The sequence below is a fragment of the Aneurinibacillus sp. Ricciae_BoGa-3 genome, from assembly GCF_028421645.1.
GTDB lineage: Bacteria > Bacillota > Bacilli > Aneurinibacillales > Aneurinibacillaceae > Aneurinibacillus_B.
This window is the reverse complement of sequence record NZ_CP116887.1, coordinates 4,856,543-4,914,213: the sequence shown is the minus strand read 5'-3', so window position 1 is coordinate 4,914,213 and position 57,671 is coordinate 4,856,543. Positions and strand designations below refer to the sequence as shown.

The window sequence follows — 57,671 nt, the reverse complement described above, 5'->3', positions numbered from 1 at the left end:
TGCACACAAATCGATCGTGCCAGTTAGCCGCAATTATGTGAAAGACCTGCGGTCAAGGCTTGAATTATGATAGTTTTATAACAATCAAGTGACATTCTGGTGTATTTTGCGAGCGTTTTCCTGCATCTCAGGTGCGCTTTGCGACATGTTAGGAATAAAGCGCTTTCTTAAAACAAGCTCTCCTGTATAATGACAGCATAGTATATCGCAGGCTGAATGATAGAGAAGGAGGGTTTGATCATGAGCAATTTTTTAATCGTTTTACTAGTTGCGATTCCTTTTTTGGCTCAGTTGGTAGCGCTTCCATTCGTTAATCATATTCAACCGATTATAATCGGATTTCCTTTCCTGCACTTCTGGCTGTTTATCTGGATGCTGCTAACCCCGGTGTTCACCTGGGCGGTTTATCGTATCCAAAAAGCGAAGGGGGATGTTGACTGATGAAAGGGAATCTTACCGCGCTGCTTATTACATCCATTATTGTGCTGGTCGTTGTTGCACTCGGATTTATAGCAGGAAGAAATAAAGCGTCCCGCAGTTCTGTCGAAGAATGGTCTGTTGGCGGAAGGCGGCTTGGCGGGCTTTTTGTCTGGTTTTTAATCGGAGCTGATGTTTATACCGCCTATACGTTTCTGGGGCTGACAAGCCAGGCCTACAAGGGCGGAAGCATCGCTTTTTTTGCAACCCCTTACGTTGTACTGGCCTATCCGTTAGCTTACTTTTTTCTTCCAAAAATTTGGAAAGTTGCCAGTACGCATAAGTTTATGACACTTTCTGATTATATTAAAGGACGATTTGACAGCAAGCTGTTTTCTGTTCTGGTAGCCATTAATGGCGTATTGATGTTAATTCCTTATATTGATCTGCAGTTAAGCGGTATTCAGGATACGCTGAAAGTTGCAGGCACAGGTTATATCAATGTAACGTTCGTCGTCATTGTGTCCTTTGTGCTTGTTGCTTTTTATACGTTTTTCAGCGGCATTAAGGCACCTACTTATACAGCCATTATTAAAGATATTCTCGTGTGGGTGGTTATGCTGTTCATGGTTGTATCGATTCCCACGATTCACTTTGGCAGCTGGACCAACATGATCAATACGTCGATTCATAAAGTGCCGCAAATGATGGCCATTCCTTCAACAGGTTCCAAAGGGATCCTCTGGTTTTCTACAGCCGCGTTAATTTCAGCCCTGGCGCTGTTCATGTGGCCGCACACGGTAACCGGTACGTTTAGCTCCAAGAATGCGGAATCACTTCGAAAAAATGCGATTGTGTTGCCGTTTTATAATATCGTTTTAATGCTGGTAACATTTTTAGGGATCACCGCTTATTTAGTCGTTCCTAAAGGGACAGACCCGCGCTACGCTTTTCTTGAGTTGATCCACATGTCGTATGGCGGCACGATGCAGGGGTTTGCCTATTCAACCATTGCGCTGGCGTCTCTCGTTCCCTGCTCGATTATGGCGATTGGGGCGTCTAACCTTTTTGCGAATAATATCTACAGGGATGTAATCAACCCGAATGCTGCGCCAGGCAGACTAACAATGGTTACGCGGTCGATGGTGTTTGTGGTAATTGGTATGGCGCTGCTGTTTGGCCTGCTGTTCCCGAGCGCACTTGTTTCCCTGCAGCTAATGGGAGTATCCGGTATTGTCCAGGTGTTCCCGGCTGTTGTGTTCAGCCTTTACTGGCGCAATCTAACCAGGAAAGCTGCGTTAATCAGTTTTATCGCGGGCATGGTCACTGTGTTTGTAGTCTACGCCACAGGAAAATCCTTTGGCATGTATGAAGGTTTTATAGGATTAGTGGTAAACATTGTCGTTATGGTTATCCTAAATCCTATGTTTGTCCGGAAGGGCCAGATGCGCAACAATCCTGTCATGGAAACGCTGTTTGGTAAACAACCGGAAGAACCGATGCGCAAAGCGTTATAAAGAATTGAAGCCTCAGGGATATCCTGGGGCTTTTTCTTGCATAAGCAGGATACGGGCATGGATATTTTATCATGTACAGCCTATAATAAATGTGGTTTTTACCAGGACGATTCAAATCCCGTAAATAAATGAGGTGTTGTGTTGGAGGATTTTAAAGAGCTGGGCATCAGCCCAAGCTTAATTGAAAAATTAACGGCCAATGGAATCGAGGTTCCCACCCCGATTCAGCAGCAGGCGATTCCTGCCCTGCTATCAGGAGAAGATGTAGTGGCGAGAGCCCAGACGGGAACAGGGAAAACGCTGGCTTTCGTTCTGCCAATTTTGGAGAGGATCAATGCGGATAACCAGCAAATTCAGGCGTTGGTTGTGACACCGACAAGGGAATTGGCGATTCAAATAACGGCCGAAGTCAAAAAAGTCTTACCGCAAGAGTCCGGGATACATGTGCTGGCCGTATACGGAGGGCAGGATGTGTTAAAGCAGATGCATGTGCTTGCGGGCAGCGTACATATAGTGATTGCCACACCAGGCAGGCTGCTGGACCATCTGCGGCGGGGCACGGTGGAGCTTTCGTCCGTATCGATGCTTGTGCTGGACGAAGCGGATCAAATGCTGCATATCGGTTTTCTAACGGAAGTAGAAGAGATAATTAAGCAGACGCCAGCCGCCAGACAGACGATGCTTTTTTCCGCAACCATGCCGGATACCATCGTATCGCTGGCCAACGCCTATATGCGAAGCCCGCAGCATATCCAGGTGCAGCAGACGGAAATCACGGTACGCGATATCAAACAAATTGTTATCGAAACGACCGACCGGGCCAAGCAGGCAACGCTATTCCAATTGATTAAGCAGTACCGGCCTTTTCTGGGAATTATATTCTGCCGCACGAAGCGAAGAGTGAGCAAGCTTGCGGAAGCGCTTAAACAAAAAGGGTACAATGCCGAAGAACTTCATGGGGATTTGTCACAGGCTAAGCGTGAAGATGTCATGAACAGGTTTCGCGAAGCAAGAGTGCAGTACTTAGTGGCCACAGATGTGGCGGCCAGAGGCCTTGATGTGGAAGGTGTGACGCATGTGTTTAACTATGACATACCGCACGATGCAGAAAGTTACATTCACCGGATAGGCAGGACAGGCAGAGCCGGGGAGACAGGCCTCGCCGTCACACTGGCTGCACCTAAGGACCGCCAGTATCTTGAGTTAATTGAAAAAGGAATCCGCCTCACGCTGGACAGGCACACCGTTCAGCTGCCCCAAAAGCGATAAGCTTCCTTATCATTGCAGACTTTTTTATGTTTGCACTGATAAGGAAGCTTTTTTTCTGTCCTGAGCGCAGTAAGATATAAAATGAAACCTTGACTCATAGGATAGATTCTAGGCACGGTCTAACAGGCAGAACAGTTATGTAAGCGTTTTAAGCAAGTAGAGTTGTAGAAAAAATAAAAAGTTTAGGGGGGTCCTTATGAAAAAATTATTTCCAGTTTTGCTTGCCGGAACATTATTATCCATTACCGCCTGCTCCGGCTCACAATCTAGTAGCTCAAGCAGTGGCGGTTCTGCAGCTCCGGCATCAAGCGGTTCAAATTCCAGCACGGGTAAACCTACCATTGGTGTTGCCATTTATAAATTCGACGATACGTTTATGACCGGGGTCCGCAATGCGATTTCCGACGCCGCAAAAGACAAAGCAGAGGTTGATATTGTGGACAGCCAGAATTCCCAGCCGACCCAAAATGATAAAGTTGACCTCTTCATCACGAAAAAGGTCAACGCTCTGGCGATCAACCCGGTTGATAGGACGGCGGCGGGCGTCATTATCGATAAAGCAAAGGCGGCTAACGTGCCTGTTGTGTTCCTCAATCGCGAACCCCTACCGGAAGATATGAAGAAATGGGATAAGGTGTATTACGTAGGCGCCAAAGCTGAAGAATCGGGGACGCTGGAGGGCCAGATAGTAGCCGATTATTTTAAATCCCACAAAGAAGCTGACAAGAACCATGATGGTGTCCTTCAGTACGTGATGCTTAAAGGTGAGCCTGGCCACCAGGACGCGGAATTGCGCACCAAATATTCGATTCAGGCGGTTGAACAGGCCGGCATTAAAACGCAGAAACTCGCGGAAGATACAGCGATGTGGGATCGGGTAAAAGGCGAGGAGAAAATGGCGGCGTTCCTCGGATCGCAGGGCGATAAAATCGAAGCGGTTTTTGCTAACAACGATGATATGGCACTCGGTGCAATTGAGGCCTTAAAGGCCAAGGGTTATTTCCAGAATGGAAAGTACATGCCCGTTGTTGGGGTGGATGCAACGGCACCCGCTATACAGGCGCTCCAGGATGGCACGCTGCTCGGAACGGTATTAAACGATGCGAAAAATCAAGGAAAAGCCACGCTCAATCTTGCTGCTGTCCTGGCACAGGGCCAAACACCGAACAAGGCAAATACAGGATACGACATTACGGATGGCAAGTACGTATGGATCCCTTATAAAAAAATCACCAAGGAAAATATAAACGACGCGAAATAAGCTTCTGGATCGCAGGCATTTCGCTTACATGTCAGCAGGGGGCGCATCGGGTCCAGATAGCAAACGTGTCCCTTGCTTTTTACTATCTGCGTAACAGCACCGGTCCGCTCGTTGGAAAAGCCAGGTTAAGAGGGGGTGTTACAATGAGCAACAACAAACATGTGCTGGAGATGAATAACATCTCTAAAGAGTTTCCAGGTGTTAAGGCTCTCGATAATGTGACGTTGAAAGTGCACGCGGGGACGGTACACGCCCTAATGGGGGAGAACGGGGCTGGAAAGTCTACCTTAATGAAATGCCTGTTTGGCATCTATAAGCCGGATGCGGGGGACATCCTTCTGAACGGTGAAAAAGTGGAGATTAACAGCTCCAGCGATGCTCTTGGAAATGGCATTTCCATGATCCATCAGGAACTTCATCCGGTCCCGTTTCGCAATGTTATGGAGAACATCTGGCTGGGCCGGTTTCCTCTCAAATCCTGCGGTCCTTTCAAGTTTGTCGATGAAAAAAAGATGTACAAGGACACCCGGGAACTCTTTGCTGAGCTTGATATGGATATACAGCCAGAGACCATTATCGGCAAACTATCTGTTTCTAAAATTCAATTGATAGAAATCGCAAAGGCGGTCTCCTATCATTCAAAAGTGATTGTCATGGATGAGCCAACGTCATCCCTGACCGGCAATGAAGTGGTGCAGTTGTTTACTATTATCGGTCAGCTCAGAAGCCGAGGTGTCTCTATTATTTATATATCCCATAAAATGGAGGAGATTCTTCGCATAGCGGATGATGTGACGATTATGCGGGATGGCAAATTGATTGGTACATGGCCTGCGTGTGAGCTTACTACGGACCTTATCATTTCCAAAATGGTGGGCCGTGATCTCTCACAGCGATTTCCGGAACGCAGCAACATTCCTGGCGAGGTGGTGTTACAGGTGGGGGGTCTATCATCACCTGCTCCCAAGTCTTTTAAGGATGTTTCTTTTGAATTGCGTAAAGGTGAAATTCTAGGAATCGGCGGACTGGTTGGCTCACAGCGAACAGAGTTGATTGAGGCGCTGTTTGGGCTGCGAAACGTGGAGGCAGGGGTCATATCGATAAAGGGCAAGCAAGTGAAAATTAAATCACCAATCGTAGCAAAGAAGCACAAGATGGCGCTTCTGACGGAGGAACGCAGGGTCACAGGCATATTCCCTATTTTGTCTGTGCTTGAAAATACGTCAATTTCGAACCTCATTCGTTATCAAAAACCATATCTATTGCTTGATGATAAGAGGAGAGCGGAGGATGCGGAAAAAGGGATTAAGATGTTCCGGGTTAAAACGCCTTCCAGTAAGACATTGATTCAAAATCTATCAGGCGGAAACCAGCAAAAAGTGCTGCTAGCCAGGTGGCTTTTGACAGAGCCGGAGATTTTGTTGCTTGACGAGCCCACCAGAGGCATCGATGTAGGGGCTAAATATGAAATCTATGCAATTATTTCGGAACTGGCCGCACAGGGCAAAAGCATTATTATGATTTCGTCTGAGATGCCTGAGCTGCTCGGCATGCCTGATCGGATCCTCGTAATGCGTGGAGGCCGAGTTTCCGGCATTCTAGATGCAAAAGACGCAACGGAGGAAGCCATTATGCGTCTTGCCGCAGAGCTTACAACATAAGGGGGGCTGCTGGATGAACCGATTGCATCAAATGAAAAACTTCTTTTTTCAAAATGCTATTTATTTCGTGCTTCTGATTCTCGTGATTGCTATCGCCTTATGGGATCCTCGTTTTTTATCCGTAACGAGTATACGTGATATTTTGCTGCAATCATCCACACGGGCCATCATTGCCTTAGGCGCGGCGTTTGTATTAATAACAGGGGGCGTTGATCTGTCAGCGGGCCGGGTTGTTGGGCTCACCGCTGTCCTCTCAGCTTCCATGCTGCAGATCGATGACTACTCTCGCAAGTTCTTCCCGGGTCTCCCGCACCTGCCTCTATGGATCCCTATCTTATTGGCAATTATTGCTGGACTTGTGGTGGGCTTGCTCAACGGATTCATCGTATCTAAATTTAGGGTGCCGCCCTTTATTGCCACACTGGGCACAATGGTTATGGTGTATGGCATGAACTCGATCTATTTTGATATGAAACCGAATGAATCCCAGCCGATTGGCGGTTTGCGGCCAGACTTTGGCAATCTTGGCACCGGCGCAGTTGGAAGCGGTGCTTATTCCATCCCTTATATTGTCATTATTGCGATTGTTATATCGCTTATCGTCTGGGTCATTTTTAATAAAACGCGCCTTGGAAAGAACATGTATGCGATAGGAGGCAACATCCAGGCCGCGACAGTCTCTGGGATTAACGTATGGAGCAACCTGCTCTACCTATATGCGATTGCCGGGGCGTTGTACGGGGTTGCCGGGGTACTTGAAGCAGCAAGGACCGGCGGGGCAACGAACAACTATGGCAATATGTATGAACTCGATGCGATCGCAGCCTGCGTGGTAGGGGGCGTCTCCACATCAGGAGGCATCGGGACCGTACCGGGTGTTCTGGCAGGCGTCTTAATATTTGGTGTCATTAATTACGGCCTCACATTTATCGGCGTGAACCCCTACTGGCAGCTTATTATTAAAGGGCTCATTATTGTCGTCGCGGTTGCGTTTGATATAAGAAAATACCTGGCGAAAAGATAGAGAAAGAAGAGGGACCAGAACTGTATAAGAGTGCCCACATGATGTGTGGCGCTCTTTTTTGTCTTAAACTAGTTATCTTGAATCCTTGAACAACAAAAATCCTCCCAAATAGGGAGGATTTTCAAAATATAGTTACAAATTAAGTTGAATACTATAGAATAAAAAATAAAAACCTACCTACAAAAAATGGTAGTTAGGTTTCGGCCGATTTGACGCGTTCCTTGGAACGAGCTACTTTGCGGCCTTAATATTATTTCGCACTCCTCGGAATGAGAACATAATATACATTGACAATTTACCATGTGCAGTAAAGATTGTCAATGGAGTTATTTAATATTACTACAATGGTATCGATAAAAAAGTAGACCTCGAACAGAGACTGATCTTTTGTTAGGTATTGTTCGAACAATTCTGTTTAATTCTCCAAATGAAAAATCAAAAGGTGTAGCTGCAAAAAATACACTGGTAATTGAATTGTTGAAAAATTCTAAGTTTCATTCATTTTTGTCAGACATTCGATATTATGAATGGACGAGTACAAAGCAACTAGCTGAAGTTTCTTTTGATGACTACATACAGTTATTTTTGGCTAACCATCATGAAACTTGGATGGGGACAGACAAAAGTAATTAAAGCAAGGAATCTAGCCTTCCTTCATTAGTTTAGAAACGTTATAAGTTGGTATTAGACATGCTAATATCAAGCGGCTAATGATGACGTAAATTATTTTGTGTAAGGTCTTTTAGACAAAGAAAAAGTAGGGGTATCCTCGGAATTGTCCAGATTCCATAAAAGAGAGGAAGTTACCTTACTTATGCCATCTAGTATAAACAATTCCGACCTTACAAATCAATTAGAAGATGTTTTACGAAGCTTTGTCAAAGAAAAGCTTGAACTGATTATGCGGGAAGAACTGACAAACTTCCTTCACGTAGAAAAGCCAGATGCCTCAAACAGTCGAAATGGGTATTATCAGCGTTCATTGGAAACACGTTATGGAAAAATTGAGAACCTTACGGTTCTCCGCGACCGAGAGGGCGCGTTTCAAACCGCACCGGCATCACAGCAAGATGGCTATCGGGACATTCTGGGCTTCTACGTGGGTGGACAAGAAAGTGCGTCAGGTTGGCGTGATATTTTGCTTGATTTGTACAATCGTGCTCTTTATCAGGTTCTGCTGGGTGTGTTTGATGGATTAGGCGGCCTAGAAGATGCATTTCACGATGTGTATCCAAAAGCTGATGTGCAGCGTTGTGTGATTCACAAAGTGCACAACACGCTTAATAAGGTTCGTAAGAAAGATCAGTATGAAATCGCAGAAGACATGAAAGCTATTTATCGTTCGTTAACCACAGAGGCCGCTCTTGTACAATTTGAAGCCTTCCAAAAGAAGTGGGCAAGTAAATACCCAAGAGAGGTGGCCTCCTGGGAGCAGGATTTACCCGTTCTTCTTACCTTTTTGTCGTACCCTTCTTCAATCCGAGGTGTCATTTATACAACCAACTGGATTGAACGTACAAACAAAGAAATTCGTAAACGCCTAAAGCCGATGAACAGCTTATCGAATCTCAAAGCGGCAGAGAAGATCGTTTACCTTTCGCTGCAGGATTTACAGGAGCGATGGTCTACCCGAAAATTCAATGGAAAGGGGAAAATTGAAGCAACTGTACAGGAGATCCAGAGGCTCAAAATCTTGGCGAAGAAGTACCTTGTCCAAAATGCGAAGGCAAGGGTTACATTCTAACAGCGCTAGGGCAAACCCTTTTGGATTTCGTAAAAAGAAATCTGTAATCCTATCTCAATTGTGGGGAGTGTAGGCTCAGTGGATTATTCGGTTATTCGATCAGCGGCTGGTTTAAGCAAGCATCAACAGCAAGATGCTGGGTGGAAGAAATCAGTCAAAACATTGTGGAATTCTCATTGGACGGCTGACATATCCTTGCTGCTTGTAGCACTAATATGGGGTTCCACGTATTCCATATCAAAAGATATTGTAGCTACCATTCCGGTATTTGAATTTTTGTTTATTCGTTTTACGCTTACTGTGCTGCTCATGCTGCCTTTTACAGTCCGTTTAGTTTGGCGGGCGACCGCTGCAACATGGATTAACGGGTTGATTTTTGGTCTTTTTCTATTAATCATCTATTCACTGGAGACATTCGGAGTTGTCTATACCAGTGCTTCAAATGCTGGTTTCATTATTAGCTTGTGTGTGGTGCTTGTCCCGATCGTGGACAGCATTGTGTATCGAAAGCTTCCCCGCATTTCTTTAATGGGTGCTGTGCTGCTTTCTACGGTCGGAACAGGCCTTTTGACACTAAAGGCCGCGTATGTTTTCAATCCAGGCGATTTTTTGATTCTTGGGGCAGCCCTTTTTCGGGCGATTCAAATGACCGTCACAAAGAAATTAACAGAAGGCAAAGAGATAGAGCCGGGCGCATTGACCACTATTCAACTATTAGTTGTAGCCGTAGGTGCTGGAATTATATCCTTTGCTCAACACCCCGCATCGGTGCAATTGTCCCCTAAATTCTGGTTGATTACAGGCTATCTAGCCGTATTTGCCACCATCTTCGCGTTTTATGTGCAGCTAGTGATGATCCGGAGAACATCGCCTGCCAGAGTTGCTCTACTGCTCAGCAGTGAACCTTTGTTTGGCGCTATGTTTGCCATGTTGCTTATGGGCGAGCATCTTTCGTTCGGCTCGCTTATAGGGGGGGCCTGTATCATACTGGGGATGATTTGGGGCAGAAGGCTGCAATCCGAAAAAAATAACAGCTGAAGCCGCCTTAAAAAAAGAACGAAAAGCCAAAATCCACCTTTGGCCACACCATTCATGGTGAATGGCTTTTGGTGGATTTTTTCAACTAAAACCCTTTATAGGGGTGTAGAAGCGAATAAACCGATCGTATACATGGAACGGAAAGACCATGTTTGGCACTTAGCTTGTATACATAACCCTGGAGGCTATCAATCTCCAAAGGGAGCCCTTTCTCTAGGTCACGGTGTAAAGAGGATGTCATCTCTGGTGGCAAACTTGCGACCCGCTGCAAAATCTGCTCTTTCGTATCCGCTGGTATGCCAATTTTCTCCGCTTGTGCCACAGTGACAACCTCTTGGATCATATCTTTTAAAAAGCCGTATGTAACAGGGTCCGTGAGTATTTCTCCGATTGGTTTGCGGGTGGCTGCAGTAATCCCGCTCATGATCGTCAAGAAGATAAATTTCTGCCAGATGTCTACAATAATGGAGTCGCTCAATCGCACATTCGCCCCACTGTCCCGTAGGATTGATTGCAATTTAAGCATCCATGGAGCATGGCTTGGGTTAAAGGACCCGAAAATAATGTCTTGCATTGGGCTTGTCTGTAGAATCTTTCCTTCAGTGTCTAAGGTTGATTCGATGTAGCATAACCCGCCGAGCACCGTTTCCTGGCCGAATTCGGCAGTTAGTGTCTCGTAATGTTCAATACCATTTAATAATGGCAGGATTTTGGCTCCTTTTTTAACAAGCGTACGAATCTCTGGGAGTGCACTTTGCAGGTGATAGTTTTTTAATGCGATTAAGACAACGTCAGGGTTGCTGATTTCTTCTGCTGAGCGCGCTAAAGCAGGTTGTAAGCTAAAGTCCCCGTGAATGCTTTTAATTTGCAGACCTTTGTCCTGCAATTGCTGAAAACGTTTTTCACGGACAAGGAACGTAACCGGTACATTGGACAGCGCTAATTTCCCGCCAAAATAACCTCCCACAGCACCCGCACCTAATACTACAATATGCATAACACTTCCCCCTAATTAGTCGATATAGGAATACTATTATCGATAGATACAAGAAAACCCTTTTTTACGGCTAGGGCCCAGGAAGAACAAGATCTATGAACGGCCCTTATAGGGCTGATAATCAGTATAAGAAGGCTTGCGAGACGCCGAATGACTGTATCCACGCACCGTTTATATATTTAAAGACCAGACTGCCCAGGCCGTATGCCGAAACCGATACACCTGAAATTAAACCTTTGCGCTCCGGGAACCACTTGATTAGATTAGACAACTATGTAATGTAGGCCGTACCATCCGCAAAACCGACAACAACGCCCGCCAACAGATACAGCATGGTTAGCGAAGACGCTAGCGAGCTCAGCATAAATCCTATCCCAAGTACGATTCCTGACACAATCACGAGCTTACGAATGCCCCACTTTTCCTGGAGCCTGCCAGCAAACAAGGTGGAAAAAGCTAGGGCAAAACTGGTAATCGAGAAGGTGAAGGAGACGGAACCAAGATTCCAGCCGAATTTGTTGACCAGCGGCTGATTAAAAAGGCTCCATGTATAAATCGTACCAAGCCCCACCTGTACAATAATGGTTCCCAGTACCACAAGCCACCGGCTCACAGGTTTGCTTGTAGATCGACTTTCCTTGCCAGATCGCAAGCTAGTTGCCAAGCTGGGACGGGTTACTTTGCCAGTTGGTTTCATTTCCGAAACAGGTTGGTCTTAGCAAGTTCGACCAACTCATCGCCGCGCCCATTTAGAACGGCTTTAAGCATCCAGAGGGTAAACCCATGAGCTTGCTGTAACGTTATCTTTGGCGGCAAAGACAATTCCTGGCGGTTCACAACAACATCAAGCAGAACGGGTCCGTCATATTCAAATGTCCGCCGTACTGCATCTTCCAGATCACCCGGATCTTCAACCCGAATTCCCTCAATTCCAATTGCCCTTGCTACGTCAGCAAAGTTTGGATTGTTAAGGTCCGTACCCGTCTCCAAATACCCTGCAGCTTTCATTTCTAATTCCACAAAGCTAAGGGCACTGTTATTGAATACCACAACCTTCACGGGAAACTTGTGCTGGCGCAGCGTTAACAGATCGCCCATCAACATCGCAAGGCCGCCGTCACCGGACAATGAAACAATCTGGCGATCCGGGTTTGCAACCTGGGCGCCGATGGCTTGCGGAAGAGCATTGGCCATTGTACCATGGTTAAACGATCCTAATAGCCTCCTTTTTCCGTTCATCTGCAGGTAACGGGCAGCCCACAGCGTTGGTGTTCCCACATCACAGGTGAATACAGCATCCTCGCTTGCCAGGTCACTTACGATTTTTGTAAGATATTGCGGATGGATGGGTGTACGGCCTGGCGTGCCGACCGCAAGCTGGTCCAGTTCCTTGCGTACATTACTGTAATGGGAGACAAACTTATCTAGGTGACGGGAGTCATGAGCCTCTGTTAAATGGGGAAGCAGGGCTTCCACCGTATTTTTTACGTCTCCGCACAGTCCGTACGTTAGAGCTGTTTTTCGGCCGAGATGCTCCGGCCGAATATCCACCTGCAGGATGACGGCTTTTTCCGGGTAGAACTGCCGATACGGAAAATCTGTACCAAGCATCAGCAGAACATCACAGTCCATCATGGCGTGATAACCGGACGAGTAACCAATAAGACCTGTAAGCCCAACAGAATAAGGATTATCATATTCAAGATGTTCTTTCCCGCGGAGCGCGATGACCATCGGTGATTGCAGCTTTTCACATAGCTGCATAACCTGCGCATGCGCACCCTCGCAGCCGGCACCGCATAGCAGGGTAATACGCTTTCCACTATTTAGATATCCTGCCAGATTCTTCAATTCGCCCTCGGAGGGATGTATGACCGGTTCTGTAATATGCACAACGTGATCAGGTACAGGATGATCGGCCGCTTCATTACCTGCTACGTCCCCAGGCAGGACGATGATGGAAACCCCTTGCTTTGCCACTGCGGTTTGCATCGCGACCGTAACTGTACGGGGCATCTGCTGGGCGGTTGTTACAACTTCACAGTAGTAGCTGCAATCACCGAATAGTTGTTGCGGATCTGTGGACTGAAAATAACCCGTACCGATTTCGTCGCTTGGAATATGTGCGGCAATAGCAAGTACGGGAACCCGGTTGCGGTGGCAGTCATACAATCCGTTGATAAGGTGGAGGTTACCGGGCCCGCTGCTTCCCGCGCACACGGCAATGCTGCCGGTGACGGCGGCATCGGCACCGGCAGCAAAAGCCGCAACCTCTTCATGTCGAACATGAATCCATTCAATTTTGCCGGAACGGCGTATAGAATCAAGCACAGCATTTAGGGAATCTCCCACAATGCCGTAAATCCTTGTGACACCTGCATTGAGCAGTGCCTCAATAAGTGAATCCGCAATCGTCCTTTTCATTTTCTTCTCCTTCGGGTGATCATTTTCTTTTATTTTGATCATGCTGTCATCGTCCTATTCGAACGGAGAGTCTGAAGCAGAACGCAATAACGCAAGGAACAGCACCGTGTATGGTAAACTTGGAGTAACGATTCATGTAAGATGTAATGGAAGATATACGGTTAGCCGTGCCGCTTAAGGAGTGAATATCATCATGCAACTTCCGATCGAATCAGCCTTACCCGCCCTGAAGGAAGCGCTTCATAGGCAGGAAAGCGCGGTGCTTGTAGCACCTCCAGGGGCTGGGAAAACCACTAGAGTTCCGCTGGCATTACTTGAGGAACCGTGGCTCGCTGGGCGCCGTATCCTGATGCTCGAGCCTCGCCGGCTGGCCGCCCGATCCGCTGCGCGCTATATGGCGGCATCCTTAAGGGAACAAGTTGGACAGACGGTTGGGTACCGGGTTAGGATGGATACCCGGGTGGGGCCTGCGACCAGGATTGAAGTTATTACAGAGGGTGTTCTTACCCGGTTCCTGCAGACCGATCCGGCCCTCGAAGATGTGGGCTTGATTATATTCGATGAATTCCATGAAAGAAGCCTGCATGCGGATCTGGGGCTGGCACTCAGCCAACAGTCCCAGTCTGTGCTGCGGGAGGATCTGCGCATCCTGATCATGTCTGCCACGCTTGATGCCGAGCCTGTGTCTGCCCTGCTGCGTGATGCACCCGTTGTGGTCAGCGAAGGCCGGGCTTTTTCAGTGGAGACGCATTATATAAATAAGCCGATCAACGGACATATCGAGCCTGCTGTTGTACAGGCCATTCTGCATGCGCTGGACACCGAATCCGGCGACATTCTCGTCTTCCTGCCGGGGGCGGCTGAGATCAAGCGGGTGGAGGCAGAGCTTCTGCAAAAGCGATTGGGAAATGACATTCGCATCGCCCCTCTGTATGGAAGACTTTCGCGGGAAGCGCAGGACATGGCTGTGTCGCCTTGTCCGCCGGGGGAGCGCAAGGTTGTGCTTGCGACTTCCATAGCTGAGACAAGCCTAACAGTGGAGGGGGTACGCATCGTGATCGATAGCGGAATGGCCCGAGTACCGCGTTTCTCACCAAGAACCGGTATGACCCGGCTTGAGACGGTTCGCGTCTCCCGGGCTTCAGCGGACCAGCGGAGAGGGCGAGCGGGCCGGCAAGGTCCCGGTGTGTGCTACCGACTGTGGACCGAACAGGAACAACGGCTTTTCGCTCCGCGCAGCACGCCGGAGATTCTGGAAGCGGATCTTACAGCACTTGCACTCGAACTGGCTGCTTGGGGCATATCCAATCCCGATGAGCTGCTCTGGCTGGATCCGCCGCCGGGTGCGGCGTTCTCCCAGGCCAGGGAGCTGTTGACCAGGCTGGGTGCACTTGATGAAAGGGGACTGATTACGACGCACGGGCGGCGCATGGCTGATTTCGGCGTGCATCCAAGGCTGGCACATATGCTGCTTAAGGCGGATGCACTTGGCCTGGGCAGTCTCGCATGTGAACTTGCAGCCGTTTTAAATGAGCGAGATGTATTAAGGGACTCCGCTTTAAATGCGGATCTGCGGCTGCGTATTGAAGCGATTCGCAACAGTAAGAAGAATGGACCGGGTTTTGGCAGCGGTCCTCATATGGATTCAGCCGTCAGCCGGCGTATTCTAGCTGAAGTGAACCAGTGGCAGAAGATGCTTGAATTAACCGTTGAAGGTGAAGAGGACAATGGTGAAATGGACGATACTGATCTGGAAAAATGTGGGCTTCTTCTTGCCTTTGCTTATCCTGATCGCATCGCCCAGCGAAAACCAACCGGCAAGTTCCTTCTCCGAAATGGACGCGGAGCCATTTTGCCCAAACTGCAGCCTCTGTCAAACACTAGCTATCTAGTAGCGGCTGAATTAGATGACCAGACGTCTGAGAGTCGGATTTTACTGGCTGCTCCGGTGGAATTGAGCCTGTTGGAGCACCATTTTAGCGAACAGATAAAGACCGAGCGCACGACAGTTTGGGATAAGGAAAGGCAAGCTGTAAAGTCAAGAAAACGCATGTGGCTGGGTGCGCTTCTTTTGCAGGATGTTCCGATTACGGATGCGGATATGGAAATCCTGCTTAATGCGCTTCTTAGCGGAGTAGCAGACGAAGGATTGGAGATTCTCCCATGGACGAAAACCGCTCGGCAATTCCGGCAGCGGCTAGCCTTTATGCACACGCTGGATAACGTGTGGCCGGATGTATCGGATGAGGCGTTGATCGCTTCTCTTACAGATTGGCTTGGGCCGCACGTGTATGGTTTAAGAAGCCGTTCGGATCTACAGAAACTGAACATGGTGGAAATTATCCAGTCCATATTACCCTGGGAGCAGCGACGTGAGTTAGATGAACATGCACCTTCGCATATTACCGTTCCAAGCGGCTCACGCATTCCAGTCGACTACAGTGACCCGTCTTCTCCGGTATTAGCTGTCAGGCTGCAGGAGATGTTTGGCCTGAAAGAGACGCCTCGAATCGGCCGGGCCAAAATTCCACTTATGCTTCACCTGTTGTCGCCTGCGCAGCGGCCTGTGCAGGTCACACGCGACCTGGCGAGCTTCTGGAAGAATGCTTATTTTGAGGTGAAAAAGGATTTAAAAGGACGATATCCTAAGCACTATTGGCCGGATGACCCGGTAGGTGCTGTTCCGACAAACCGCACTAAACCAAGGCAAGCGTAATTTCGTTTGGATCGCTGAATAAATTAGCGGTCCTTTTTTGTTCCTGCAAGATCGGCGCTTACTATATTCTCAAAAGTAAGAAAATAACATATACTTGTGGACATAGCCTAAATTCAACCGTTATTTTGAAAGTTAGAAGGAGCTGTTTATCTTTGTCGCGATTATCAGGTGTAACAATTTGGTTAGCTGGGGTTCAGTGGCTTTTTTTTATGTTTGCCAACACGGTTGTCATTCCAATATCCGTTGGGGCGGCATTTCATCTGCCGGCCGCTGAGGTGACTTCAGCGCTTCAATGTTCGTTTATATATACGGGTCTGGCGTGTGTGCTGCAGGCTTTGTTTGGCCACCGCTTATCGTTTATGGAGGGCCAGTCCGGCCTCTGGTGGGGCGTTATCTTAAGCTTAGCTGCTTCAGCGTCTTCTACACAGATGAGCCTTACCCTTTTGGGGGGTGGGCTGGCGACGGGGATTATTCTGTCCGGCGTACTCATTGCGATTCTTGGTGCCCTGGGTATGGGCAAGTGGCTGAAAAGGATCTTTTCACCCGTAGTCATGAGTGTCTTTCTTATTTTGCTGGCGAGCCAGTTGATTATCATTTTTGTTAAAGGCATGCTGGGTTTGTCTGCCGGTGACAAGATCGATATGGGCACAGCTGGCCTCTCCATTTTATTGATTATCCTGGTTTCCTGGCTAAATGTGAAAGGCAGAGGTAAAGTCAGCAATTTTTCCATTTTAATCGGGATTATGGTTGGCTGGATTCTATACAGCGTTCTCTTCCATGCCCACACGTCTATCCAACCTCATACCACGTCTCTTATAAGCTTGTTTCCGTGGGGGCAACCGAATTTCGAATGGGGTATTGTGCTGACCGCTTTATTAACCGGTTTGATTAATACTACTAATACAGTGGCGACTCTGCGAGGCGGGGAACAGTTATTCGGGGAGCCGGCGACGGATAGGCAGTATCAGCGCTCCTTCATTCTGACCGGAATCAATTCTATCATTTCGGGCTTGTTAGGGATGGTTCCCTATGCGCCGTATACGTCGTCGCTGGGGTTCCTTCAATCGACCAGGATTTTGGAGCGGTCGGCCTTTATCGCAGGCGGGTTGCTTTTTATGGTGCTTGGCCTGATTCCCTTCCTGGGTTCTTTGTTTGCCACTATGCCGGTGAGTGTAGGAGATGCCGTGTTGTTTGTGGCCTATCTGCAGCTGTTTGGCGCTGCGCTGAAAAATATCGAAGGTATTCGTTTTAATTCAAAAACGATATACCGGATTGCCGGACCTGCGCTGCTGGGAATTGCTATGCTGAGCCTGCCTGCTAAAGCGTTCGGTTCGTTTCCAATGTTGATCCGGCCGCTTCTGAGCAACGGACTCCTGGTAGGGATTCTGCTGTCTGTTGTACTTGAGAATATCGTCAATTGGTCCCACTATGAAGAAGCTCCGGCTAGCAGAAAAGCAATATGAAGAAAGGGGAATAAGAAGATGAGCGCCGAAACATTGAACCGGACAGCCGAAGAGGCCAGAGAGGATGTGATCGGGTGGAGAAGACACCTTCACGAACATCCTGAGCTATCTTTCGAGGAAGAAAAGACCGCACAATTTGTCTATGATACATTGGAGTCTTTCGGTAATCTGGAGCTTTCCCGTCCAACCAAAACGAGCGTGGTGGCGCGGCTAATCGGATCGAAGGCTGGAAAAACACTGGCCATCCGGGCGGATATGGATGCGCTGCCTATTCAGGAAGAGAACACATTTGAATTTGCCTCGAAGAACCCTGGTGTCATGCACGCCTGCGGCCATGATGGGCATACCGCTATGCTGCTTGGAACAGCGAAGGTCCTGTCGGGAATGAAGGATCAGATTCAGGGAGAAATACGTTTCTTATTCCAGCATGCGGAAGAATTGTACCCTGGCGGAGCACAGGAAATGGTAAATGCAGGTGTAATGGATGGCGTGGACATGGTAATTGGGTGCCATCTGTGGTCACCGATAGAGATTGGAAAGGTCGGCGTTGCTTACGGCCCGATGATGGCGGCTCCGGATACATTTTGGATTACCATTAAAGGAAAAGGCGGGCATGCTGCGCTGCCGCAACAGACGATTGATTCGATTGCCATCGGCGCCCAGGTTGTTACGAATATTCAGCACATCGTTGCGAGAAACACAGATCCACTGGATAACCTGGTAGTTTCGATCACACAGTTTAACGGGGGGTCAGCCCACAACATCATGCCGGGTTCAGTTGAGATGTGCGGAACGGTTCGTAGCTTCGATGCAAAACTTAGGGCGGCGGTCCCGCAGTTGATGGAACGCATCGTCAAGGGCATTACAGAAGCACATGGTGCCGAATACGTATTTAAATATGAAAACGGCTACCGTCCCGTTATTAACAATAATGAGGTTACCAGAATCATCGAGGCAACGGTGATTGAAGTATTTGGCAAAGAAGCGCTAGACCTTATGAAACCAAACATGGGCGGCGAAGATTTCTCTGCTTTTCAGCAGAAGGCACCAGGTGCCTACTTCTACATTGGAGCCGGGAATCCGGATAAAGGGATTATTCATCCTCACCACCATGCCCTTTTTACAATTGACGAAGATGCACTTGAAATAGGTGTGAAAATGTTTCTGAATGCTGCATTTAAACTGCTTGCCTGATGCATGAAGTAAAAAAAGGAGAAACACGATTATGACGTAGATTAAATACGCTTAATCCTGAACTGGATTAGGCGTTTTATTTTTGTATGAAAAAAGGAAAGCTGCCATATTGTTTTTGGCGCCTTCCTGTGTAAATCGATTTCAATGTCCAAGCCAGTTGCGGAACATATTCGTAGTTGGGCCTGGGGGATAGATGACGTAGAGGAGCAGGAACACAGCAAGTCCGCTTGCTGTCGTAATAAACCAGATTACTACCGTCCACGGCCCGATCTTTTTATGCTTGGAAAAAGCCTGCACGTAAGCGAACCGGAGCGTTACAATGCCTAGAATTGCTCCTACAGTTGCAAGTATGGTATGAGTCTGAAGAAAAATTTGATAGGGAGGTTTAAGGCTTGCAGGGCCGCCGAAAGAAGTATCGCCTACTAACACCGTTTTGGCAGCATAGCCAATAAAGAATAACGCCGCCATAACAGTGCCCAGCAGCATGAGCCGTCTGTGCGCTTCTTTGCGGCCCCGTCGGATTTGGTACCAACCTATCGCCATAAAGAGGGCGCTGAGCAGCATAAAACATTCATTAATATACGGAATAATGTGAAACATGCGTTTTCATCCTTTCAATGTTAAAGGGAAATAGTACAGCCTCACTACTAGGAACACATTTTATCAGACCCGATGTAGGGCAGCAAGGTTTGAAAACAATCATTTGATATATCGTCAATAATTCATGGTAGATGTTGTTTTAAAGTGCTGTAAAGTAGGTAAGGGGTAGATAGTTTTTCATGGCTAAGTAAAGCAAATCCATTTATACATAAATTTATAATGGAACTGCTCTACAAGGCCAATTTTTGGGGATATTTATCTAAGTTGTGGAGAAGAGGTGAAAACTTTTTGTCCGAATGTGTGACAAAATGATGAATAATGCAGAAACAATCATAGCAAGCATGCGGCAGCTTTGATATTATAAGAACGTTACTAAGTGCGGCAACGTTACTGGTGCGTTTGAATCTATCATTATTTAATCCACAAAGTATTAGGCCAGTTGCCCCAAAATTTTAGTGGATGCATAAGAGAGGAGGAAACAAGGTGAAGAAACAAAAGCTGCTAAATCGTGTTAGCCTGTTTTTTGTAGCAGCCCTGACGATGATCATGATGTCAGGATGTAGTAGCAATTATATTGTTCTTGATCCGAAGGGACCCGTTGGTCAAACCGAGCTTCATTTGATTGTAATCTCTACTATCCTGTGTGCGATTGTCGTTATTCCCGTTCTGGCCATTCTGGTTTACATTGTTTATCGTTTCCGTGACAAGCCAGGTAATGATGCACCTTATACCCCGGATTGGTCGGACAGCAAGGTACTTGAAATCATATGGTGGGGTATTCCGGTGATAATCATTGGTATTCTCGGTTACTTTACTGCGAAAGACACGTATGCTCTTACCAAACCACCAGTTACGGATGCTAAGCCGATTACCATTCAAGTTACTAACTTGAACTGGAAATGGCTGTTCCAGTATCCGGACCAAAAAATTGCAACAGTCAACTACTGTGAAATTCCTGCAGGTGTTCCGGTGCAATTTGTGCTTACTTCCGATGCCCCTATGAACTCTTTCTGGGTTCCACAGTTAGGCGGTCAGGAATATGCCATGCCTGGTATGGCGATGCGTCTGTGGCTCCAGGCCGATCATCCTGGTAAATACTTCGGTTCTGGCGCGAATTTTACTGGTAAGGGATTTGCACATATGCAATTCCAAGTCGAAGCAAAGCCGCAGGCTGAATTTGATGCATGGGCGAAAAGTGTAAAACATACAGCTCCTGCGTTAACTAAAGAAGGTTACGTGAGTCTCACTAGCAAACAAGACACATCCAATGTGCAAACGTTCTCGTCTTATCCTGATGGTTCTTTTGAGGAAACAGTTAGCAAGAACGGTGGTCAATACTACCATCACGATATGCCGGGTATGTCCAACACTGACATGCCTGGAATGAAAATGAATAAATAAGGCAAAAGGAAGGAGGAAAACCTTAATGGATACATCACATTTCTTTGTCACGGGCGACCCCATGATTTATGGTGCAGACGTTTCAATTGTGCTTGCAAGTCTGGCAGTTCTTTTGGTGCTAACGAAACTAAAAAGATGGGGCTGGCTCTGGCGTGAATGGATCACAACTGTCGACCATAAGAAGATCGGGATTATGTATTTGCTCGCATCGCTATTAATGCTGTTCCGCGGTGGGGTGGATGCTATTCTTATGCGCATACAATTAGCATTCCCTAACATGCATTTCTTAGAGTCAGAACACTATAACGAGATCTTTACGACACACGGTACGATCATGATTCTGTTCATGGCGATGCCTTTCATGTTCGCGCTGTTTAATATCGTAGTTCCGCTTCAAATCGGTGCGCGTGACGTTGCGTATCCGTTCCTTAATTCAATTAGTTTCTGGCTTTTCTTCATGGGCGCAATGCTCTTTAACATATCTTTTGTAATCGGTGGTTCTCCGAATGCAGGCTGGTTGAGCTATCCTCCGCTGTCTGAATTAGATTTCAGCCACGGACCTGGCGAAAACTTCTACATCTGGGGTGTTCAAATCTCAGGTATCGGTAGTTTGGCGACCGGTATTAACTTCATGGTGACCATCTTAAAAATGAGAGCACCAGGCATGAAGCTGATGAAGATGCCGCTGTTTACCTGGTCTGTACTTGCAACCTCTATTTTAATTATTTTCGCGTTCCCGGTATTAACCGTAACGCTTGCGCTTCTGTTTATTGACCGCTTCTTTGGGGCTCATTTCTTCACCATGCTGCATGGTGGTAATCCAATGATGTATATTAACTTGATTTGGATGTGGGGACACCCAGAGGTATATATCGTTATCCTTCCGGCTTTCGGTATTTTCTCCGAAATCGTAAGTACATTTGCTAAAAAGACGATTTTTGGTTATAAATCTATGGTATTTGCGATGTTGGTTATCAGTGTGATTGGTTATTTCACCTGGGTTCACCACTTCTTTACGATGGGTGCAGGGGCTGATGTAAATGCATTCTTTGCCATTTCTACGATGGCGATTGCAATTCCAACCGGGGTTAAGATATTTAACTGGTTGTTTACCCTGTATCGCGGGCGGATCAAGATTACACAGCCAATGTTGTGGACGATTGCCTTCGTGCCTTGCTTCGCAATCGGTGGTGCAACTGGCGTCATGCTTTCTGTTGCTCCTGCTGACTATCAGTATCACAACAGCTACTTCTTGATTGCTCACTTCCACCAGGTGCTAATCGGTGGTGTAGTATTCGGATATTTGGCGGGCCTTTACTACTGGTGGCCAAAAATGTTTGGTTTCAAACTCAATGAGACGCTCGGTAAATGGGCGTTCTGGTTATGGAATATTGGTTTCTACGTCTGCTTCATGCCACAGTATGCTCTAGGTTTCATGGGTATGACCCGTCGCGTTTATACTTATGGATGGGATATGGGCTGGGGCCCTCTGAACTTGGTATCTACCATTGGTGCCTTCTTAATGGGTATTGGATTCGTATTCCAGGGCTGGCAGATCATCTACAGCATCTTCAAAGGGGAACGCGTATCAAACGACCCATGGGATGCACGTACGCTTGAATGGTCTATTCCGTCACCAGCGCCAATGTATAACTTTGCTGTCATTCCACAGGTTGAAGGCGCAGATGATTGGTGGCTGAAGAAACAAAAGCAATTGCAGCAAAAAGGTACGAACAAGGAAAAGGCGCATTATGAACCGATTCATATGCCGAAGAATTCAGGAATACCTTTTGTCATGTCTGTATTCTGGTTTATCGCAGGATTTGGCTTTACATTTACCTGGACCTGGATGGGTATTATCGGACTAATCGGTGTAGCCGGTTGCCTAATCGCACGCTCTTTCCAATACGATACAGATTATTACATCCCTGTTGATGAAATCGAACGTACTGAAGCGGCATTTGTTGGGAAGGGGGCTGTATAATGGAACACGCTGTATCCCATCACGATCACCATGATCACCATGAGGAACACGATGCCTCACTAAAGATACTGGGCTTCTGGATCTTTCTCGTAACAGACTGTATCTTATTCGGAACTCTGTTTGCAACCTATGTGGTACTGCGTACACATACGGACGGCGGCCCTATCGGCAAAGAGCTGTTTGAGGTCCCCGGGTTTGTGGCAGAAACATTTATTCTATTAACAAGTAGTTTCACTAGTGGTTTGGCTACACTGGCTATGCATAAAGGCAATAAGAAGGCTCTTATAGGCTGGCTGGTTATTACCGCTATCCTTGGATTAGCTTTCGTTGGCTTAGAAGTTAGCGAATTTACCAAAATGGTTGGGGAAGGTGCAACGATCTCCCGCAGCGGATTTCTCTCCGCTTTCTTCGTTCTGGTTGGAACGCACGGATGCCACGTATCGCTTGGTTTAGTCTGGATGGTTGGACTTATCTTCCAGCTTAATAAACGCGGTATTACAGGTGTCACGAAACGGAAAATCACGATTATCAGCTTGTACTGGCACTTTCTTGATGCCGTCTGGATTTTCCTCTTTACTGTTGTATACCTGATGGGGGTGATGTAAGATGTCACAGCAAGAGAATCATGGTTCAACCAAAGCATATGTGATCGGGTTTATCCTGTCGATTATCTTAACGATTATCCCTATCATGCTGGTATTAAATCATGCAATGAGTGCTGTACCGCTCGTTGTGACGATTATCATCGCAGCGGTTCTACAATTCTTGGTTCAGTTAATTCTGTTCATGCATATCAGAGAAAGTGAAAAACCGGGTTGGAACGTGATGGCACTTATACTAGGCATGATCTTCGTTATCACAATTGTTGGCGGATCTGCTTGGATTATGACGTTTAACTCCCAGAGCTTCTAATGAAGAAAAAATACCTGCTCGGCGCAAGCCTGGCAGGTATTTTTTTGTTTTCGTTTAAGTAAGTTGGTAGAGACTTTGAAGCTCTAATTGAGGAGGCTGAGCTGATGTTGGAGGATGACTCGATAAAAGACAAGGTGAGGAAACAGTTTGCCAAGAATGCTGAGAAGTATGTCACAAGCGAATCTCATGCCAAAGGTAAGGATCTCTCGTTGTTGATTGAGTGGGCGAAGCCGCAGCCAGACTGGGTCGTACTGGATATTGCCACAGGAGGCGGACATACCGCCAGAACATTATCCCCCCATGCAGGGCACGTGTTTGCTACAGATATGACCCGGCAAATGCTTGCGAATACTGCCAGGCATTTGCGAAATGCACACCCGAATATTTGGTATGTGGTTTCAGATGCTGAACAACTACCCTTTTTGGATGATACGTTTGACCTGGCAACATGCCGCATTGCGGCCCACCATTTCCCCAATCCTGACCAATTCATCAGCGAAGTTTTTCGGACGCTGAAAGCCGGCGGAACCTTTATTTTAATTGACAATGTAGCACCAGGAGAAGCTCGATTAGCCGACTTTATGAATTCGATGGAAAAGCTGCGTGATGAAAGCCACGTCAGGTGTTTATCTATTAACGAATGGAGAGGTTTATTTGCTGCAGCCGGCTTGGAGGAGGCAAAAACACTTACGCGTAAAAAGACATACGATTATCCAACATGGGTGAATCGCACAACAGTTAACAGTGAACAAATTGCAAGGGTCACCAACTTTATCTTGCATGCCGATAAAGATATACAGGGTTATTTTTCAGTGGATATTCATAATGATGATGTTCGATCCCTCCAAGTGGATGAATGGATGGTTCTTTGTAGAAAGCCATGTCCGCCAACAGGTGGATAGACCGGAAAGGTTTTATTTACTATTATTAATAGGGTGGGGAGAAAGATTACAACCATATAGAAATATAATGTAGCATTCACATAGATAGATAAGAGGGAGAGATGTAAGAGGATGTCCACGATAAGTACGCCTGCTTCGACAGGTTTTTTTCGAAATCGCTTTGTGCAGATCATCATGGTTTCAGGAATATTCTTGCAGACTGGCATATGGGTGCGAAACTTTGCTATTTTGCTTTATGTCATGGAGAAGACTAACAACGACCCGTTTTCGGTTTCCCTTATTTCTGTAGCCGAGTTTGCCCCGATTTTTCTGTTTTCGATTATAGGCGGAACGTTTGCAGACAGGTGGCGTCCTAAGAGGACTATGGTCTGGTGTGATGGGCTCAGTGCGGTGTCCGTTTTTATCGTGCTGCTTGCCGTTACTTTCGGCTCATGGAAGGCCGTTTTTTTTGTTACCCTTGTTTCTGCCATTCTTTCGCAGTTTTCTCAGCCTTCCACAATGAAGCTGTTCAAAGTACATGTGTCTGAAGGCCAGATGCAGATGGGAATGGCGCTTTTCCAGGCACTTATGTCCATTTTTATGATCATCGGCCCACTGCTGGGCACGTTTGTGTATCAGAGATTTGGCATTCATTTTGCCATCGCTGTGATGGGGATCGCGTTTATGCTGTCCGCTGGGGTGCTCGTTTTCCTGCCGCCCGATGTAAGTGAGCAGAAAGAGAAGCAGGAGGGAAACTTCTGGCTGGAATTAAAAGACGGGTTCCGTTATGTCTGGTCAAAAAAGGTATTGAGGCTGCTTGGCGGCGGATTTATCGTAGCCGGTTTTGCTGTGGGCATTATTCAGCCACTTTCCATTTTTATTGTTACAGAGCGGCTTGGGCTGCCTAAAGAAAATGTACAATGGCTTATGATGGTGAACGGCGCAGCGATGCTGATAGGTGGCGGTGCCGTTATGGGACTATCAAAGAAAATTTCCCCGCAGAAGCTGCTCCCGGCGACAATGCTGGTAAGCGCTATTTCCATTACCGGCGTTGGCCTGTCTACCAGCGTCACGTTTACACTTGTGGTTCAGTTTATTAATGGGCTGTTCTTTCCCTGTATCCCAATTGGCATCAATACGCTTATCCTGCAATCGACCGAAGAATCTTTTGTAGGACGGGTAAATGGGGTACTTAATCCGCTGTTTATGGGTGCTATGGTTGTCACGATGAGTATGGCTGGTTGGCTTAAGTCACAGTTCTCGCTCGTCTCCATGTATGGAGCGGCTGGCGTGTTGTTTTTAATCGGGCTGTTTTTTATTCTGCCATTGATGGGCAGAAATGCTTCTGGACAGAAGCCGGTTGCAGTGGAAGGGGAATAATACGTTGCTATAATGGGAAGCAATGGGGAACAAAGTAAAACATCTCCGCGATGTTTTTGTCAATAAGTGAAGGTGAAATAGATGGGTATACAAATTAAACGCATATATGAACCGCCTACTCCTGAAGATGGCAGCAGGATCCTGATTGATCGAGTCTGGCCGCGGGGAATATCCAAAGAACAGGCTTGTATAGATTTATGGCTTAAGGAGGCTGCGCCAAGTCCGGAGTTGCGGAAGTGGTTTAATCACAAACCTGAAAGATTTGAAGCGTTTCGCAGCCGCTATGAAGAAGAGTTAGCGAGCGATCCGGTTTGCTGCGAGGCGGTAAAATGGCTGTATGAAGCAGCCGTAGATAGATATGTTACGCTGCTGTTCGCAGCGAAGGATACACAGCATAATCATGCAGTCGTACTCCGGGATTGGGTCGCCCGCAAGATTAACGCTCGCAATAAATAAAAAGGCAGCGAATGAAGGAAATAATGGCTAGACAATTTCCTTCACCGCTGCCTTTGTGCTATCTAAACATGAAAAACGGTCTTCAGCTAATTAAAATGCTGCTAATGAACAGCTACTTTTTCGACAGCGAACTGTGCTTGACTCCGTAGAGAAAATATACGAATAACCCCAGCACCAGCCAGACCGCGAAGCCGATCCAGGTAATAGAAGGAAGCTGCAATACAAGATAACCGCAGGATACAATTGCTAGCAAAGGGAGCAACGGCACAAGTGGTACCCGGAACGATCTTTTTAAATCTGGCCGCGTTTTGCGAAGGACGATAACGCCCGCCGATACGACGATGAATGCGGTAAATGTACCAATGTTGACCAGTTCAACCAGTCTGTCCAGCGGTAGAATACCCCCGAAGAATGCTGCGAGAATCCCGGTAACCCAGGTGCCTGTAGCCGGTGTTTTCGTTCTTGGGTTGACCCTGGAAAAAACTTTCGGAAGCAGGCCGTCCCGGCTCATTGAGTAGAAAAGACGCGTTTGTCCATAGAGCATCACGAATAAAACGGTTGTAATACCGATGATTGCACCCAGTGAAATGAAGCCGGCAACCCAATTCTGATGAATGAATTCAATCGCGAAAGAAACGGGATTTTTCACATTAAGCTGCTCGTAAGGCACTATACCAGTCAAAATTAAAGAGACAACAATGTACAGCAGAATGCAGACCGCTACAGAAGCGATGATGCCGACTGGCATGGTACGCTGCGGATTTCGCGCTTCTTCTGCCGCCGTGGCCACGGCATCAAATCCAATATAGGCAGCAAAAACAGTAGCTGCGCCGGTAGCCACTCCTGAAAAACCGAAGGGCATAAACGGTGACCAGTTAGCTGGTTTTACATATTGGACCCCTATAACAATAAAAAGAAGAATAATCAAAATTTTAAGGATAACCATAATAGAGTTTATCCGAGCTGATTCCTTTACTCCCCGCGTTAAAATAAAGGTTATTACCAGTGTAATCAGAATAGCAGGTAGATCAATAAGAGTTCCCTTGGCTGGGTTATAAGCGCTGGATATGGCTGTTGGCAGATGTATTCCGAACCCTGCGAGCAGGCCCTGTGCATAGCCGGACCAGCCGCTTGCAACCGTTGAGGAAGCAAGGCCATACTCCAGAATTAAATCCCATCCGAGAATCCATGCAATAAGTTCCCCAAACGTTGCATAACTGTACGTGTAGGCACTGCCCGATGCAGGCACCATGGAAGCAAATTCACAGTAGCAAAGCGCCGCAAAGATGCAGGCAAGCCCGGATAGGATGAACGAAATAATTAGAGCAGGTCCTGCATGTTCCGCAGCGACAACACCAGGCAGGACAAAAATACCCGTTCCGATGGTAGCTCCAATCCCAAGCATCGTGAGATCAAAAATACCCAGATTTTTTTTGAGTGATGATTTATCAGTGTCCGATTGGCCAACCAAATCGGTTATAGACTTTTTCCTAAACAAATCCATTTCCCAATTCTCTCCTTATCTTAATTTTCTCTCTTCTATTTCTTTATCTGTAACCTAATATCGGTTGAGTAATACTCTGAAGTTGATAAAGAAACGATTGTATTGCGTCTATTTTCTATATATTTAGTACATTGCGGGTCCCATCAAGAGAAAACAACGATAAAAATATTATAGTAAATTTGTTGATAAGTAAAGTATTTTTTTATTCAGTTTATTATCTTGCTGCTCCAGGGGAAAAACAATCGATTTTTAGGTTTTAAAAAAGAGAGAAACGGATAGAAATGGTATTTGATAATGTAATTCACCCAAGATGCAAACATAGAAAGGGGGTAAGTCAAGGAAATGCTGAAAGACAAAAAAAGATTTATAGCTGGGCTTGCATCTTTTGCCTTTCTGCTCATCTTTGCAACAGGATGTGGGACGAGGTATTCTGTGTTGAATCCGCAGGGACCGGTGGCATGGAGCGAATATAAATTAATTATCTGGTCTTTAGTGGTTATGTCGATCGCCGTGCTGGTCGTGTTAGTGCTGTATACGTACATAGTCGTACGCTATCGTGAAAAACCGGAAAATATGAATTATGAGCCTCCAGAGACAAAGTCAAGCAAAACGCTTGAAATTATATGGACGGCGGCACCAATTGTTATGGTTATGGCGCTGGCGATTCCAATGGCTAGGACAACGTTTTCATTGGAAAATCCGCCTCCCCATCCAGCGAACACTTCACCTATGACCATTTACGTCACATCTGCTGACTGGAAGTGGATATTTAAGTACCCCGGGCAGAATATTGAGACCGTAAACTATGTACATATTCCGGTCAATACACCCATAAAATTTGAGCTGACCTCGGCAACCTCGATGAACTCGTTCTGGGTGCCTACACTGGGCGGACAGGAATACAGTATGCCCGGCCAGCGCCTGCGGTTGTGGCTGCAAGCGGATAAGCCGGGCACATACGGCGGTCGAGGCGCTAATTTTACGGGCAGAGGTTTTGCGCATATGTTTTTTGATGTTGTGGCACAGCCGCCGGCAGATTTTGCGAGCTGGGTGCAGACTGTGAAAAATACCGCACCTAAGTTGACCGACGAGGGTTATCAGAAACTGTTGATCCCAGGCCTTGTACCGAAGATGACATTCTCTTCTATGGATCACCGGCCTTTGGAGCAGGAAGCTGTATTGTCACCGGCTCCGGGAGACCAGGGACAGTCTAACTCAAGCAGCAAGCAAAATATGCCGTACATGCCTAACATGTCGAATATGCCAAAGATGCACGATACAACCCATCATCCATAGGTTGTAGAAGAAAGGAGGAAAAAGCATGAGCACAGGTAAGTTTTTTGTTACAGGTGACCCCTTGATTTATGGGGCGGATGTATCGATTGTTCTCGTCACATTGGGAATTCTGTTCGTTCTCACTTATTTCAAGAAGTGGGGATGGCTTTGGAGAGAGTGGCTGACAACGGTTGACCACAAAAGAATTGGCGTGATGTATATGATTGCCGCTATCATTATGTTTTTCCGCGGTGGCTCAGATGCCGTGCTGATGCGCCTCCAGCTTGCTGCACCGAATATGAAACTTTTGAATGCAGAGCATTATGATCAGATTTTTTCCACCCACGGAACCGTTATGATTCTGTTCATGGCGATGCCGTTTGTAATCGGTTTAATGAACATAGGTATGCCCTTGCAGATTGGGGCGAGGGATGTTGCCTTTCCGGTGTTAAACGCGCTTAGTTTCTGGCTTTTCTTTATGGGGGCAATGCTACTTAACATTTCATTTGTTATTGGCGGATCTCCAGATACTGGCTGGACGAGCTATGCCCCTCTTGCGGAAGCTCTCTATTCGCCGGGTGTTGGTGAACACTATTATCTCCTTTCTCTGCAAATATCCGGGATCGGAACGCTCGCGAGCGGCATTAACTTCCTCGTGACCATCATAAAAATGCGGGCGCCTGGTATGACGTTGATGAGAATGCCCATGTTTTCGTGGTCGGTGCTGATTACGTCAGTTATTATCATTTATGCTTTTCCGGTGCTAACAGTGGCGCTTGCGATGCTGTCCTTTGACCGTCTGTTTGGCGCCCACTTTTTTACGGTGCAGGGCGGGGGTATGCCCATGATGTGGGCAAACCTATTCTGGATCTGGGGGCACCCGGAAGTATACATTGTCGCTTTACCTGCCTTTGGTGTTTTCTCAGATGTCGTATCTACATTCTCAAGGAGAACACTATTTGGTTATTCGGCGATGGTTGTCTCGATGGTAGCAATCGCTGTGCTAAGCTTTATCGTCTGGCTGCACCACTTCTTTACGATGGGTGCGGGGCCTGCTGTTAATGCGTTCTTTGGGATATCTACGATGGCCATTGCGATACCTACTGGTGTTAAGTTGTTTAACTGGCTGTTAACGATGTATAAAGGTCGGATAAAACTAACCGTCGCGATGCTCTGGGTGCTGGCCTTTATTCCAACTTTTGCGATCGGTGGACTGACCGGTGTCATGCTTGCGATGGCACCCGCCGACTATCAGTATCACAACAGCTATTTTCTCATTGCCCATTTCCATAATGTGCTTATTTCAGCGACCGTATTTGCGGCATTTGCAGGTATGCATTACTGGTGGCCTAAACTATTCGGATTTAAGCTGAATGAAAGAATTGGCAGATGGTACTTTTGGTTTTTTAGTATCGGATACATTATTACATTTGCGCCGCAGTATGTGCTTGGGTTGCTGGGTATGACCCGGCGCGTCTACACCTATCCGCCGATACCGGGATGGACGTCTTTGAACATGCTTTCAACGTTCGGGACCATTCTGCAGAGCATTGGCTTCATTCTGATGGTGTATATGTTCTATTGGAGTGTGAGATATGAACCGCGCACCTTTGAACCGGATCCGTGGGATGGGCGTACGCTTGAGTGGTTAATACCCTCTCCTGCTCCGCATTACAATTTTTCGCGTCTGCCTGAAATCAAAGAAGTGGATGTTTTCTGGCATATGAAAAAGCGCGGCCAAGTGGAAGCTCAAGGTCCAATCCAACCGATTCATATGCCCAGCAGCTCAGGACGTCCATTTATTATGTCCATCTTCTTCTTTATTGCCGGTTTTGGCCTGGTATTCATGTGGTGGTGGATGGCGTTTTTAGGCTTGGCAGGCATCTTGCTATTCATGGTGCTGCGTGCCTTTGAATACGACGATGGGTACTATGTAAGCGTTGATGAGATTAAGCGCACTGAGAATATTACAGAGGGGGTGTAACAAGTGGCCAATTCTGAAACAACTTCGATTCATCATCATGAACCGGCACAGGCAAAAGGGGTGCCGCTGGAGTACTCGACAGAGGAAGGAAGGCTGACGATCCTTGGCTTCTGGGTGTTTCTCGGCGCCGAGCTGGCCCTGTTTTCTACGCTCTTTGCAACCTACCTTACCCTTCATGCAAGCACGGCAGGAGGGCCGACATCTCGCGAATTGTTTGAGGTAATGCCATTTGCCATTGAGACCCTTCTTTTGCTGGTCAGCAGTTTTACAAGCGGCCTCGCCGTACACGAAATGCGCGCGGGCCGTGTGAAAGGGCTAATTGTCCTGCTCGTGATCACGCTTCTTCTGGGCGCAGGTTTTGTGGGCATGGAGCTCAATGAGTTTATCACTTATGTAAGCAGAGGGGCGACCTTAAGCAGAAGCGCCTTTTTATCGAGCTTCTTCCTGCTTGTTGGCACCCATGGAGCACACGTGACACTAGGGATTTTCTGGATGATTACAGTCGTAATACAGTTGGTTCAGCGGGGGCTCACACCGCGGACAACAAGAAAGGCCTTCATCGTAAGTATATACTGGCATTTCCTCGATGTTGTGTGGGTGTTTATCTTTACCGCCGTATACTTGACAGGAAAGGTGACATAAACAATGGAAGCTCAGCAAAGTACACAGAGCGGGAATCAGAGCCATAAAGGATTTCCTTGGGAGTATGTAATCGGATTCATTCTTTCTCTTGTCCTCACTGCTATCGCATTCTGGCTGGTATTGAGTTCGCCTCTTCCGGTGAATATATCGCTTACCATAAGCGTATTTCTGGGTATTATTCAGGTGTTTATTCAACTTTTGCTTTTTATGCATCTGAATGAAGGCAATTCTGCCTGGGTTAAGAAGACAGCCATCTATTTCGGTCTGTTTATTGCATTCACCGTGGTTGCCGGGTCACTATGGATTATGGAAGTGGCCATGGATCAGCGATTTTAAGCAGCAGCAAGCCTGTAAGAAATGAAAGCCCGCAAAGTGCACCCGCTGTATAAAGGGGAGGACATACTGCGGGCTTTCGTTGGTTATCGGCCGTGAGACATCTATGAGGGGAAAGGATAGAGCGGTATGCCCGCGATGTTTTTCTTATTTTTGTACCATCATTTAACGATAATCATTTCAGCTACTTCTCTAAGAAATGGATTAAAGAAACCGGCAGTCTTCATCATTGTCTTTCCTACTGGAATGATGAAACTTCTTCGTCCTGCTTCGCTCTGTGCAATCTGGATTATTTCTCTGCCCGTTATAACTCCGGCGCCTGGAATGTTCCAGCTCTGCCCATAGCAGGATTCCTTGAGAGCAAGGTTTGCCAGCTTAATCACTCCTTCTTATTAATTGTCCATCGGTCAATAATTGAGAAAAAAATTAAGTAAGGCTGCTTAATAATAATATAACATGGGATTTAGCAAGTTGAGAGAATCATACAAGCAACTACCGAGTAGGATTGACACTCCATGACGTGTCTTTCTGGTTGTCTAATGCTAAAATAAACGTACAGCATACATCTGCATGGAAATGGAGTGATAAGATGAGCAGCGAAAAAGAGCCGCATTTTGAGAAGGCAACCTTTGCAGGAGGCTGCTTCTGGTGCATGGTCTCTCCGTTTGAAGAAATGCCGGGCATTCAGCGCGTTGTCTCCGGGTATACAGGCGGACATAAAGAGAATCCGACTTATGAAGAAGTATGCTCGGATACAACAGGGCATTATGAAGCCGTACAGATTACATTTGACCCTGAGGTTTTCCCGTATGAGAAGCTACTGAGCATCTTCTGGCAGCAGATCGATCCTACTGACCCGGGCGGGCAATTCCATGATAGGGGTTCTTCGTATAGAACCGCGATCTTCTATCATACGGATGAACAGAAACGCAGAGCTGAAATCTCTAAAAAAGAGCTGGCGGAAAGCGGCCGGTTTAGTAAACCGATAGCGACCGAAATCCTGCCCGCGTCTGCGTTCTATCCGGCAGAGGAATACCATCAGAATTACCATAAGAAAAATGAACTTCACTACAAACTTTACCGCAAGGGATCCGGGCGCGAAGACTTTATTAAGGAGAACTGGAGTATGAAAAAGGACAAAGAAGAGCTGAAAAAGAGGTTGACGCCCCTGCAATATGAGGTTACACAAAACAATGGGACGGAACCGCCTTTCCAGAACGAATTCTGGGATAACCACCGCGAAGGGCTTTATGTCGATATCGTATCCGGTGAGCCGCTCTTCAGTTCCCTTGATAAGTTTGACTCCGCATGCGGCTGGCCTAGTTTTACGAAACCTCTTCATGAAGAAAATGTGAAGGAAAAGTCGGATTTCAGCCACTTCATGGTTCGCACAGAGGTAAGAAGCAGGGAAGCAGATTCCCACCTGGGGCACGTTTTTAATGATGGACCGGGTCCAACCGGCCTTCGTTACTGCATCAATTCCGCCGCTACACGCTTTGTACCAAAGGAAGATCTCGAAAAAGAGGGCTACGGCCAATATAAAAAGCTTTTTGAATAAGGATATAGAAAAAAACGACCGCGCTGGCTGTGAAAAGCCGCACGGTCGTTTTTCTCATTTCAAGACAGCTTGCTTGATTTGTACAATATTTTTATCGCCGCGGGATACGCGGGAACCCGGTTCCACAACGACTTCTTCACCTTGTGCCAGGTTTGTGAAAATAACCGGTGTAATGGTAGAAGGGACTTTCGCTTTTACTTTATCCAGGTCAACGCGCAACAGCGGCTGGCCTGCTTTTACTTTATCACCCTGTTGAACAAGCGCCTCAAATCCTTCACCTTGCAGGTTAACCGTGTCGATACCGAAGTGAACCAGTATTTCACGGCCGCCATCAGACACAATGCCGAGTGCGTGTTTGGTCGGGAAGAACGTTGTAACTGTACCGTCTACCGGTGAAACCACTTCACCATTAGCAGGCTCGATGGCAAACCCGTCACCCATCATTTTTTGCGAGAATACCTGGTCAGGAACATCTGCCAGAGATATGATTTTTCCGTCCAGCGGAGATACGATCGCCTCGTTTTTAGCTTCATCCGCTTTAGCAAGTGTGTCCGGTGTAACGGCTAGCTTAACAACAGGTGTGGCATCAACGGTATCAACCGGAACTTTTCCTGCGATTACATCTTTAATTTGTTCTTTTAATTGATCGGATTTCGGTCCGAAAATGGCCTGGATGCTGTTTCCGACTTCGAGTACGCCGGCAGCTCCCAACTGTTTGAGTTTATCTTTATCGACCTGTTTTGGATCTTTTACAGCAACGCGAAGGCGCGTAATACATGCATCAAGGTTGCTGATGTTTTCTTTTCCGCCAAGTCCGGCTAACACACCAACTGCAAGAGCGCCTGCATTTGTATTGCCGCTGCCCTGAACAACTGCATCATCATCTTCACGTCCGGGTGTCTTCAGGTTCCATTTGCGGATTACAAAACGGAAACCAAAGTAATAGATGACCGCAAACACTAAACCGACAGGGATTACAAGCCACCACTGCGTTCTATTAGGCAGGATACCAAACAGAATGTAGTCTATCACACCGCCAGAGAATGTCATACCGATTTTAACATTGAGAATCTGCATGATCATGAAGGACAGACCTGCAAAAACGGCGTGAACTGCAAACAGAAGCGGTGCTACGAATAAGAATGAGAACTCAATTGGTTCTGTAATACCTGTTAAGAAAGAAGTTAACGCAGCAGAACCAAGGATACCGGCAACAAGCGCCTTTTTCTCTGGTTTTGCTTCATGGTACATGGCAAGTGCTGCGGCTGGAAGGCCAAACATCATGAATGGGAACTTACCAACCATGAATGTCCCTGCCGTTAATTTGACGCCGTCTTTAACCTGGTTAAAGAAGATCGCCTGATCGCCATGTACAACTTGTCCGGCTTTGTTTGTATAAGAACCAAATTCAAACCAGAACGGTGCATACCAGATATGGTGCAGGCCGAACGGGATCAGTGAACGTTCAATTAAGCCAAAGATGAAGGCTGCAAGTGTTGGGTTTGCATCGATCATGTTATGGGAGAACGAATCCAATCCGTATTGAATCGGAGGCCAGATAATCGTCATGATAATACCGAGAACAAGAGCTGAAACGGCTGTAATAATTGGTACGAAACGTTTCCCGGCAAAGAAGCCCAGGAATTGCGGAAGTTCAATGTTGTAGAATTTCTTGTACAGGTAAGCGGCAAGAATACCGACAATAATACCGCCGAATACGCCTGTCTGCAGAGTATTGATGCCAAGTACATTCGCATACGCCTGGCCGTGGGCGACCATGTCCGGTGTAACATTCATGATGATGCCCATTGTCGTATTCATAATTAGGAAGCCGATAATCGCAGCAATGGCTGCAACGCCTTCACCGCCGGCTAACCCAACAGCTACCCCTGTGGCAAACAGTATGGCAAGATTTGAGAATATGATACCGCCCGACTGCTCCATTACCTTGGCAACCATTTGAACACCATGGCTGTTCAGGAATGTAAGCCTTTGCAAGAGAGCGGGATTTTGAAGCGCGTTACCGAAGGCAAGAAGAATACCAGCTGCCGGCAGAATCGCGACGGGAAGCATTAGCGCTTTACCAACCTGTTGGAGAACGCCAAAGATCTTCTTAAACATTTGATTTCCCCCTTTGTTTCCTAACTATTTACACAAACCAGCCGATGGTGAAACGCAAAAAGGCATGAGCTAGAAGGAATTATAGCGAAACCCCTAATGATAAGGATTCCATTCTAATTTCCCTTCGCTCATGCCTGATCGTATCAGTAACACGGAAGGCCGTGTAAATATTCTATTAAAATGTGCGATGCTGAATCTATACTAGGATTATTAATATAATGGCTGTATGTAATTCATCATCCTGTGAAATCAATATAGCACACGTGAAATGTAAGCGCAACACATTTTTTATGAACCTGTGTGCACCCAGCAATTGCGGGTAAAAGTTTGACAGGCAGCAGAGGAGAATTCAATCGTTCACACTCTCTACAGAAGCGAATAGATTAGTAATAGGCGAAATCATCAAGTGAAAGAAAGCGGTCCCCTTTTTCAATCCAAAAAAAGGAGGGTGACACCGTGATTACGTTACAGGGACATTCCCTTACGCTGAAGGAAGCCGAGGCGGTTATATGGGATAACGAGCTTGTGGAGGCTTCACCGGAGAGCCTGGAGCGGGTGCATGCCAGCCGTCGGGCGGTTGAAAAGATTGTAGCGGAAAACCGGGTGGTATATGGAATTAACACGGGATTTGGAAAATTAAGCGATGTGCGGATTGAACAAAAAGATGTGGAGAGGCTGCAGCTTAACCTGATACGCAGCCATGCATGCGGGGTGGGCGATCCGTTACCGGAGGTTGTGTCCCGCGCTATGCTGCTCCTGCGGGCGAACGCGCTGCTTAAGGGTTATTCCGGGGTACGAAGAGATGTCATAGACATCCTGATCGCGTTGCTAAATAGGCGCATACACCCTATGGTGCCGGAGCAGGGATCGCTTGGTGCAAGCGGAGATTTGGCACCGCTCTCACACCTATCGCTCGCGCTCATCGGGGAAGGCCATGTGTTTTACCAGGGAAAAGTAGTATCGTCTCTCCATTCTTTACAAGCTGAAGGGATAAAGCCGCTTGTACTGTCCGCCAAAGAAGGGCTGGCGCTTATTAACGGAACACAGGCCATGACTGCAATCGGGGTAGTGGCCTACCTGGAAGCTGAACAACTGGCGAGGCAGTCCGAATTGATCGCGTCGATGACGATCGAGGGGCTGCGCGGGATTAGGGACGCATTTGCGGAAGAAGTGCATATCGCCAGAGGATATCCGGAGCAGGCTGCAGTAGCTGCGAGAATGCGGCAATACATGGCAGACAGCCAGCTTGTTACAGCGCAGTGCGAGATCAGGGTACAGGATGCCTATTCGCTCCGCTGCATCCCGCAGGTGCATGGCGCTTCCTGGCAGGCACTTAACTACGTGAGAGAAAAACTGGAAATAGAAATCAATGCGGCTACCGACAATCCGCTGATTTTTGATAACGGGGAAAAGGTCATCTCAGGTGGCAATTTTCACGGCCAGCCGATCGCATTGGCTATGGATTTTCTGGCTATTGCCATGGCGGAATTCGCCAGCATCTCTGAGCGACGCATCGAAAGGCTCGTGAATCCGCAGCTAAATGACCTGCCGCCCTTCTTAAGCCCGCAGCCTGGGCTGCAATCCGGTGCGATGATCCTCCAGTATTCTGCCGCTTCCCTTGTCTCGGAAAATAAAACACTGGCGCACCCGGCAAGTGTGGATTCCATCCCGTCATCGGGCAACCAGGAAGACCATGTCAGCATGGGCACGATTGGTGCCCGGCATGCTTACCAGGTAATCCAGAACTGCCGGCGTGTGCTGGCGATCGAATTAATTTGTGCCATGCAGGCGGTCGAGTATCGGAAGATCGAAAAAATGGGGCGTGCCACCCGCAATCTTTATACGCTAGGGAGAAAAGTTTCGCTGCCGCTCACGCAGGACCGGGTCTTCGCCAACGATATTGCGGCGGTTGAGAAGTTCCTGAAAGCAACGCCAGTGGAAAGGCTTGCGGGGCAATAAATTGCGGGCCGATTGCCTGACAAAAAAGGCCGTGCTTTAGGAGCTCACAGTCGGCTCCAGCACGGTCAATGTGGCATTATCAGCATTTAAATTAACGGTTGCGCCTATGGGCATCGCGGCTTTAAAACGCCCGTGGGCGGTTGCGACGTTTGTCAACAGCGGCTTGCCAAGCGGTACAACAAACGAGTCGATCAACTGGTTATAGGTCACACCGTACGCGGCTTCGCATCCCGTACACTCACCCATAATGATACCCAGGCACTCATCAAATTTGCCCGCAGTCTTAAGCTGAAGCAGATAGCGGTATACGGTGTTAATCGGAGCATGCGTTTCCTCTATAAGAAGAATTCTGCCCGTTGTATCGATTTCATAAGGCGTTCCCAGTGACCCGACGAATGAAGTCAGGTTTCCGCCCACAAGAGGACCGATCACATTCCCCGGAACACGGCTTACCATTGCCCTTCCCGGCGGGTTCTGAATTTGCCTGGGAGAAGCCGTAGAGGTGACGGCAGTAAAGAACTGGCTGAAGTTATATTCCGGTGTATCGGGTCGAAAATCAATCAGCAGAAGGCTCTGGAACGTTATCAGTCCTGTAAACAGATTTAAAACATTGAGCAAAATCGTATCGTCGCTGTATCCGGTTATAATCTTAGGGTTGTTCCTTATGACCCCATAATCAAGAAAGGGAAGAATACCTTGTACCCCAACGCCGCCCCTAGTAGGTAAAATCATTTTTACTGCCTTGTTTTCAAACATACTCATTAAATCAGAAGCTCGCTGTTCGGGAGTACCGGCAAGAAAACCGGTGGCTTCGTATACGTATTTTCCAAGCACCACATTAAAGCCCATGCTCTTTACCGTAGCAATCCGCGCGTTTATTGTTTCCGCCGCGAGCGGGCTCCCAGGCGTAACGATCCCTATCGTATCTCCCTTGCGCAGCAGAGGCGGAGCTGTTGCCATCTTACCAATCCCCCCTACAATACTTTTAGTTATAGATATAGGAGCAAGGGGAGCAATATGCCTTATTCTACACGCGGTTTATCCGGCATGCAGGTCGGCTTCTCTACTTCGGATACCTCAGAAAGTTTTGTTAGATAATAGCACTCCTCCCGCGCCATGTGGTCAGGCATCAGCGGATTCAATACGCCGAGAAGCTGATCGGTAAGCTTCATCTCCTCAAGTTCGTTTAGGAATTCAAGGAATACGATCATTTCCAGCTCTGCCTGGCGGTTCAGGCGGGACAGTGCCGGAAATCTATCAATGTTCGTGCGCAGATAACCTGCGAACTCAACAGCCTTCTCAAATAGATGCTCGAAGTTCCTTATGAATTTGTTGCTTTTCTCCTTTATATCGTTTTCCACTATATCGACGGAGCATGTAATGGTCGAAGCATGGCCTACTGCGTCTAGCAGCCACAGCAGATGATGATACACAGGATTGCAGGCGGGCGGCGTCTGACCGTTAAGAAGAAAGGACAGAATTCGGATATACTCATCCAGCTCGTTAACCATATGATTCATAAAAGTGGGCGGAAGCTGTATGTCGATTTTGCCAATGAGGTGCCGACTTAAGAGGTGCAGTTTAAATGCCCGCAGCTGGCAGGCTTGTGCATACGCCTGCCGGGTGAGCAGATCCAGGGCCTGATCGTCAGCAGGCAGCTGGCGGGCTGCTGACAGCAGGTTATCAAATATCTGGATAAAGTAGGCTGCCTTTGCGATTTCTTGCTGTTCTTTAACAGCCAATGTCAGTTGGATAAAGCGGGCGTGATCGCCCAGTATTTGCAGCCAGAAACGATGCTCAAATAGCGCGGTATCCTGGTAATCTGTCATAGTAATCCCTCCCTCACCTACTATATGTGCATTCGCCTACAAAGGTTCATTCTGCGATAATAATAGAAAGATAGGATTGGAATAAGACAAGCAGAAGGAGCCCCGATGCATCATGGAATATTTGAATAAGCAGCTGGCGCACGAGATTGTTGAGCGTACCGCGAACATAATTGACCGGAATATTAATGTAATGGACCAGCGGGGGGTCATCATGGGATCGAGTGATCCGGAGAGGATTGGACAGATTCACAAAGGCGCGCTTCTTGTAATCGAAAGTGAAGAGAAGGTAGAAATAAACAAGGAAGAAGCCCGGCTCCTTAAGATTCGGCCGGGAATTAACCTGCCGATAACCGTAAACGGAAAAATCGCTGGCGTAATCGGTATAACCGGCATTCCGAATGAGGTCAGAAATTATGCCGAATTAGTAAAAATGGCTGCGGAGATGATCCTTACACAATCCTTTCTAATGGATCAGCTTCAATGGGACAAGCGTTTAAAAGAGGAAGTTATTAATCAGATCATTCATGGAGAGGCGCAGGCGGATCCGTTGTTTATTGATCGTGCGAGAAGGCTCGGAATCAACCTGGAAATTCCCCGTATAGCCATTCTTATTGACATCCGTTCGGAAGATATAAGCCCGGAAAACATGAGCCTTTCCCGGCAGAAGGCTGTCTCTCTTATAGAGAACAGCATGGATCTGGACGATCTGCTGGCAACCACCCCTTTGATGGACATTGTGCTTCTCAAGCGAGTCATGCATAAAGAACAGGGCAGGGAAATGGATCATGCTATCCATTTTGCAAAACGGCTCGCACAGAAGTTGGATAGTATACCCGGGGTTTCGTGCAAGATTTCGATTGGCGATTATCATGGAGGACTTGAGGGAATAGCAAAATCCTATCACCTTGCAAGAAGAACCATGGATGCTGGAAGAGTCGTGCAGCCGCAGACTGCGCTTTACCTGCATCATGAATTGGCCCTTCCTGTGCTGTTATCCCGGTTGGCTGGCATGGACGAGCATGGCATTCTGCGATCCCCGTATCAAAGGCTGATCGACAATGATCGGAAAGGGGATCTGACCGCAACCTTTCAAGCATTCATTGCGTCCAATGGCGATGTTAATCTGACGGCTGAACGGCTTTTTATTCACAGAAACACGCTTCGTTACCGATTGGGTGTAATCAAAGAGATAACAGGAAAGGACCTGAAAAACTTAAAAGATTTGTTTGAGCTGTACATTTCGATGCTGCTCTACCGTCTGGATAGGTGAGCTGCCTGGATATTTTTCTTGGTCATTTGCACAAATGAGCAGTTAAATTCCAGGTTAATATTTAGCAGGATAAACAATGAAAAACAAAAAGATAGCGTTTACAATGAGGGGGTAGGAGAAAAGTAGAAGCCTTATAATCATTTGGAAAGGGATGAACAATATATGAAAATCGTAATTGCGCCCGACTCTTTTAAGGAGAGTTTGACTTCTTTGGAAGCAGCTCGTGCTATTGAGAAAGCCTTTCGGGAGGTATTCCCAGATGCAGAGTTAATTAAAGTCCCCATGGCAGATGGCGGGGAAGGGACCGTTCAGTCGCTTGTTGACGCGACAGGGGGACGCATTGTAACCAAGGTGGTGACCGGTCCGCTGGGGTTGCCGGTGGAAGCCTTCTTTGGCATCTCGGGTGATGGAAAAACCGCGGTGATTGAAATGGCGGCTGCATCCGGGCTTCATCTTGTCCCGCCGGATCAGCGAAATCCCCTAATTACAACAACGCAGGGAACAGGCGAACTTATGATAGAAGCAATAAATCATGGCGTTTCCCACATCATCCTTGGGATAGGCGGCAGCGCCACGAATGATGGCGGTGCAGGCATGGTGCAGGCTTTGGGCGGCCGTTTGCTTGATAGAGAGGGAAAAGAATTAGGGCCGGGTGGAGGATCGCTTGACCAGCTTGCGGCCGTAGACCTCTCAGGATTGGACAGCCAGTTATACCAGATTGATATCGAAGTGGCGTGTGATGTCGATAACCCATTGACTGGACCAAGGGGAGCTTCCGCCATTTTTGGACCGCAGAAGGGCGCAACCCCTGAAATGATCGATGTGCTTGATAGAAATCTCGGACACTATGCTTCAGTCATCGAGCGGCAGCTTGGAAAAAGTGTACGGGATATACCTGGCGCAGGAGCGGCTGGCGGGCTTGGAGCCGGGCTGCTTGCATTTCTCCCGGTTCGCTTAAAGAGAGGCGTGGAGATTGTTTTGGAGGCCGTTGAGCTTGAGAAATATGTGCAGGGAGCTTCTCTCGTCATTACCGGTGAAGGAAAGATTGATGGCCAGACCGCTTATGGAAAGACGCCGATTGGTGTTGCGTCTGTTGCCAAAAAATATGGGATTCCCGTTTTGGCGATTGCTGGCAATGTATCAGAGGATAGTGCAGCAGTCTATGAACACGGCATTGATTGTGTTTTCAGCATTGTCCCAGGGGTTCTAAGTCTCGCTGATGCCTTCGAAAATGCCTTCAACTACATGTACCGGACATCTTATAACCTGGCAAAGTTCTGGAGAGCTGTAAGCAAACAGAAGCTGGATGCTCCTTATCAATCGTAATGAATGTTTAAAATTTAAACGTTTTTTAAGTCTGGTATTGAACTTTTCGACTAATTAGAGTATTTTTTTATTAAAATTAAACATTTTTGTTCACATTGTTACACAAGAAAGGAGAGATTCACTCACGAAGTGTTTTTATTTGAAACTATTTTGGCGCTGGTACTCTATGGATGGTTCACTTCTTAAGAGATTGTAAGCGGTTGCGTTTTTGGATTCTTTCATCGAATATTACGAAGTGTATGTTGCTAAATTTGAAAGCGCTTCATGCCATTAGTTAAAAAAAGGGGGAATTGTAGTGGAAACTTCTAAATGGGCGAAAATCATTCCAGTGGCTTTCGTTATGTATATGCTCGCCTACATGGATAGAATTAACGTGGGCGTCCTGATTCCATATATGGAAAAAGATTTGCATTTATCGGCCGGCTCCGCTGGTGATATTGCCGGTATTTTCTTCTGGGGTTATATGATTCTGCAGATTCCGGGCGGGATTCTTGCATCTCGCTGGTCAGCTAAGAAATTTGTATTTATTCTTATGATTGTGTGGGGAGTATTTGCATCAGCATGCGGGTTCGTACAGAACGAAACACAGCTGAAAGTGATTCGCTTCTTCCTTGGCGTGGCGGAAGGCGGCGTATGGCCGGCTGTGCTTGTGCTGTTGGCTTCATGGTTCACCACCAAAGAAAGGGCACGCGCGAATGCGTTCTGGATGGCATGCCTGCCTTTTTCAGCGGTGATTATGGCGCCGCTGTCCGGTGTACTGCTTGCGCATTTTGATTGGAAAACAGTCTTTATCATTGAAGGGCTTCCACCGTTTGTCTGGGCGTTTGTCTGGCTCGCCTTTGTCAAAGACAGACCAGCAGATGCGAAGTGGATGGGCGAAGCGGAGAAGAAGGCGCTACTGAAGGAATTAGCGGAAGAACAGAAGAAAGCCATTAAGTCCGACGGTTACGGAGCCGCTTTTAAAAACGGTACGGTATGGGGACTTGTCGTAACTTACTTTTTCTGGATGACCGGTTTTTATGGCTATACGCTCTGGGTACCGAGCGTGGTTAAGTCCTTCACGAAGGATCCGGTTACGATGGGCTGGCTGACGGCGATACCATTCACCTGTGCGTTAATAGGGATGTTCGTAAACTCTATCTGGTCCGATAAACGGATGAACCGAATCCAGCACGTGATTATCCCGCTACTTATTGGGGCGGCAGGCATGATTGCCGGACAGTTTGTTGACTCTGCCGCTGCAAAAATGATTCTGCTCTCTATTACGGCTATTGGGGTGTACGCGCCGTACGGTCCGCTGTGGGCCATTCCAACGGCTATTATTCCTGCTACGATAGTAGGCGCTGCGCTTGGCCTCCAAAACGCAATTGGAAACCTTGGGGGATACTATGGCCCGTCAATTTTTGGTAAACTTAAAGATGCTACAGGAGATTATCATACCGGTTTTTATTTTCTTGCCGGCTGTCTCATCGTCTCAGCGATTGTAACCGCTATTTTGGGCCGTTCCCTAAAAAGCGGGCCTATTTATCAGCAGCCAAACAACGAGAAAAAAGCCATAGGGCAGTAAAGGAGGCAGGGTGGTGAGTTTACCGAAGATTGCGCTTATTAAACAGCATTTTAAGGGACCTGTAGTCTCTGACATTGACGCTGCCATGGCAGAGCAGCTGTCAGCGGTGAATATTGAGGAAACCATTAAACCGGGCATGAGGGTGGCGATCACGGCCGGAAGCCGGGGGATCGCAAACATCGCGGTCATTATCCGGGCAGCTGTGGCAGAATTAAAAAAACTGGGTGCATCGCCCTTTATCGTTCCCACCATGGGCAGCCATGGCGGCGCAACGGCGGAAGGCCAGGTGGAGGTGCTCCATAGCCTAGGCGTCACAGAGGAATTCTGCGGCGCCCCCGTACTTTCATCAATGGATGTCGTGCAGATTGGCGAGACACCTGCCGGTATGCCCGTCTACATTGATCGGAATGCGCATGAAGCTGATGGCATTCTGCTGATGGGGCGGGTAAAGGTTCATACCGATTTTAAATCGCCCATCCATATTGAAAGCGGATTAATGAAAATGGCAGCCATCGGGCTCGGCAAGCATAAACAGGCGCTTCTCATCCACAGTTATGGAGTGCACGGAATTCGTGATCTTATGCCTGAGGTCGCCGCTGTTGTGTTAGAAAAAGCAAATGTGTTATGCGGGGTTGCCATTACTGAAAACGCCTTCGAACAGACCGCAAAGATTGAAGCGGTTCCGACAGAAAAAATTCGGGAGCGGGAAGCTGAACTTCTGCAGGAATCTGCTGCCTTGATGCCGAAACTGCCTGTAGAAGATATCGATATTCTTCTGGTTGATGAGATCGGAAAGAACTACAGCGGGACAGGCATGGATACGAACATAATCGGCCGCATACGCATTCTTGGGGTTAAAGAACCTGAATCTCCCCGAATCAAATACATTGTCGCCAGCAATTTGAGTGAAGAATCACATGGGAATGCATTGGGGATTGGGCTGGCTGATCTGACCACGAAGCGACTTTTTGATGTGATCGATTACCAGAAGATGAATGAGAATGTGATCACAAGTTCCTTTCTCAGCCGGGCCGCGATCCCGATTGTGCTTGAAAATGACCGGGCAGCCATTCAGACGGCTCTGCGATCCAATTGGGGTGTGCAACCGGAAAACGCGCGTTTTATCCGGATACCGGATACGCTGCATCTGGAGTACATCTATGTGTCCGAATCCCTCCTTCCCGAATTAAGAGGGCTGGATCATATAGAAGTTGTCCGGGAACCGGAAGAAATGGTGTTTAATCAGGACGGATATTTTGCCAAGTGGCATGTTGACGAGAAATAGAACGGTTTGAGGAGGGAGAAGTATGAATCTTCAAGAAAAAAATGAGCGGCTGGGCCAACTATTAAGAGGCATGGACAAAGCAATTGTTGCCTTCTCCGCAGGCATTGATTCCACTTTTGTTTTAGCCCGGGCTGCGCAAGAGCTGGGGGATAACGTACTGGCAGTAACTGCCGCTTCCGAAACATTTCCAGAACGGGAATTAGAAGAAGCGATCTCCCTTGCACGTGAACTTGGGGTGCGGCATGAAATTATCCAGATTGCCGAAATGGAAAACCCAATGTTTGTCCGAAACGAGCCTGACCGGTGCTATCACTGTAAAACCGGCCTCTATACAAGCCTAAATAATTTTGCGGAAGAAAAAGACATTCCATGGATTCTCGATGGCGCGAATATGGATGACCTGGGCGACTACAGGCCGGGGCGTAAAGCGGCGAAAGAAAACGGAGTTCGAAGCGTTCTCCAGGAAGCAGAGCTGTATAAAGAAGAACTTCGGCAGCTTGCGAAGGAAATGGGGCTGTCCAATTGGGACAAACCTTCTTTTGCATGTCTGTCATCGCGTATACCGTACGGCAACTTCATTACAATCGATAAAATTAGACAGCTGGATAGGGGCGAGGATAAGCTGCGCCGAATGGGCTTTCGAACGCTTCGCATTCGGCACCATGATGATATTGCGCGGATTGAGGTAGCGCCTTCTGACTTTGAGCGGGTTATTCACATGGCACCCGAAATCACGGCGATACTTAAAGAAGAAGGGTTTGCGTATGTCACATTAGACCTGCAGGGGTACCGCACCGGTTCGATGAATGAAAAGCTTTCGAATATGCAGGAGGAAGCCAATGAGCACGCGTGATGACCAGGGATTTTGCGGGGTGGTGCAGAACAATGCCTAGCCTGTATCTGGACTGTATTTCAGGTATTGCGGGGGATATGGCACTGGCCGCGCTCATTGACCTGGGAGCGGATCCTGCTTACATTATCCGCCACTTAAGAGAACTGCCTCTGGATGATTTTACTTTTGAGATTGAGGAAGTAAATAAATTAGGCATTACGTCAAAAAAGCTCAAGCTATGCTTTGGGCAGCAACAGCAGACGGAACACACACATAGCGGCCATCACCATGATCCTGACCATCACCATGAGCATAATCATCACCATCATGTTGAGTCTGCAGACGAGCATACACACCACCATGAGCATCGTGAAGCATCTGCCATTCTTCATATGATCGAACACAGTAATTTGCCTGAACGCGTTAAGGATAGAAGCCTGGCTATTTTCCGGGAGATTGCGCTGGCAGAAGGGAAAATCCATGGAATATCAACCGATGAAGTCCATTTTCATGAAGTGGGGGCGATGGATTCTATTATCGATATTATCGGTGTCTGTCTGGCACTGGAAAGTCTCGATATCGAGGACATCTATGCATCGCATGTACCTACGGGCTCCGGATTTGTCAGAATGGCCCATGGTTTGTATCCGATCCCTGCGCCGGCCACGGCACAACTTCTAAAAGGCATTCCACTCGCTGAACTTAATGTTAAGGGTGAATTGACTACCCCTACAGGAGCCGGCATATTGAAAGCGCTTGTGAAGGAGTTTGGCACGCTGGGATCGGCAACGATTCTCCACATTGGCTATGGGGCCGGTGACAAAGAGTTTGGCCATCCAAATGTACTGCGCGCCCTCCTCGTCGAGAAAATGCCCACCGCCGGAACTGAAGGCAGCATACAAGCTGCCGGGGCAAAGCCGGGGGAGTCCCTTTGTATTTTGGAGGCACAGGTTGACGACATGACCGGAGAAGGCTTTGGCTATGTAATGGAGCGGTTGCTGGACGAAGGCGCCCTGGACGTCTATTACACGCCCGTTTACATGAAAAAGAACCGCCCTGGCACCCTGATTACGGTTCTTGCTTCTCCCGAAAAAGCCGAGCGGTTTGAAGATATCCTGCTTATGGAGACGACCACGCTTGGGGTTAGAAAAATCCCGTGCACAAGGCGAATACTGGACCGCAATCTAACATACGTCGATACGCCGTATGGGAAAGTCAGCGTAAAGCAGGCCATTTTGAAAGGCGAAGTCATTAGGCAGATCCCGGAATATGAAGATGTGAAAAAAGCGGCCATCCGGCATGGGGTGCCATTCTACAAAGTGTACACAGCAGCCTTACAGTTTTAAGGCCTAATGCAAAGTGAGTAAGAACCTATAAATTAGAGAAGACTTGGCAAAATAGGTGTTTTCTGGATATGATGTTAGTTCTGGATACGTTGCTTTTGTTAAGAGTAATTCATAAGGAAGCGGGGCTTATTAATGGACGCACAGGCAAAGCAATTTTTAACGGACTTGTTGGCAACACCTTCTCCTTCCGGTATGGAAGTCGAGATACAGAAGAAATGGATGAACTATGTAAAGCAATTCGCCGACAAAATGGAGACCGATACGGCAGGCAATGTCATCGGTATTTTAAATCCGGATGCTGATTTTAAAGTACTTATTGCCGGACACTGTGATGAAATCGGCTTTATTGTCAACCGCATTGACGAACAGGGTTTTGTCTATGTGGACAAAGTTGGCGGGATAAGCCACAAGCCTGCGATTGGCATGAAAGTCGAAATACTGGGTGAGAAGCAGCGAATCACCGGCGTAATAGGGGCCAATGCTGAACACCATGGCGGCGTAAAAGATGACTTCGAATTTTCCGACTTATACATAGACTGCGGGGCCAAAAGCAAAGAAGAGATAGCGCGGTATGTGCAAATCGGAGATATGGCGGTGTATAAGCGTCAACTTGAGTTTTTGCTCAACGGCCGAATCAGCGGCAGAGGGCTGGATAACAGGACCGGAGCCTTTATTGCTGCAGAGGTATTGAGAAGTCTTGCCCAGAAGCAGCCAAGTGTTGGCGTCTATGCAGTAAGTACCGTGAATGAAGAAACAAACATGGGCGGAGCTTATTTTGCCGGATCCGCGGTTATGCCGACGATGGCGATTGCGGTTGATGTAACATTTGCAACCGATTATCCGGGTGTTAACACCAACAAATATGGCCTGGTGAACCTTGAGGAGGGCCCAGTACTTGCAAAGGGTGCGCCAGTAAACCGCAAAATCAATAAGCTGCTGGAAGAAAGCGCGCGGCGTCTTGGTATCCCACTGCAATACGAACTAACCCCGCGCTCAACAGGGACAGATGCCGATAAACTGCGCTTAACGGGCAAGGGCGTACCGGTAGCGCTCGTTTCCCTTCCTCTTCGCTACATGCATTCACCTGTTGAAACAGCCAGCCTGCATGACATGGAGCAGGAAATTGCGCTTCTGATAGATATGATTTTAAATTTAACCGGTAAGGAAGGTCTCAAGCCATTAGAAGATTAACCGTGGAATACAAGGCAGCAGCAAGGATGATCCATCCGGGCCTGCTGTTTTTTATCTTATAAGTATGTTCCGCTTTAAAGTATAAAGTTATTTTCTGCTGGGACTGATAGGTCCCTTTCTCTTTAACCACATGCAAAATTTATGTGCTTCACAGTGTTGAATTGCCTTGAACGATTTTTTAAATGGGACCTTCGGTCCCAAAACACCCAAGAAAAGCATCGTGAGGCGCATGTCCGCACCTTTTTTTTCCCCAGGCCGAAAGGTGTTTCCGATTTTACCTTTCGGCATAAGTGCAACTTAGGTTGCTGCCAGCGCTACAGCTTAGCAGCAACCTAGTTTTCTAATGGAGCGTGTGGAACAGAGGGCGAAAAAGACCGGCAAACTGTCTCCATCATTGAGATACCCAGATGTTTTTGCCGGTCCGTCCGTCGTTCCACAAAGCGGCCGTAAAAACTTCTATGCGGGGAAAGGAGAGAGCGACATCGCCCACGATGTTTTTCTCAATTGCGCTAGTAAAAAAAGCTAAATATGCTTTATGGAAAATAAATCTTGTATTGTTTTTGTAACTGTCTAACTTTACAATTAATAAAATAAGCACCACAGAAATGGTCATAGAATGTAGGAGGCGTTAAGGTGATGGAGTTTACCCCGCTCGGTGATTCAGCTGTTGTTATGCGGGTCGGTAACACTATATCTGAAGAAACCCAGATTAAAGTGTCAAACTTATGTGCCATTTTAGATAAATACCCCTTTAATGGCATGATTGAATATGTACCCGCATTTACAACCGTAACGGTTTATTATAACCCCGTAATCGTTTACGCAATGGCATCTGGAGAAAATGAAAATACCCCAACTCCTTATTCCATTGTTTGTTCCCTTTTACAGAACATCCTGCAAAGTTCCGTAGAGGCGATGAAAGAAGAAGCAAGGGTTGTTGAAATTCCTGTCTGCTATGGAGAAGAATTAGGGCCCGACCTGGAATTTGTTGCGAAGCATAACGGAATTACCGAGGAGGAAGTCATCGAGATTCACACGGGAAACGATTATCTCGTTTACATGATCGGATTTGCTCCCGGTTTTCCATTTATGGGCGGGATGTCTGAGAAAATTGCCGCCCCGCGTCTGGCTTCTCCCCGGCTCGCTATTCCTGCGGGGTCAGTAGGCATAGCCGGCATGCAGACTGGTGTGTATCCCATTGAAACGCCAGGCGGCTGGCGGTTGATTGGACAGACTCCGCTTGCTCTTTTTAAGCCGGAAGACAATCCACCTTCCCTTCTGCGGGCCGGTGATCATGTACGGTTTCGCCAGATATCCCGGCTGGAATTTGACAAATGGAAGGAGGCAGCGGTATGCAAATAACCGTACTGCGTCCAGGGCTGCTTACTACCCTGCAGGATGGGGGAAGGAATGGCCTGCAAAAGTATGGGGTAATCATGAGCGGTGCGATGGACTCGTTTGCTCTGCGCATGGCTAACCTGCTGGTTGGCAATGAGGAGAATGAGGCGGTTCTGGAAATCACGCTGGTCGGTCCGCAGCTGCGGTTTGATACCGACGGATTTATCTCAATCTGCGGCAGCAGCCTATCTCCTGAAATTGATGGGGAACCCGTTCCAGAATGGCGGCCTGTGTACGTACGGGCGGGAAGCAGCCTTATCTTTAAGCAGTGTCGGGCTGGATGCAGAACCTACCTGGCTGCTGCCGGAGGCTTTCATGCGGAGAAAGTGTTAGGAAGCAGGAGCACTTATTTACGCGCAGGGATTGGAGGCTATAACGGAAGGGCGCTGCAAAAAGACGATGTGCTGGTGACCGATGCTCCCTCTGAGCAATCGGAAGCCAGGATGGAGCCGATCAAGGGTCAGTGCTCGGCATCCTTTTCCAGTGTAAATTGGAGCATAGGCAGGGAACTTATGCCTGATTACCGGGAAAATCCTGTTGTTCGGGTTGTAAGAGGGGCTCAAGCCGAACTGTTTACGGAGCAAAGCAGGCATGCGTTTTATAGCGAGCCATTTGCCGTGCAAACCCAGTCCGACAGGATGGGCTACAGGCTTAAAGGAGAAGTACTTGAGCTGGCGCAGCAGCAGGAACTCATCTCAGAAGCCGTATGCAGAGGCACGATTCAGGTTCCACCGGAAGGACAGCCTATTCTGCTTATGGCAGATTGCCAGACGACAGGAGGATATCCTAAGATTGGACAGGTCATATCGGTAGATTTGCCGGTGGTTGCCCAGGTAAAACCAGGTGAGACGATTTCTTTTAAAGAGGTGTCTCTGGAAGAAGCCCAGAGGCTATTGCTTCAGCGCGAGCAGGACATTGAGAAAGTGAAACACGGAATCTATCTTCAAACGAAATAGGAGGGTTGAGCATGTATCGGGTAGATATCAACTGCGATATGGGGGAAAGTTTTGGGGCCTACAGCATGGGATCGGACGAAGAAATCCTCTCTTTTATTACGTCCGCGAATGTTGCGTGCGGGTTCCATGCAGGGGATCCGGCCGTCATGAGAAAAACAGTAAAAATGGCGCTGGAAAGAGGCGTTGCGGTTGGCGCGCACCCGGGACTGCCGGATCTGGCAGGATTCGGAAGGAGAAATATGGATATTACCCCATCAGAAGCGTACGAAATGGTTGCGTATCAGATGGGGGCCTTATCCGCGTTTGTCAAAGCAGAGGGTGGAAAGCTGCAGCATGTCAAGCCGCACGGTGCTTTGTATAACATGGCGGCGAAAAGTTCTCAATTATCAAATGCCATTGCTGAAGCGGTGTATGATATCAATCCGGAATGCATCCTGTTCGGACTGTCTGGCAGCGATCTGATTAAAGCAGGCCAGCAAATTGGGCTGCGCACAGCAAGCGAAGTTTTCGCGGATCGCACATACCAGCCGGACGCATCACTTACATCCCGCAGAGAGGCAAACGCGCTTATTACAGATACAGAAGCAGCCGCAAAACAGGTGATAACAATGGTGAAAGAAGGCAAGGTAACAACTGTGACAGGGGAAGAGATTACGATTCAAGCCGATACGGTATGCATTCACGGCGATGGCGCGCATGCGCTTGCATTTGCCCGCCGAATTCAAGAACTTCTGCTAGAAGCGGGTGTATCCATACAGGCAGCTGGAGTATAAAAAGTAGAGAAAGAAAGAGGGCATATGGAAAGAAAAACAAGAACAAGTATTTTGATTGGCGCAGCTTTTTTGATGGCCACATCGGCTATCGGGCCCGGGTTTTTAACACAAACGACAGTCTTTACCAATCAGCTGGCAGCAAGTTTTGGATTTGTTATTTTAATTTCTATTATTCTTGATATTGGTGCACAGCTGAACATCTGGCAGATTATCGCCGTCTCTGAAAAAAGGGCGCAGGATATTGCGAACATGGTGCTGCCGGGATTAGGCTATCTGCTATCCCTATTAATCGTGATTGGGGGGATCGCGTTTAATATCGGCAACATAGCAGGGGCAGGCCTCGGACTTAACGTTATGTTTGGCATGAGGCCTGAAACAGGCGCGGTTATCAGCGGTGTCATTGCAATCGCGGTATTTGTTGTAAAAGAAGCAGGCAGGGCAATGGACCGTTTTTCCCAAATTGCCGGGTTTGTCATGATCTTGCTGACGATTTATGTGGCTATCATTTCATCTCCGCCTGTGGGTGAAGCAGTCGTAAGAACTTTTGCACCGGTTAAAATTGACATTCTCTCAATCGTGACGCTTGTAGGCGGAACGGTAGGCGGCTATATTACTTTTGCCGGCGGCCACAGGCTGCTTGATGCTGGCATTCAAGGGAGAAAGGTGCTGCCCCAGATTCAAAAAGGTGCCTTATCTGCTATCGGCATTGCTTCGATTATGCGGATTGTGCTGTTTCTCGCAGCGCTTGGCATCGTTGCAAAAGGCCTGGCCCTTAATCCGGCAAATCCGCCAGCCTCTGTGTTTCAGCTGGCAGCAGGAAATATCGGGTATATCATCTTTGGGGTTGTTATGTGGGCGGCCTCTATCACGTCTGTAATTGGTTCTGCGTATACGTCTGTTTCATTTATTCGTACTTTTCATAGCAGTCTGGAAAGAAGGCAGAACTGGCTTATTATTGCATTCATTGTATTATCTACGATCATCTTTGTATTAGTTGGAAAACCGGTAAAAATTCTCGTACTGGTAGGATCACTCAATGGCTTAATTCTTCCAATTTCACTTGGGGTTATGCTCATTGCCGCTTACAGGAAGAAAATTGTAGGAGATTACAAACATCCACTCTGGCTTACCATTTTTGGCATCATTATCGTGGTTGCCATGGCCTTTATGGGCGTGTATACCATGATCAACGATGTTCCAAAGCTTTTTAAATAAATCATTTTATCCCTAGGAGGTCATAACATGATTACTTCACCTATACTTTCTCCGGCAGAAGCACGTGAACAGATTCGAAGAGGAGCCTGGACCAGCCCGACAGCGGGAATGGCACCAGGCTACACGCAGGCAAACCTGGCCATTTTAAAGAAGGAGCTTGCGTACGATTTCCTTCTCTTCTGCCAGCGCAATCCAAAACCGTGCCCGGTTCTGGATGTAACGGATGCGGGCTCAGCCATTCCCCGCCTTGTTGCTCCCGGTGCCGATCTGCGAACAGATATACCCAAGTACCGGGTATACAAGCATGGTGAGCTTGTTGATGAGCCCACGGATATCACCCGCTATTGGGAGGATGACATGGTTGCTTTCCTCCTCGGCTGCAGCTTTACGTTTGAGCAGGCTATGATTAAAAATGATATTCCTGTTCGCCATATCGAGCAAAATTGTAATGTTCCTATGTATAAAACAAGCATTCCGTGCTTAAAAGCCGGACAGTTTGAAGGGCCAATGGTAGTGAGCATGCGCCCTGTTCCAGAAAAGGATGTGGTACGCGCTGTGCAGGTTACAACGGGTTTTCCTTCCGTACATGGGGCTCCTGTGCATATTGGCAATCCGGCTTCAATTGGCATTGCAGATATTCATAAACCAGACTTCGGCGATGCCGTGATGATCAAAGAAGGAGAAGTTCCTGTATTCTGGGCATGCGGTGTTACGCCCCAGGCCGTAGCGATGCATGTAAAACCCGAAATTATGATTACCCATGCGCCGGGCCATATGTTCATTACAGATTGCAAAGAAGAACGCTATAGCATTTTGTAAGAATTTTGTTACAATAAAGTGGAAACCAATCGTTACACAGAAAGGGAGATGCCGGTTGAGTAGCACACTTTTATTTGCGCAGTTTACCCATGCACGCAACTCGCTGTTAAAAAATATTGAGAGTGTAACGGAAGCAGAGGCTGATCACCAGCCGGAGGGGTTTAATAACACGATTCGCTGGAATATCGGCCATATTCTTACCGTGGATGAACAGTTCATGTTTGGATTTCCCAATAGGACACAGCATCTTCCGGCAAATTACAAACAACTTTTTGGGAACGGCACGAAACCCTTTGAGTGGACAGAAGAACCGCCTTCATTGGACACGTTGAAGGTGCAGTTGCAGGATCAGGCAGACCGCATTACCAGCACCTATGAAGGAAGGCTGGATGAAAACCTGCCAAAACCAGTAACCCTGGGATCTGGCAGGCAGTACCACACTTATGGTGAACTGTTTGCGCTTGGTATTTATCATGAAGCCAGCCATACAGGAATTGTGCAGGCTTTAAAAAAGATTGTCGCAAATGAACTGCAAACAAAATAACGAACGGGGAGACTGATTATGCCAGTCTCCCTTTTTTAGTGTCCGCCCGTCGTTACACAAAGCGGCCGTAAAAACTTCTATGAGGGAAAAGAGAGAGCGGCATGGCCTGCGATGGTTTTCTTATATACATAATTGGAACATTTTCCAGCGATACTAGTACAGCAATCAGCTGGAAATGAGGTGTTTTTGTGGGGGGTTCCTGGGTTTCGCTCCTTCCTTTTTTAATCGTCATACCAATTTCAGTCCTAACGAAACAGGTACAGCCCGGTTTATTTGTAGCCCTTTTGCTGGGCAGTTATTTAAAAGATCCCACTTTTCTCGGTGGTATTCGGACAATGCTGGCTTATATGGTAAACAACATTGTGAAACCGAGCAATATCCGGATCATTATCTTTCTTTACACATTTGCAGGTTTAATTAGCATTATTAAATTAGCAGGGGGGATAAAGGGATTTGTCCACCTGGTCAGCAAGAAAGTCAAGTCTAAGCGAAGCGCCATGCTGCTAACATGGATTTCTACCATGTTCACATTCAGCGACCCCGATTTCCGCATTGTGACCATTGCACCGATTATGAAGGCACTCAAGGACCGCTTGAAAATGTCCTCTCAGAAAATCGGCTTTGTCATTGAAGTAACATCGAACCCTGTCGTCGGGTTAATCCCGCTGGCAACTGCGTTTGTCGGCTACATGGTGTCGGTCATCGCGATGGCGCTTCGGGAAAACGGCATCCACGATAAACCATACACCGTATATGTAAAGAGCATTCCTTTTAACTTTTTCTCTTTTGTTATGATAGCTCTCGGACTTTTTTATACCTTTTTTAAAAAGGATGCAGATATAATCAAAACGGAGAATGAGAACCCCAATGCTGAGCAGGGAGAAGAGGGGCTGCAGTCCTGCTATCGTGCCTATGAGAAGGAGACACCAATTAAGCCGTGGAATCTCCTCCTTCCTCTGCTCTTTGTTCTGTGTGCGACCTTATTCCTCAGTTGGTGGGATGGGCGAAGGCAGGCGACAGGCTTCTTTGACGCCTTCCTGCACAGCGACGCGCTGGGCGTTATGCTTGAGGCATTGTTCCTGACTTTAATCCTTACCCTTATCTACTTTCTCTTTCAGAAGATTCCTGTCTCCAAGCTTGTCACGCATTTTGTGAAAGGCGGCAATGAACTAATGTCTGTCATTATCATGCTTGCCCTTATTTGGGGAGTTTCAGCGGTGGCAGAGGACCTTGGGTTTTCTCGCTATATTACGAGTCATGTCAAAGGGTGGATTCCTCACTTTTTTGTGGCCCCTGTCTTGTTTCTGCTTGGCGGGCTTATCTCCTATTTTATCGGGTCGTCGTGGGGCACGTGGGGATTATTAATGCCGCTTGGCGTAACGCTTGCACATCAGGCGGGGGCGAATATTTTGCTTGTCATCGGTGCCGTCTTCGCAAGCGGAACTTTCGGGGCATTCGCCTCGCCGCTAAGTGATAATACGGTTACGCTGTGTACGATTCTGGACTTGCCGGTTATCGCATATGCGCGAACAAAACTGATTCCTGCCCTAATTGCTGCTGGAATTACAACGGTGTTGTTTGGGATCGCCTCTTTCTTTTTGCGGTAAGAAAGGCCCGCGTGTCAGCTTCTTTTCCAATTGACCGCCAATCGTATACAATCATAGTGAAGATCCTAACGAAATATGGAAAGGGAGGCAAGGCTTATGAAATTTAGCGAGTTTCCTTATAAACGGCCACAAATAAAGGAGATTGAAGACAAATTTAACGATCTGCTGCGTTCTTTTCAATCAGCGTCAAGCTTTGATGAGCAGGATAAAGCACTGAAAAACATCAATGAGCTACGAAGTGATTACGAATCGATGGCTGAGATTGCGATGATCCGGCATACCATTGACACGAATGATGAAACGTACAAAGAGGAACAGGAATACTTCGATGAAGTCCAGCCGCATTACCAGGCGTTAGTCTCTAACTATTACCAGGCACTCGTTGACTCTAAATTCCGCCGCGAATTAGAGAATAAGTGGGGAAAGCAGCTGTTTAAAATTGCAGAACTTACTTTAAAAACGTTCTCTCCTGAGGTAATTGAAGACCTGCAGGAAGAAAATAAACTGGCAAGCGAATACCGCAATCTTATCGCATCTGCAAAGATTATGTTTGAAGGCGAAGAACGAAACCTGGCGCAGCTCGGCCCTTTCATCCAGTCTGCCGATCGGGATGTACGCAGGAAGGCCAGCGAAGCCAAATATTCTTTCTATGCGGCCAATGAAGAGAAGCTGGATGATATTTATGACCGGATGGTAAAAGTGAGAACCCGAATTGCACGCAAGCTTGGCTTTAAGAACTTCGTGGAGCTGGGGTATGCGAGAATGACCCGGACCGATTATAACCGGGATATGGTTGCCGGTTTCAGGGACCAGGTCAAAGCGTCACTTGTTCCAGTCGCCACCAGGTTGAAGGAGAAACAGCGGGCCCGCATCGATGTTGATACATTAACTTACTATGATGATACGTTTCAGTTTAAATCGGGAAACCCGCGGCCAAAAGGTGATCCGCAGTGGATATTAGAGAACGGTAAGAAAATGTACGCTGAGCTTTCTCCTGAAACCAACGAGTTTTTTACGTTTATGAGTGAGAACGAACTGATGGACTTGGTGAGCAAGAAAGGCAAAAGCAGCGGCGGCTACTGCACTTATATCAGCAAGTTTGGTGCCCCGTTTATTTTCTCCAACTTTAATGGAACATCCGGTGATATTGACGTGCTTACACACGAAGCAGGCCATGCTTTCCAGGTATATACCAGCCGGGGATATGGGGTACCCGAGTATTTCTTCCCCACCTATGAAGCGGCAGAAATTCATTCCATGAGTATGGAGTTTTTTACGTGGCCGTGGATGGAATTGTTCTTTCAGGAGGAGACAGATAAGTATAAGTTCTCCCACCTGAGTAGCGCACTCCTGTTTATTCCGTACGGTGTATCGGTCGACGAGTTCCAACATTTTGTGTATGAAAATCCAGATGCCACTCCTGCCGAGCGAAAACAGGCGTGGAGGGATATTGAACGTAAATATCTGCCGCACAGGAATTACGCGGAGAATGATTACCTGGAGCGCGGCGGTTTCTGGCATCAACAGGGCCATATTTTCTCTTCCCCCTTCTACTACATAGACTACACGCTGGCGCAAATATGTGCCCTGCAGTTCTGGCAGAAGTCTCAGGAAAACAGAGAATCTGCCTGGGAGGATTATGTGAGACTATGCGAAAAGGGCGGCAGCCTTTCCTTTACGGAACTTGTGAAGGTAGCGGGTCTGGTTTCACCATTTGAAGATGGCTGTATCAATGAGGTTGTGAAAGGAACTGAAAGCTGGCTGGATAAGGTAGAAGATGCCAGTCTATAATGGCAGTCACCCTTCCAGGTGGTAGATAAAAGGCATGTACGGGTCTAACTGCTGGATCTGGAATGAGGTGACGTTGTGAAACTACCACAGGAATTTTACAGCCGCAACACAATTGATGTGGCCAGAGATCTGCTGGGGAAGTATCTAATCCATCAGTCGGATAGTAGTTGCAGGGCAGGGAAAATTGTCGAAACGGAAGCCTACATG

At 47.4% G+C, this 57,671-nt stretch carries 50 protein-coding genes and 2 pseudogenes (2 of these 52 running past the window's edge); 43 read left to right on the top strand and 9 right to left on the bottom strand.

Annotated features, from left to right (window positions below; genetic code table 11):
- From PP175_RS24900 to PP175_RS24850, 11 genes and pseudogenes are all read left to right on the top strand, one after another.
- On the top strand, positions 1–70 hold the end of the coding sequence (locus PP175_RS24900; protein WP_272440866.1) for a LytR/AlgR family response regulator transcription factor. The gene continues 680 nt to the left of window position 1, outside the view; only the last 70 of its 750 coding nucleotides appear in the window; the start codon falls outside the window, past its left edge; its stop codon occupies positions 68–70.
- A 170-nt stretch (positions 71–240) separates the two neighbouring features.
- Complete coding sequence (locus PP175_RS24895) at positions 241–441, top strand: DUF3311 domain-containing protein (RefSeq protein ID WP_272440865.1); 201 nt, start codon at positions 241–243, stop codon at positions 439–441.
- A complete protein-coding gene (locus PP175_RS24890; RefSeq protein WP_272440864.1) occupies positions 441–1,934 on the top strand; it encodes a sodium:solute symporter family protein in 1,494 nt (497 codons plus the stop codon). The genes PP175_RS24895 and PP175_RS24890 overlap by 1 nt, the downstream gene beginning before the upstream one ends.
- A gap of 138 nt (positions 1,935–2,072) precedes the next feature.
- A complete protein-coding gene (locus PP175_RS24885) occupies positions 2,073–3,203 on the top strand; it encodes a DEAD/DEAH box helicase (protein ID WP_272440863.1) in 1,131 nt (376 codons plus the stop codon).
- Between the two features lie 196 nt (positions 3,204–3,399).
- The gene (locus PP175_RS24880) at positions 3,400–4,464 is read left to right on the top strand and encodes a galactose ABC transporter substrate-binding protein (protein ID WP_272440862.1); all 1,065 of its coding nucleotides are present in this window, start codon (positions 3,400–3,402) and stop codon (positions 4,462–4,464) included.
- Positions 4,465–4,607: 143 nt separating this feature from the next.
- Positions 4,608–6,125: a sugar ABC transporter ATP-binding protein gene (locus PP175_RS24875; RefSeq protein WP_272440861.1), complete on the top strand. Its 1,518-nt coding sequence runs from the start codon at positions 4,608–4,610 to the stop codon at positions 6,123–6,125.
- A gap of 13 nt (positions 6,126–6,138) precedes the next feature.
- A complete protein-coding gene (mglC, locus tag PP175_RS24870; RefSeq protein WP_272440860.1) occupies positions 6,139–7,149 on the top strand; it encodes a galactose/methyl galactoside ABC transporter permease MglC in 1,011 nt (336 codons plus the stop codon).
- A gap of 387 nt (positions 7,150–7,536) precedes the next feature.
- Positions 7,537–7,782, top strand: coding sequence for a hypothetical protein (locus PP175_RS24865; RefSeq protein WP_272440859.1), 246 nt, complete (start codon positions 7,537–7,539; stop codon positions 7,780–7,782).
- A 181-nt stretch (positions 7,783–7,963) separates the two neighbouring features.
- The gene (locus tag PP175_RS24860; protein WP_272440858.1) at positions 7,964–8,893 is read left to right on the top strand and encodes an IS256 family transposase; all 930 of its coding nucleotides are present in this window, start codon (positions 7,964–7,966) and stop codon (positions 8,891–8,893) included.
- Positions 8,872–8,940 (top strand): annotated as a pseudogene (locus PP175_RS24855) (hypothetical protein); the annotation flags it as partial. The gene PP175_RS24860 and the pseudogene PP175_RS24855, both read left to right, overlap by 22 nt.
- Before the next feature lie 31 nt (positions 8,941–8,971).
- The gene (locus tag PP175_RS24850) at positions 8,972–9,931 is read left to right on the top strand and encodes a DMT family transporter (RefSeq protein ID WP_272440857.1); all 960 of its coding nucleotides are present in this window, start codon (positions 8,972–8,974) and stop codon (positions 9,929–9,931) included.
- A gap of 85 nt (positions 9,932–10,016) precedes the next feature.
- Here PP175_RS24850 and PP175_RS24845 read toward each other — a convergent pair whose 3' ends face one another.
- The 3 genes and pseudogenes from PP175_RS24845 to poxB form a co-directional block, all read right to left on the bottom strand.
- Positions 10,017–10,928: a ketopantoate reductase family protein gene (locus PP175_RS24845; RefSeq protein ID WP_272440856.1), complete on the bottom strand. Its 912-nt coding sequence runs from the start codon at positions 10,926–10,928 to the stop codon at positions 10,017–10,019.
- Between the two features lie 124 nt (positions 10,929–11,052).
- A pseudogene (locus tag PP175_RS24840) lies at positions 11,053–11,625 on the bottom strand (MFS transporter); the annotation flags it as partial.
- On the bottom strand, positions 11,622–13,352 hold the full coding sequence (poxB, locus tag PP175_RS24835; protein WP_272443369.1) for a ubiquinone-dependent pyruvate dehydrogenase: 1,731 nt from the start codon (positions 13,350–13,352) through the stop codon (positions 11,622–11,624). The gene poxB and the pseudogene PP175_RS24840, both read right to left, overlap by 4 nt.
- A 193-nt stretch (positions 13,353–13,545) precedes the next feature.
- Here poxB and hrpB point away from each other — a divergent pair, with 193 nt between their 5' ends.
- The 3 genes from hrpB to PP175_RS24820 all read left to right on the top strand — a co-directional run bounded on the left by hrpB (position 13,546) and on the right by PP175_RS24820 (position 18,725).
- Positions 13,546–16,068, top strand: coding sequence for an ATP-dependent helicase HrpB (gene hrpB / locus PP175_RS24830; protein WP_272440855.1), 2,523 nt, complete (start codon positions 13,546–13,548; stop codon positions 16,066–16,068).
- A 152-nt stretch (positions 16,069–16,220) separates the two neighbouring features.
- The gene (locus PP175_RS24825; RefSeq protein ID WP_272440854.1) at positions 16,221–17,531 is read left to right on the top strand and encodes a uracil/xanthine transporter; all 1,311 of its coding nucleotides are present in this window, start codon (positions 16,221–16,223) and stop codon (positions 17,529–17,531) included.
- Between the two features lie 18 nt (positions 17,532–17,549).
- Positions 17,550–18,725 carry a M20 family metallopeptidase gene (locus PP175_RS24820; RefSeq protein ID WP_272440853.1) on the top strand — a complete coding sequence of 392 codons (1,176 nt, stop codon included), beginning with the start codon at positions 17,550–17,552 and terminating at the stop codon, positions 18,723–18,725.
- 141 nt (positions 18,726–18,866) lie between these two features.
- Here PP175_RS24820 and PP175_RS24815 read toward each other — a convergent pair whose 3' ends face one another.
- Positions 18,867–19,325 carry a DUF420 domain-containing protein gene (locus PP175_RS24815; protein WP_272440852.1) on the bottom strand — a complete coding sequence of 153 codons (459 nt, stop codon included), beginning with the start codon at positions 19,323–19,325 and terminating at the stop codon, positions 18,867–18,869.
- A gap of 483 nt (positions 19,326–19,808) precedes the next feature.
- On the opposite strand from PP175_RS24815, the gene PP175_RS24810 reads away from it, so the two are divergent.
- The 7 genes from PP175_RS24810 to PP175_RS24780 all read left to right on the top strand — a co-directional run bounded on the left by PP175_RS24810 (position 19,809) and on the right by PP175_RS24780 (position 26,339).
- The gene (locus tag PP175_RS24810; RefSeq protein WP_272440851.1) at positions 19,809–20,726 is read left to right on the top strand and encodes a cytochrome c oxidase subunit II; all 918 of its coding nucleotides are present in this window, start codon (positions 19,809–19,811) and stop codon (positions 20,724–20,726) included.
- A gap of 25 nt (positions 20,727–20,751) precedes the next feature.
- Complete coding sequence (locus PP175_RS24805; RefSeq protein ID WP_272440850.1) at positions 20,752–22,710, top strand: cbb3-type cytochrome c oxidase subunit I; 1,959 nt, start codon at positions 20,752–20,754, stop codon at positions 22,708–22,710.
- On the top strand, positions 22,710–23,315 hold the full coding sequence (gene cyoC, locus PP175_RS24800) for a cytochrome o ubiquinol oxidase subunit III (protein WP_272440849.1): 606 nt from the start codon (positions 22,710–22,712) through the stop codon (positions 23,313–23,315). Before PP175_RS24805 ends, cyoC begins: the two co-directional genes overlap by 1 nt.
- 1 nt (position 23,316) lies before the next feature.
- On the top strand, positions 23,317–23,622 hold the full coding sequence (gene cyoD / locus PP175_RS24795; protein ID WP_272440848.1) for a cytochrome o ubiquinol oxidase subunit IV: 306 nt from the start codon (positions 23,317–23,319) through the stop codon (positions 23,620–23,622).
- A 104-nt stretch (positions 23,623–23,726) separates the two neighbouring features.
- Positions 23,727–24,524, top strand: coding sequence for a class I SAM-dependent methyltransferase (locus PP175_RS24790; protein ID WP_272440847.1), 798 nt, complete (start codon positions 23,727–23,729; stop codon positions 24,522–24,524).
- 111 nt (positions 24,525–24,635) lie between these two features.
- Positions 24,636–25,883, top strand: a complete 1,248-nt coding sequence (locus PP175_RS24785; RefSeq protein ID WP_272440846.1) for an MFS transporter — start codon at positions 24,636–24,638, stop codon at positions 25,881–25,883.
- Between the two features lie 81 nt (positions 25,884–25,964).
- Positions 25,965–26,339, top strand: a complete 375-nt coding sequence (locus PP175_RS24780) for a DUF488 domain-containing protein (RefSeq protein WP_272440845.1) — start codon at positions 25,965–25,967, stop codon at positions 26,337–26,339.
- A 112-nt stretch (positions 26,340–26,451) separates the two neighbouring features.
- Here PP175_RS24780 and PP175_RS24775 read toward each other — a convergent pair whose 3' ends face one another.
- Entirely contained in the window at positions 26,452–27,843 is a 1,392-nt protein-coding gene (locus PP175_RS24775) for a branched-chain amino acid transporter BcaP (protein WP_272440844.1), read from the bottom strand.
- A gap of 342 nt (positions 27,844–28,185) precedes the next feature.
- Here PP175_RS24775 and qoxA point away from each other — a divergent pair, with 342 nt between their 5' ends.
- From qoxA to qoxD, 4 genes are read left to right on the top strand one after another with little or no spacing between them, the layout of a single operon-like run.
- Positions 28,186–29,139 carry a cytochrome aa3 quinol oxidase subunit II gene (gene qoxA / locus PP175_RS24770; protein WP_272440843.1) on the top strand — a complete coding sequence of 318 codons (954 nt, stop codon included), beginning with the start codon at positions 28,186–28,188 and terminating at the stop codon, positions 29,137–29,139.
- A gap of 25 nt (positions 29,140–29,164) precedes the next feature.
- Positions 29,165–31,102 carry a cytochrome aa3 quinol oxidase subunit I gene (gene qoxB, locus PP175_RS24765; protein ID WP_272440842.1) on the top strand — a complete coding sequence of 646 codons (1,938 nt, stop codon included), beginning with the start codon at positions 29,165–29,167 and terminating at the stop codon, positions 31,100–31,102.
- A gap of 27 nt (positions 31,103–31,129) precedes the next feature.
- Positions 31,130–31,744, top strand: a complete 615-nt coding sequence (gene qoxC, locus PP175_RS24760) for a cytochrome aa3 quinol oxidase subunit III (protein WP_272443368.1) — start codon at positions 31,130–31,132, stop codon at positions 31,742–31,744.
- A 3-nt stretch (positions 31,745–31,747) separates the two neighbouring features.
- Positions 31,748–32,080, top strand: coding sequence for a cytochrome aa3 quinol oxidase subunit IV (gene qoxD / locus PP175_RS24755; RefSeq protein WP_272440841.1), 333 nt, complete (start codon positions 31,748–31,750; stop codon positions 32,078–32,080).
- Positions 32,081–32,238: 158 nt separating this feature from the next.
- Here qoxD and PP175_RS24750 read toward each other — a convergent pair whose 3' ends face one another.
- Positions 32,239–32,460, bottom strand: coding sequence for a Rossmann-fold NAD(P)-binding domain-containing protein (locus PP175_RS24750; protein ID WP_272440840.1), 222 nt, complete (start codon positions 32,458–32,460; stop codon positions 32,239–32,241).
- A 206-nt stretch (positions 32,461–32,666) separates the two neighbouring features.
- Between PP175_RS24750 and msrB the strand changes: the two genes are divergently transcribed.
- Positions 32,667–33,635 carry a peptide-methionine (R)-S-oxide reductase MsrB gene (gene msrB / locus PP175_RS24745; protein WP_272440839.1) on the top strand — a complete coding sequence of 323 codons (969 nt, stop codon included), beginning with the start codon at positions 32,667–32,669 and terminating at the stop codon, positions 33,633–33,635.
- 54 nt (positions 33,636–33,689) lie between these two features.
- Here the strand turns inward: msrB and ptsG are convergent, their stop codons facing one another.
- Positions 33,690–35,756, bottom strand: a complete 2,067-nt coding sequence (gene ptsG, locus PP175_RS24740; RefSeq protein WP_272440838.1) for a glucose-specific PTS transporter subunit IIBC — start codon at positions 35,754–35,756, stop codon at positions 33,690–33,692.
- A 456-nt stretch (positions 35,757–36,212) separates the two neighbouring features.
- Between ptsG and hutH the strand changes: the two genes are divergently transcribed.
- The gene (hutH, locus tag PP175_RS24735) at positions 36,213–37,715 is read left to right on the top strand and encodes a histidine ammonia-lyase (protein ID WP_272440837.1); all 1,503 of its coding nucleotides are present in this window, start codon (positions 36,213–36,215) and stop codon (positions 37,713–37,715) included.
- Positions 37,716–37,751: 36 nt separating this feature from the next.
- On the opposite strand, the gene PP175_RS24730 is transcribed toward hutH, so the two are convergent.
- Entirely contained in the window at positions 37,752–38,675 is a 924-nt protein-coding gene (locus PP175_RS24730; protein WP_272440836.1) for a S66 peptidase family protein, read from the bottom strand.
- 62 nt (positions 38,676–38,737) lie between these two features.
- Positions 38,738–39,544 carry a DUF2935 domain-containing protein gene (locus PP175_RS24725; protein WP_272440835.1) on the bottom strand — a complete coding sequence of 269 codons (807 nt, stop codon included), beginning with the start codon at positions 39,542–39,544 and terminating at the stop codon, positions 38,738–38,740.
- Positions 39,545–39,656: 112 nt separating this feature from the next.
- Between PP175_RS24725 and PP175_RS24720 the strand changes: the two genes are divergently transcribed.
- The 16 genes from PP175_RS24720 to PP175_RS24645 all read left to right on the top strand — a co-directional run.
- Positions 39,657–40,814 carry a sugar diacid recognition domain-containing protein gene (locus PP175_RS24720; RefSeq protein WP_272440834.1) on the top strand — a complete coding sequence of 386 codons (1,158 nt, stop codon included), beginning with the start codon at positions 39,657–39,659 and terminating at the stop codon, positions 40,812–40,814.
- A 162-nt stretch (positions 40,815–40,976) separates the two neighbouring features.
- Positions 40,977–42,140, top strand: coding sequence for a glycerate kinase (locus PP175_RS24715; RefSeq protein WP_272440833.1), 1,164 nt, complete (start codon positions 40,977–40,979; stop codon positions 42,138–42,140).
- Between the two features lie 295 nt (positions 42,141–42,435).
- On the top strand, positions 42,436–43,707 hold the full coding sequence (locus PP175_RS24710) for an MFS transporter (RefSeq protein ID WP_272440832.1): 1,272 nt from the start codon (positions 42,436–42,438) through the stop codon (positions 43,705–43,707).
- 13 nt (positions 43,708–43,720) lie between these two features.
- On the top strand, positions 43,721–44,992 hold the full coding sequence (locus tag PP175_RS24705) for a nickel pincer cofactor-dependent isomerase, group 22 (RefSeq protein ID WP_272440831.1): 1,272 nt from the start codon (positions 43,721–43,723) through the stop codon (positions 44,990–44,992).
- Positions 44,993–45,014: 22 nt separating this feature from the next.
- Complete coding sequence (larE, locus tag PP175_RS24700; protein WP_272440830.1) at positions 45,015–45,845, top strand: ATP-dependent sacrificial sulfur transferase LarE; 831 nt, start codon at positions 45,015–45,017, stop codon at positions 45,843–45,845.
- Between the two features lie 32 nt (positions 45,846–45,877).
- The gene (gene larC, locus PP175_RS24695; protein WP_272440829.1) at positions 45,878–47,170 is read left to right on the top strand and encodes a nickel pincer cofactor biosynthesis protein LarC; all 1,293 of its coding nucleotides are present in this window, start codon (positions 45,878–45,880) and stop codon (positions 47,168–47,170) included.
- Positions 47,171–47,302: 132 nt separating this feature from the next.
- Complete coding sequence (locus PP175_RS24690; RefSeq protein ID WP_272440828.1) at positions 47,303–48,361, top strand: M20/M25/M40 family metallo-hydrolase; 1,059 nt, start codon at positions 47,303–47,305, stop codon at positions 48,359–48,361.
- 636 nt (positions 48,362–48,997) lie between these two features.
- Positions 48,998–49,723, top strand: a complete 726-nt coding sequence (gene pxpB / locus PP175_RS24685) for a 5-oxoprolinase subunit PxpB (RefSeq protein WP_272443367.1) — start codon at positions 48,998–49,000, stop codon at positions 49,721–49,723.
- Positions 49,714–50,715, top strand: coding sequence for a 5-oxoprolinase subunit C family protein (locus tag PP175_RS24680; RefSeq protein WP_272440827.1), 1,002 nt, complete (start codon positions 49,714–49,716; stop codon positions 50,713–50,715). Before pxpB ends, PP175_RS24680 begins: the two co-directional genes overlap by 10 nt.
- A gap of 11 nt (positions 50,716–50,726) precedes the next feature.
- Complete coding sequence (gene pxpA, locus PP175_RS24675; RefSeq protein WP_272440826.1) at positions 50,727–51,488, top strand: 5-oxoprolinase subunit PxpA; 762 nt, start codon at positions 50,727–50,729, stop codon at positions 51,486–51,488.
- 24 nt (positions 51,489–51,512) lie between these two features.
- Positions 51,513–52,703: an NRAMP family divalent metal transporter gene (locus PP175_RS24670; RefSeq protein ID WP_272440825.1), complete on the top strand. Its 1,191-nt coding sequence runs from the start codon at positions 51,513–51,515 to the stop codon at positions 52,701–52,703.
- Positions 52,704–52,730: 27 nt separating this feature from the next.
- Positions 52,731–53,522, top strand: coding sequence for a putative hydro-lyase (locus PP175_RS24665; RefSeq protein ID WP_272440824.1), 792 nt, complete (start codon positions 52,731–52,733; stop codon positions 53,520–53,522).
- Between the two features lie 55 nt (positions 53,523–53,577).
- Positions 53,578–54,066, top strand: a complete 489-nt coding sequence (locus PP175_RS24660) for a DinB family protein (RefSeq protein ID WP_272440823.1) — start codon at positions 53,578–53,580, stop codon at positions 54,064–54,066.
- A 188-nt stretch (positions 54,067–54,254) separates the two neighbouring features.
- Positions 54,255–55,673 (top strand): Na+/H+ antiporter NhaC family protein, encoded by a 1,419-nt coding sequence (locus tag PP175_RS24655; protein ID WP_272440822.1) that lies wholly within the window; start codon positions 54,255–54,257, stop codon positions 55,671–55,673.
- A 96-nt stretch (positions 55,674–55,769) separates the two neighbouring features.
- On the top strand, positions 55,770–57,464 hold the full coding sequence (locus PP175_RS24650; protein WP_272440821.1) for a M3 family oligoendopeptidase: 1,695 nt from the start codon (positions 55,770–55,772) through the stop codon (positions 57,462–57,464).
- 75 nt (positions 57,465–57,539) lie between these two features.
- A protein-coding gene (locus tag PP175_RS24645) for a DNA-3-methyladenine glycosylase (RefSeq protein ID WP_272440820.1) crosses the window boundary here: on the top strand, positions 57,540–57,671 show its 5' end (the start). Its footprint extends 555 nt past the window's final position; 132 of the gene's 687 nt are visible here — the first part of the coding sequence; the start codon lies at positions 57,540–57,542; the stop codon falls past the right edge of the window.

What these genes read in the sequence shown, in the direction of transcription:
- PP175_RS24780 (WP_272440845.1), top strand. Translation starts at nt 25,965, where the DNA reads ATGGGTATACAAATTAAACGCATATATGAACCGCCTACTCCTGAAGAT.
- PP175_RS24670 (WP_272440825.1), top strand. Translation starts at nt 51,513, where the DNA reads ATGGAAAGAAAAACAAGAACAAGTATTTTGATTGGCGCAGCTTTTTTG.
- PP175_RS24650 (WP_272440821.1), top strand. Translation starts at nt 55,770, where the DNA reads ATGAAATTTAGCGAGTTTCCTTATAAACGGCCACAAATAAAGGAGATT.
- PP175_RS24715 (WP_272440833.1), top strand. Translation starts at nt 40,977, where the DNA reads ATGAAAATCGTAATTGCGCCCGACTCTTTTAAGGAGAGTTTGACTTCT.
- larC (WP_272440829.1), top strand. Translation starts at nt 45,878, where the DNA reads ATGCCTAGCCTGTATCTGGACTGTATTTCAGGTATTGCGGGGGATATG.
- qoxD (WP_272440841.1), top strand. Translation starts at nt 31,748, where the DNA reads ATGGAAGCTCAGCAAAGTACACAGAGCGGGAATCAGAGCCATAAAGGA.
- mglC (WP_272440860.1), top strand. Translation starts at nt 6,139, where the DNA reads ATGAACCGATTGCATCAAATGAAAAACTTCTTTTTTCAAAATGCTATT.
- qoxB (WP_272440842.1), top strand. Translation starts at nt 29,165, where the DNA reads ATGAGCACAGGTAAGTTTTTTGTTACAGGTGACCCCTTGATTTATGGG.
- PP175_RS24875 (WP_272440861.1), top strand. Translation starts at nt 4,608, where the DNA reads ATGAGCAACAACAAACATGTGCTGGAGATGAATAACATCTCTAAAGAG.
- PP175_RS24890 (WP_272440864.1), top strand. Translation starts at nt 441, where the DNA reads ATGAAAGGGAATCTTACCGCGCTGCTTATTACATCCATTATTGTGCTG.
- PP175_RS24730 (WP_272440836.1), bottom strand. Translation starts at nt 38,675, where the DNA reads ATGGCAACAGCTCCGCCTCTGCTGCGCAAGGGAGATACGATAGGGATC.
- PP175_RS24785 (WP_272440846.1), top strand. Translation starts at nt 24,636, where the DNA reads ATGTCCACGATAAGTACGCCTGCTTCGACAGGTTTTTTTCGAAATCGC.
- PP175_RS24790 (WP_272440847.1), top strand. Translation starts at nt 23,727, where the DNA reads ATGTTGGAGGATGACTCGATAAAAGACAAGGTGAGGAAACAGTTTGCC.
- PP175_RS24895 (WP_272440865.1), top strand. Translation starts at nt 241, where the DNA reads ATGAGCAATTTTTTAATCGTTTTACTAGTTGCGATTCCTTTTTTGGCT.
- poxB (WP_272443369.1), bottom strand. Translation starts at nt 13,352, where the DNA reads ATGAAAAGGACGATTGCGGATTCACTTATTGAGGCACTGCTCAATGCA.
- PP175_RS24775 (WP_272440844.1), bottom strand. Translation starts at nt 27,843, where the DNA reads ATGGATTTGTTTAGGAAAAAGTCTATAACCGATTTGGTTGGCCAATCG.
- pxpB (WP_272443367.1), top strand. Translation starts at nt 48,998, where the DNA reads ATGGAGTTTACCCCGCTCGGTGATTCAGCTGTTGTTATGCGGGTCGGT.
- PP175_RS24690 (WP_272440828.1), top strand. Translation starts at nt 47,303, where the DNA reads ATGGACGCACAGGCAAAGCAATTTTTAACGGACTTGTTGGCAACACCT.
- ptsG (WP_272440838.1), bottom strand. Translation starts at nt 35,756, where the DNA reads ATGTTTAAGAAGATCTTTGGCGTTCTCCAACAGGTTGGTAAAGCGCTA.
- PP175_RS24720 (WP_272440834.1), top strand. Translation starts at nt 39,657, where the DNA reads ATGGAATATTTGAATAAGCAGCTGGCGCACGAGATTGTTGAGCGTACC.
- PP175_RS24820 (WP_272440853.1), top strand. Translation starts at nt 17,550, where the DNA reads ATGAGCGCCGAAACATTGAACCGGACAGCCGAAGAGGCCAGAGAGGAT.
- cyoC (WP_272440849.1), top strand. Translation starts at nt 22,710, where the DNA reads ATGGAACACGCTGTATCCCATCACGATCACCATGATCACCATGAGGAA.
- msrB (WP_272440839.1), top strand. Translation starts at nt 32,667, where the DNA reads ATGAGCAGCGAAAAAGAGCCGCATTTTGAGAAGGCAACCTTTGCAGGA.
- hrpB (WP_272440855.1), top strand. Translation starts at nt 13,546, where the DNA reads ATGCAACTTCCGATCGAATCAGCCTTACCCGCCCTGAAGGAAGCGCTT.
- cyoD (WP_272440848.1), top strand. Translation starts at nt 23,317, where the DNA reads ATGTCACAGCAAGAGAATCATGGTTCAACCAAAGCATATGTGATCGGG.
- PP175_RS24860 (WP_272440858.1), top strand. Translation starts at nt 7,964, where the DNA reads ATGCCATCTAGTATAAACAATTCCGACCTTACAAATCAATTAGAAGAT.
- PP175_RS24845 (WP_272440856.1), bottom strand. Translation starts at nt 10,928, where the DNA reads ATGCATATTGTAGTATTAGGTGCGGGTGCTGTGGGAGGTTATTTTGGC.
- qoxA (WP_272440843.1), top strand. Translation starts at nt 28,186, where the DNA reads ATGCTGAAAGACAAAAAAAGATTTATAGCTGGGCTTGCATCTTTTGCC.
- PP175_RS24725 (WP_272440835.1), bottom strand. Translation starts at nt 39,544, where the DNA reads ATGACAGATTACCAGGATACCGCGCTATTTGAGCATCGTTTCTGGCTG.
- pxpA (WP_272440826.1), top strand. Translation starts at nt 50,727, where the DNA reads ATGTATCGGGTAGATATCAACTGCGATATGGGGGAAAGTTTTGGGGCC.
- PP175_RS24665 (WP_272440824.1), top strand. Translation starts at nt 52,731, where the DNA reads ATGATTACTTCACCTATACTTTCTCCGGCAGAAGCACGTGAACAGATT.
- PP175_RS24815 (WP_272440852.1), bottom strand. Translation starts at nt 19,325, where the DNA reads ATGTTTCACATTATTCCGTATATTAATGAATGTTTTATGCTGCTCAGC.
- PP175_RS24805 (WP_272440850.1), top strand. Translation starts at nt 20,752, where the DNA reads ATGGATACATCACATTTCTTTGTCACGGGCGACCCCATGATTTATGGT.
- larE (WP_272440830.1), top strand. Translation starts at nt 45,015, where the DNA reads ATGAATCTTCAAGAAAAAAATGAGCGGCTGGGCCAACTATTAAGAGGC.
- PP175_RS24880 (WP_272440862.1), top strand. Translation starts at nt 3,400, where the DNA reads ATGAAAAAATTATTTCCAGTTTTGCTTGCCGGAACATTATTATCCATT.
- PP175_RS24680 (WP_272440827.1), top strand. Translation starts at nt 49,714, where the DNA reads ATGCAAATAACCGTACTGCGTCCAGGGCTGCTTACTACCCTGCAGGAT.